50 protein-coding genes (2 of these 50 only partly in view) are annotated in these 56,769 nt (G+C 69.7%); 27 read left to right on the top strand and 23 right to left on the bottom strand.

All coding sequences use genetic code 11. From position 1 onward, the window contains the following. Nucleotides 1–328: the 5' portion of a tRNA (cytidine(34)-2'-O)-methyltransferase gene (locus tag ACFONC_RS09250; RefSeq protein WP_386743435.1), read on the bottom strand. Its footprint begins 137 nt before the window's first position; only the first 328 of its 465 coding nucleotides appear in the window; it begins with the start codon at nt 326–328; the stop codon falls past the left edge of the window. Between the two features lie 304 nt (nt 329–632). After that, nucleotides 633–1,340 carry an SDR family oxidoreductase gene (locus ACFONC_RS09255; RefSeq protein ID WP_386743436.1) on the bottom strand — a complete coding sequence of 236 codons (708 nt, stop codon included), beginning with the start codon at nt 1,338–1,340 and terminating at the stop codon, nt 633–635. 260 nt (nt 1,341–1,600) lie between these two features. On the opposite strand from ACFONC_RS09255, the gene ACFONC_RS09260 reads away from it, so the two are divergent. The 12 genes from ACFONC_RS09260 (at nt 1,601) to ACFONC_RS09315 (ending at nt 15,000) form a co-directional block, all read left to right on the top strand. Then, nucleotides 1,601–4,480, top strand: coding sequence for a M16 family metallopeptidase (locus ACFONC_RS09260; protein WP_386743437.1), 2,880 nt, complete (start codon nt 1,601–1,603; stop codon nt 4,478–4,480). 302 nt (nt 4,481–4,782) lie between these two features. After that, on the top strand, nt 4,783–5,103 hold the full coding sequence (locus ACFONC_RS09265) for a DUF4156 domain-containing protein (protein WP_386743438.1): 321 nt from the start codon (nt 4,783–4,785) through the stop codon (nt 5,101–5,103). An 82-nt stretch (nt 5,104–5,185) separates the two neighbouring features. Beyond that, nucleotides 5,186–6,202 (top strand): 3-oxoacyl-ACP synthase III, encoded by a 1,017-nt coding sequence (locus ACFONC_RS09270; protein WP_386743439.1) that lies wholly within the window; start codon nt 5,186–5,188, stop codon nt 6,200–6,202. 61 nt (nt 6,203–6,263) lie between these two features. Then, the gene (locus ACFONC_RS09275) at nt 6,264–7,196 is read left to right on the top strand and encodes an alpha/beta fold hydrolase (RefSeq protein ID WP_386744625.1); all 933 of its coding nucleotides are present in this window, start codon (nt 6,264–6,266) and stop codon (nt 7,194–7,196) included. 271 nt (nt 7,197–7,467) lie between these two features. After that, nucleotides 7,468–9,159, top strand: coding sequence for an olefin beta-lactone synthetase (gene oleC / locus ACFONC_RS09280; RefSeq protein ID WP_386743440.1), 1,692 nt, complete (start codon nt 7,468–7,470; stop codon nt 9,157–9,159). Then, nucleotides 9,156–10,166, top strand: coding sequence for a 2-alkyl-3-oxoalkanoate reductase (gene oleD / locus ACFONC_RS09285; protein WP_386743441.1), 1,011 nt, complete (start codon nt 9,156–9,158; stop codon nt 10,164–10,166). The genes oleC and oleD overlap by 4 nt, the downstream gene beginning before the upstream one ends. Before the next feature lie 55 nt (nt 10,167–10,221). Next, a complete protein-coding gene (locus tag ACFONC_RS09290; protein ID WP_386743442.1) occupies nt 10,222–10,380 on the top strand; it encodes a DUF1328 domain-containing protein in 159 nt (52 codons plus the stop codon). Between the two features lie 171 nt (nt 10,381–10,551). Continuing rightward, nucleotides 10,552–11,208 carry a ubiquinone biosynthesis accessory factor UbiJ gene (locus ACFONC_RS09295; protein ID WP_386743443.1) on the top strand — a complete coding sequence of 219 codons (657 nt, stop codon included), beginning with the start codon at nt 10,552–10,554 and terminating at the stop codon, nt 11,206–11,208. Beyond that, a complete protein-coding gene (gene ubiB / locus ACFONC_RS09300) occupies nt 11,205–12,878 on the top strand; it encodes a ubiquinone biosynthesis regulatory protein kinase UbiB (RefSeq protein WP_386743444.1) in 1,674 nt (557 codons plus the stop codon). The genes ACFONC_RS09295 and ubiB overlap by 4 nt, the downstream gene beginning before the upstream one ends. Before the next feature lie 48 nt (nt 12,879–12,926). Next, on the top strand, nt 12,927–13,685 hold the full coding sequence (locus ACFONC_RS09305; RefSeq protein WP_386743445.1) for a pseudouridine synthase: 759 nt from the start codon (nt 12,927–12,929) through the stop codon (nt 13,683–13,685). 261 nt (nt 13,686–13,946) lie between these two features. After that, on the top strand, nt 13,947–14,366 hold the full coding sequence (gene arfB, locus ACFONC_RS09310; RefSeq protein ID WP_386743446.1) for an alternative ribosome rescue aminoacyl-tRNA hydrolase ArfB: 420 nt from the start codon (nt 13,947–13,949) through the stop codon (nt 14,364–14,366). A gap of 25 nt (nt 14,367–14,391) precedes the next feature. After that, complete coding sequence (locus ACFONC_RS09315) at nt 14,392–15,000, top strand: 1-acyl-sn-glycerol-3-phosphate acyltransferase (RefSeq protein ID WP_386743447.1); 609 nt, start codon at nt 14,392–14,394, stop codon at nt 14,998–15,000. A gap of 25 nt (nt 15,001–15,025) precedes the next feature. On the opposite strand, the gene ACFONC_RS09320 is transcribed toward ACFONC_RS09315, so the two are convergent. Next, entirely contained in the window at nt 15,026–15,715 is a 690-nt protein-coding gene (locus ACFONC_RS09320) for a helix-turn-helix domain-containing protein (RefSeq protein ID WP_386743448.1), read from the bottom strand. Nucleotides 15,716–15,945: 230 nt separating this feature from the next. On the opposite strand from ACFONC_RS09320, the gene ACFONC_RS09325 reads away from it, so the two are divergent. The 9 genes from ACFONC_RS09325 to dcp all read left to right on the top strand — a co-directional run bounded on the left by ACFONC_RS09325 (nt 15,946) and on the right by dcp (nt 30,873). Then, complete coding sequence (locus tag ACFONC_RS09325) at nt 15,946–17,940, top strand: serine hydrolase (RefSeq protein WP_386743449.1); 1,995 nt, start codon at nt 15,946–15,948, stop codon at nt 17,938–17,940. Nucleotides 17,941–18,007: 67 nt separating this feature from the next. Continuing rightward, nucleotides 18,008–19,009, top strand: coding sequence for a dipeptide epimerase (locus tag ACFONC_RS09330; RefSeq protein ID WP_386743450.1), 1,002 nt, complete (start codon nt 18,008–18,010; stop codon nt 19,007–19,009). Further along, complete coding sequence (locus ACFONC_RS09335; protein ID WP_386743451.1) at nt 19,006–20,280, top strand: peptide MFS transporter; 1,275 nt, start codon at nt 19,006–19,008, stop codon at nt 20,278–20,280. Before ACFONC_RS09330 ends, ACFONC_RS09335 begins: the two co-directional genes overlap by 4 nt. A 13-nt stretch (nt 20,281–20,293) precedes the next feature. Further along, nucleotides 20,294–22,027, top strand: a complete 1,734-nt coding sequence (locus ACFONC_RS09340) for an N-acyl-D-amino-acid deacylase family protein (protein ID WP_386743452.1) — start codon at nt 20,294–20,296, stop codon at nt 22,025–22,027. Between the two features lie 141 nt (nt 22,028–22,168). Continuing rightward, entirely contained in the window at nt 22,169–24,526 is a 2,358-nt protein-coding gene (locus ACFONC_RS09345) for a TonB-dependent receptor (RefSeq protein ID WP_386743453.1), read from the top strand. 59 nt (nt 24,527–24,585) lie between these two features. Then, nucleotides 24,586–25,626: a DUF1611 domain-containing protein gene (locus tag ACFONC_RS09350; RefSeq protein ID WP_386743454.1), complete on the top strand. Its 1,041-nt coding sequence runs from the start codon at nt 24,586–24,588 to the stop codon at nt 25,624–25,626. Between the two features lie 13 nt (nt 25,627–25,639). Next, nucleotides 25,640–26,755, top strand: coding sequence for a YkvI family membrane protein (locus tag ACFONC_RS09355; RefSeq protein ID WP_386743455.1), 1,116 nt, complete (start codon nt 25,640–25,642; stop codon nt 26,753–26,755). A gap of 133 nt (nt 26,756–26,888) precedes the next feature. Beyond that, on the top strand, nt 26,889–28,487 hold the full coding sequence (locus ACFONC_RS09360; protein ID WP_386743456.1) for a serine hydrolase: 1,599 nt from the start codon (nt 26,889–26,891) through the stop codon (nt 28,485–28,487). A 214-nt stretch (nt 28,488–28,701) separates the two neighbouring features. Then, nucleotides 28,702–30,873 carry a peptidyl-dipeptidase Dcp gene (gene dcp, locus ACFONC_RS09365; RefSeq protein WP_386743457.1) on the top strand — a complete coding sequence of 724 codons (2,172 nt, stop codon included), beginning with the start codon at nt 28,702–28,704 and terminating at the stop codon, nt 30,871–30,873. 130 nt (nt 30,874–31,003) lie between these two features. Here the strand turns inward: dcp and sigJ are convergent, their stop codons facing one another. The 9 genes from sigJ to ACFONC_RS09410 all read right to left on the bottom strand — a co-directional run bounded on the left by sigJ (nt 31,004) and on the right by ACFONC_RS09410 (nt 41,644). Continuing rightward, a complete protein-coding gene (gene sigJ / locus ACFONC_RS09370) occupies nt 31,004–31,921 on the bottom strand; it encodes an RNA polymerase sigma factor SigJ (RefSeq protein ID WP_386743458.1) in 918 nt (305 codons plus the stop codon). Nucleotides 31,922–31,937: 16 nt separating this feature from the next. Then, nucleotides 31,938–32,369 carry a carboxymuconolactone decarboxylase family protein gene (locus ACFONC_RS09375; protein ID WP_386743459.1) on the bottom strand — a complete coding sequence of 144 codons (432 nt, stop codon included), beginning with the start codon at nt 32,367–32,369 and terminating at the stop codon, nt 31,938–31,940. Nucleotides 32,370–32,592: 223 nt separating this feature from the next. Continuing rightward, entirely contained in the window at nt 32,593–33,984 is a 1,392-nt protein-coding gene (locus ACFONC_RS09380; RefSeq protein WP_386743460.1) for a M28 family metallopeptidase, read from the bottom strand. Between the two features lie 80 nt (nt 33,985–34,064). Further along, a complete protein-coding gene (locus tag ACFONC_RS09385) occupies nt 34,065–35,528 on the bottom strand; it encodes an efflux transporter outer membrane subunit (protein WP_386743461.1) in 1,464 nt (487 codons plus the stop codon). Then, complete coding sequence (locus tag ACFONC_RS09390; protein ID WP_386743462.1) at nt 35,521–35,661, bottom strand: hypothetical protein; 141 nt, start codon at nt 35,659–35,661, stop codon at nt 35,521–35,523. Before ACFONC_RS09390 ends, ACFONC_RS09385 begins: the two co-directional genes overlap by 8 nt. After that, a complete protein-coding gene (locus ACFONC_RS09395; protein ID WP_386743463.1) occupies nt 35,654–38,824 on the bottom strand; it encodes an efflux RND transporter permease subunit in 3,171 nt (1,056 codons plus the stop codon). Before ACFONC_RS09395 ends, ACFONC_RS09390 begins: the two co-directional genes overlap by 8 nt. Nucleotides 38,825–39,177: 353 nt before the next feature. Then, complete coding sequence (locus ACFONC_RS09400; protein WP_386744627.1) at nt 39,178–40,311, bottom strand: efflux RND transporter periplasmic adaptor subunit; 1,134 nt, start codon at nt 40,309–40,311, stop codon at nt 39,178–39,180. Between the two features lie 122 nt (nt 40,312–40,433). Beyond that, nucleotides 40,434–41,390 (bottom strand): SDR family NAD(P)-dependent oxidoreductase, encoded by a 957-nt coding sequence (locus ACFONC_RS09405; RefSeq protein WP_386743464.1) that lies wholly within the window; start codon nt 41,388–41,390, stop codon nt 40,434–40,436. Then, a complete protein-coding gene (locus ACFONC_RS09410; RefSeq protein ID WP_386743465.1) occupies nt 41,387–41,644 on the bottom strand; it encodes a hypothetical protein in 258 nt (85 codons plus the stop codon). The genes ACFONC_RS09405 and ACFONC_RS09410 overlap by 4 nt, the downstream gene beginning before the upstream one ends. Nucleotides 41,645–41,771: 127 nt before the next feature. Between ACFONC_RS09410 and ACFONC_RS09415 the strand changes: the two genes are divergently transcribed. Next, nucleotides 41,772–42,830, top strand: a complete 1,059-nt coding sequence (locus ACFONC_RS09415) for a LysR family transcriptional regulator (RefSeq protein ID WP_386743466.1) — start codon at nt 41,772–41,774, stop codon at nt 42,828–42,830. Between the two features lie 53 nt (nt 42,831–42,883). Here the strand turns inward: ACFONC_RS09415 and ACFONC_RS09420 are convergent, their stop codons facing one another. After that, nucleotides 42,884–43,849, bottom strand: coding sequence for a LysR family transcriptional regulator (locus tag ACFONC_RS09420; RefSeq protein ID WP_386743467.1), 966 nt, complete (start codon nt 43,847–43,849; stop codon nt 42,884–42,886). 109 nt (nt 43,850–43,958) lie between these two features. On the opposite strand from ACFONC_RS09420, the gene aceB reads away from it, so the two are divergent. Continuing rightward, a complete protein-coding gene (aceB, locus tag ACFONC_RS09425; protein ID WP_386743469.1) occupies nt 43,959–45,590 on the top strand; it encodes a malate synthase A in 1,632 nt (543 codons plus the stop codon). A 202-nt stretch (nt 45,591–45,792) separates the two neighbouring features. After that, nucleotides 45,793–47,091, top strand: coding sequence for an isocitrate lyase (gene aceA, locus ACFONC_RS09430; RefSeq protein WP_386743471.1), 1,299 nt, complete (start codon nt 45,793–45,795; stop codon nt 47,089–47,091). Between the two features lie 173 nt (nt 47,092–47,264). Here the strand turns inward: aceA and ACFONC_RS09435 are convergent, their stop codons facing one another. From ACFONC_RS09435 to ACFONC_RS09445, 3 genes are read right to left on the bottom strand one after another with little or no spacing between them, the layout of a single operon-like run. Next, a complete protein-coding gene (locus ACFONC_RS09435; RefSeq protein WP_386743473.1) occupies nt 47,265–48,779 on the bottom strand; it encodes a YifB family Mg chelatase-like AAA ATPase in 1,515 nt (504 codons plus the stop codon). Between the two features lie 10 nt (nt 48,780–48,789). Beyond that, on the bottom strand, nt 48,790–49,062 hold the full coding sequence (gene ubiK, locus ACFONC_RS09440) for a ubiquinone biosynthesis accessory factor UbiK (protein WP_386743475.1): 273 nt from the start codon (nt 49,060–49,062) through the stop codon (nt 48,790–48,792). Further along, nucleotides 49,059–49,274 carry a hypothetical protein gene (locus ACFONC_RS09445; RefSeq protein ID WP_386743477.1) on the bottom strand — a complete coding sequence of 72 codons (216 nt, stop codon included), beginning with the start codon at nt 49,272–49,274 and terminating at the stop codon, nt 49,059–49,061. Before ACFONC_RS09445 ends, ubiK begins: the two co-directional genes overlap by 4 nt. Between ACFONC_RS09445 and ACFONC_RS09450 the strand changes: the two genes are divergently transcribed. Then, the gene (locus ACFONC_RS09450) at nt 49,252–49,590 is read left to right on the top strand and encodes a P-II family nitrogen regulator (protein ID WP_386743479.1); all 339 of its coding nucleotides are present in this window, start codon (nt 49,252–49,254) and stop codon (nt 49,588–49,590) included. The genes ACFONC_RS09445 and ACFONC_RS09450 overlap by 23 nt on opposite strands. A gap of 16 nt (nt 49,591–49,606) precedes the next feature. Here ACFONC_RS09450 and ACFONC_RS09455 read toward each other — a convergent pair whose 3' ends face one another. From ACFONC_RS09455 to speE, 3 genes are all read right to left on the bottom strand, one after another. After that, nucleotides 49,607–50,260 (bottom strand): lipopolysaccharide core heptose(II) kinase RfaY, encoded by a 654-nt coding sequence (locus ACFONC_RS09455; protein WP_386743481.1) that lies wholly within the window; start codon nt 50,258–50,260, stop codon nt 49,607–49,609. 159 nt (nt 50,261–50,419) lie between these two features. After that, nucleotides 50,420–50,617, bottom strand: coding sequence for a hypothetical protein (locus tag ACFONC_RS09460; protein WP_386743483.1), 198 nt, complete (start codon nt 50,615–50,617; stop codon nt 50,420–50,422). A gap of 40 nt (nt 50,618–50,657) precedes the next feature. Continuing rightward, the gene (gene speE / locus ACFONC_RS09465; protein ID WP_386743485.1) at nt 50,658–51,506 is read right to left on the bottom strand and encodes a polyamine aminopropyltransferase; all 849 of its coding nucleotides are present in this window, start codon (nt 51,504–51,506) and stop codon (nt 50,658–50,660) included. A gap of 112 nt (nt 51,507–51,618) precedes the next feature. Here speE and speA point away from each other — a divergent pair, with 112 nt between their 5' ends. After that, a complete protein-coding gene (speA, locus tag ACFONC_RS09470; protein ID WP_386743487.1) occupies nt 51,619–53,508 on the top strand; it encodes an arginine decarboxylase in 1,890 nt (629 codons plus the stop codon). Then, nucleotides 53,505–53,774 (top strand): YciI family protein, encoded by a 270-nt coding sequence (locus ACFONC_RS09475; RefSeq protein ID WP_386743489.1) that lies wholly within the window; start codon nt 53,505–53,507, stop codon nt 53,772–53,774. Before speA ends, ACFONC_RS09475 begins: the two co-directional genes overlap by 4 nt. A 47-nt stretch (nt 53,775–53,821) precedes the next feature. Here the strand turns inward: ACFONC_RS09475 and ACFONC_RS09480 are convergent, their stop codons facing one another. The 4 genes from ACFONC_RS09480 to ACFONC_RS09495 all read right to left on the bottom strand — a co-directional run. Then, nucleotides 53,822–54,574: an SDR family NAD(P)-dependent oxidoreductase gene (locus tag ACFONC_RS09480; protein WP_386743491.1), complete on the bottom strand. Its 753-nt coding sequence runs from the start codon at nt 54,572–54,574 to the stop codon at nt 53,822–53,824. 182 nt (nt 54,575–54,756) lie between these two features. After that, nucleotides 54,757–55,317 (bottom strand): methyltransferase family protein, encoded by a 561-nt coding sequence (locus ACFONC_RS09485; RefSeq protein WP_386743493.1) that lies wholly within the window; start codon nt 55,315–55,317, stop codon nt 54,757–54,759. Nucleotides 55,318–55,366: 49 nt separating this feature from the next. Further along, nucleotides 55,367–55,804 (bottom strand): hypothetical protein, encoded by a 438-nt coding sequence (locus ACFONC_RS09490; RefSeq protein WP_386743495.1) that lies wholly within the window; start codon nt 55,802–55,804, stop codon nt 55,367–55,369. A 249-nt stretch (nt 55,805–56,053) separates the two neighbouring features. Continuing rightward, nucleotides 56,054–56,769 carry the 3' portion of an SPOR domain-containing protein gene (locus tag ACFONC_RS09495; RefSeq protein ID WP_386743497.1) on the bottom strand. It continues 10 nt past the right edge of the window, so only the last 716 of its 726 coding nucleotides appear in the window; its start codon lies beyond the right edge, outside the window; its stop codon occupies nt 56,054–56,056.

Genomic DNA, 56,769 nt, shown 5'->3' on the forward strand with positions numbered 1-56,769 from the left:
CGTCATCGGGCAGGCCCGCGGTCTCGCACCCGAACAGGAAGGCGTCGCCGGCGGCGAAGCGCGGCGTGTCGTAGCGGACGGTGCCGCGCGAGCTCAGGGCGAACAGCCGCGGCGGCGCGATCGCCGCGAGTGCGCCGGCCAGCGAGTCGTGCACCTGCACGCGCGCGTACTCGTGGTAGTCCAGCCCGGCGCGGCGCAGCTGGCGGTCGTCCATGTCGAAGCCCAGCGGCCGCACCAGGTGCAGGCGCGCGCCGGTGTTGGCGCACAGGCGGATGACGTTGCCGGTGTTGGGCGGGATCTCCGGCTGGAACAGGATGACGTCGAACATCGGTTATCCCGGCGTTTGGCGCCGTGATAACTGTCTGCGTTGATACGGCCTTGCGGCCGCATAACGCCGACAACGGCGCGGGGGTGGGGAGGATACCGTGAGGGACAATCCTTGTAGGAGCGGCGGAAGCCGCGAGCTCTTGCTCCCTCCCCTGCGGGGCAACGGCCAGAGCTCGCGGCTTCCGCCGCTCCTGCCGGACGGATGGAGGCAGTTCGGGTTCGATCACCAAGGCAGATTCGTAGGGCGGGTCAAGACCCGCCACCGGTGCCATCTGGGATGGCGGGTCAAGACCCGCCCTACGGGATCACCAGGCCAGCGTCTCGCCCCGCCAGTCGCGGAAGCTGCCGCTGTCTTCCGGCGCCAGGCCGTCGATCACCTGCAGCAGTCCGCGCACCGAATCGGCAGCCGGCACAGTCGCGTTCGGTCCGCCCATGTCGGTCTGCACCCAGCCCGGATGCAGTGCGGCAACGACGATCCCGCGCTCGCGCAGCGCGTGCGCAAGCAGCACGCTGGCCATGTTCTGCGCGGCCTTGCTGATGCAGTAGCTGGGGGTGCCGAAGCGGCCGGCGTCGGTGATCGAGCCCAGTTCGGACGACACGTTCGCCACCCGCGCGCCGTCGGCGAGCAGCGGTGCCAGCGCCTGGGTGAGCAGGAGCGGCCCGGCGGCGTTGGTGCGGAAACTGTCCTCGAGGATCGCGGCGGTGACCTTGCCGAAGCGCTCGCCCGAATGCAGCACGCCGGCACCGTTGACCAGCAGGTCGAGCCGGCCGTCTTCGCCCAGCGCCAGCGGCAACTCGGCGGCCAATGCGGCATGCGACTTCGGATCGGCCACGTCCAGCGGCAGCACATGCAGGCGGCCGGGATGGTCGCCGGCCAGCGCGTTGAGGGCGGACGCCCGGCCCGGCTGGCGGCAGGTGGCGACCACGCGATCGCCGCGGGCCAGCAGCTGGCGGACGAATTCCAGGCCGACGCCGCGGTTGGCGCCGGTGACGAGGCAGTGGCGGGTTGTCATGGGGCGAGTCTGGCAGGTGGGACGTTCAGTTGGGGTGGGCGCTGGAGGCCGCGCCGTCCCATTGTCATCCCGAGCGTAGCGAGGGATCTGGCCCGGACCCGGGACAGAAGGCAGCTCCCTCGCTGCGCTCGGGATGGCAGCCTGGATGCCTGACCCAGCCCCCCAGCCCCCAGCAAGGACCTATGGCCTAGTGTTCAGCTCCCGGACAGTCGTTACGATGGCGGGACAATCCCGCCATTCATGCCTGCACAGGAGTGCCCATGTCCCTTGCCAACTTCCGTCGCCCCCGCGCTTCCATCCTTGGTTTCGCCCTGGCGGCCGCCATCGGCGGCAGCTTCACGCCGGGCCTGGTGTTCGCCGATGCCGGCCAGGCCGCGGCCACGGTCAACATCCCGTACCAGGAGTTCACCCTGCCCAACGGCCTGACGGTGATCGTGCACGAGGACCACAAGGCGCCGATCGTGGCGGTCAACATCTGGTATGGCGTGGGCAGCAAGAACGAGCCGGCCGGGCGCAGCGGCTTCGCGCACCTGTTCGAGCACCTGATGTTCAACGGCTCCGAGAACCACCCGGGCGAGTACTTCGAACCGTTCGAGCAGGCCGGCGCCACCGACATGAACGGCACCACCAACGGAGACCGCACCAACTACTTCCAGAACGTGCCGACCACCGCCCTGGACATGGCGCTGTGGATGGAATCCGACCGCATGGGCCACCTGCTCGGCGCGATCGACCAGAAGACGCTCGACGAGCAGCGCGGCGTGGTCCAGAACGAGAAGCGCCAGGGCGAAAACCAGCCCTACGGCCAGCTGCGCCAGGTGGTGGCCAAGACCATGTACCCGGCCGGGCATCCGTACCACCACACCACGATCGGCTCGATGAACGACCTCAACGCGGCCAAGCTCGAGGACGTGAAGCAGTGGTTCCGCACCTGGTACGGCCCCAACAACGCGGTGCTGGTGCTGGCCGGCGACATCGACGTCGAGACCGCGAAGAAGAAGGTCGCCAAGTACTTCGGTGACATTCCCGCCGGTCCGACCATGGAGCAGCCGAAGGTGCAGATCGCGCCGCTGGCCGAATCTGGCCGCACCGTGCTCGAGGACAAGGTCCCGCAGGTGATGGTGCGCCGGATCTGGAACGTGCCCGAGTACGGCAGCACCGATTCGACCCTGCTCGACCTGTTCTCGCAGGTGCTCGGCGGCAGCGCCACCTCGCGCCTGGACAAGCGCCTGGTGCACGAGGACCAGCTGGTCGACAGCATCGGCACGGCCAACTGGTCATCGCAGCTGGGCGGCAGCTTCTTCATCAACGCGATGGTGAAGAAGGACGTCGACGAGAAGAAGGTCGAGGCGGTCATCGACGAGGAGCTGCAGAAGCTGCTCGCCGAGGGCCCGACCGCCGAAGAACTCGCGCAGGCCAAGACCATGTTCCGCGCCGGCTTCATCCGCGGCATCGAGCGCATCGGCGGCTTCGGCGGCAAGGCCGACGCGCTGGCCGCCTGCCAGACCTATACCGGCAAGCCGGACTGCTACCAGGACGTGCTGCGCGACATCCAGGCCGCCACGCCCGAGCAGGTGCGCGACGTCGCCCGCGAATGGCTGGGCAAGCCGAGCCACACCTTCGTGGTCGAACCGGGCGAGCGCACGCCGCTGGTGGAGGCGCCCGCCGCCAAGCCGGCGCCGTTCGAACTGCCGGCGGCGGATGCGAAATACAGCACCACGCCGAGCAGCGTGGATCGCAGCAAGGGCGTGCCGAAGGTGGACACGTTCCCGGAGCTCGACTTCCCCGACCTGCAGCACGCCACCCTGGCCAACGGCAGCAAGCTGATCCTGGCCGAGCGCCACGAGATCCCGGTGGTGCAGATGAGCTACCTGTTCGACGGCGGCTATGCCTCTGACCAGGGCGGCAAGCTCGGCCGCGCCGGCTTCGCGCTGGGCATGCTCGACGAGGGCGCCGGCAAGCTTGGCGCGCTCGAGTTCGCTGCTGCCGAGGAAAACCTGGGCGCGCGGCTGAGCGCCGGCGCCTCGCTCGACGGCAGCAGTGCCGGCCTGTCTGCATTGAAGGAGAACCTGGACGAATCGGTTGCGCTGTTCGCCGACATGCTGCGCGCCCCGCGCTTCGACCAGGCGGAGATCGACCGGGTCAAGGCGCAGTGGATCGCCGGCATCGCGCAGGAGAAGGCGCGCCCGAACTCGGCCGCCCTGCGCGTGCTGCCGCCGCTGCTGTACGGGAGCGACCACGCCTACGGCATCCCGTTCACCGGCAGCGGCACCGAAGCCGATATCGCCGCCCTCACCCGCGATGAGTTGGTCGCCTACCAGCAGCAGTGGCTGCGCCCGGAGAACGCCACCGTGGTCGTGGTCGGCGACACCACGCTGGCCGAGATCGTGCCGGTGCTCGACCGCCACTTCGGCGACTGGAAGGGCAGCGGGGACGCGCCTGCGCAGGTCGCGGTCGCCAAGGTCGAGCGGCCCGCCGAGGCGCGCGTGTTCCTGATCGACCAGCCGGGCGCGGTGCAGGCGAACATCTTCGCCGGCAAGGTCGCGCCGTCCACCCGCGACGACGGCGCGGTGCTGCTGGACATGGCCAACGAGGTGATCGGTGGCAGCTTCACCGCGCGCCTGAACATGAACCTGCGCGAGGACAAGCACTGGTCCTACGGCGCGCGCACCATGCTGGCCGACGCCGAGGGCCAGCGCCCGTGGCTGGCCTATGCGCCGGTGCAGATCGACAAGACGGCCGACTCGCTGGCGGAAATGCAGCGTGAAATCAGCAGCTACGTCGACGGCGAAGCCCCGGCCACGGAAGCCGAGGTCGAGAAGATCGTCGCCAACAACCTGCGCAGCCAGCCCGGTGCCTACGAGACGGCAGGTTCGGTGCTCGGCACCATCGCGGGCATCGTCCGCTACGACCGCCCGGACAACTGGGTCGAGCTGCGCAACGCGCAGATCCGCGACCTGACCCCGGAGCAGGTGAACGCGGCCGCCCGCACGCTCGACCCGGGCGCGTTGACCTGGGTGGTGGTCGGCGACCTGAAGCAGATCGAACAGCCGGTGCGCGCGCTGGACCTGGGTGAAGTCAGCATCATCGATGCCGACGGCAACCCGGTGGCGCCGGCGGCCAAGAAGGACGGCGAGTAAGGCTCGCCTCCCTGCCCCTGCGGTCGCAGGGGCAGCAAACACAAATCGTCCGCGGCTTCGGCCCCCTCCCCTGCGAAGGCAGGGGAGGGTTGGGGAGGGGTTGCGTGGGCTCGCGCGATACCTGCGGACAGTTGCACCAGATCCGACGCAACCCCCTCCCAGCCTCCCCCTGCCTTCGCAGGGGGAGGGGCGAAGGCAAAAGCTCGCGGCTGAAGCCACTCCTGCAGGGCGCTACTCGACACCTTGCCGCGTTCAGCCAAGCCCGCCCACAATGCCGTGTCCCCGCACGCCCGGAGCCGTCCATGCGCCACCTGCCGCTCGCCGCCTTCGCCACCGCCGTCCTCGGCCTGTCCGGCTGCACCTGGGTGCACATGGCGCCCGGTGCCAAGGCGGTGAAGGTGATGGCCACCGCCCCCACCGGCTGCGAAAAGCGCGGCGAAGTCAGCGTCTCGGTGGCCGACAAGGTGGCCATGGTCTACGAGCGCAACGACCTGCGGGTGCGCGAGGAGCTCGAAACGCTCGCCCGCAACGAGGCCCCGGGGATCGGCGCAGACACCATCAGCCCGCTTGGCCCGCCGCGCAACGGCGACCAGCAATTCGCCGCCTGGCGCTGCGGGAACTGACCGTTCCGGCCCGGCCGGATACGGCAGCCCTCCGGACCCGGTAATATGGGTTCCCTTTTGTCCGTAATCCGGCGGCCAGCCCATGCTTTTCCAACACGTTGCCATCGCCGGCCTCGCCCACATCGATGCGCCGCGACGCCTGTCCAGCGATGAGATCAATGCGCGGCTCAAGCCCACCCTCGACCGCCTCGGCATCAAGACCGACGTGCTCAAGGACATCGCCGGCATCCATGCCCGGCGCCTGTGGGACGAGGGCATGCAGGCCTCGGACGCTGCGACGCTCGCCGGCGTGAAGGCGCTGGCCGACGCCGGCATCGACCCGGACAAGGTCGGCCTGCTGGTCAACACCTCGGTCAGTCGCGACTACCTGGAGCCGTCCACCGCCTCGATCGTCAGCGGCAACCTCGGCCTCGGCGACGAGTGCCAGAACTTCGACGTCGCCAACGCCTGCCTGGCCTTCCTCAACGGCATGGACATCGCCAGCCGCATGATCGAGCGCGGCGAGATCGACTATGCCCTGGTCGTCGACGGCGAAACCGCCGACCTCGCCTACGAGAAGACCCTTGAGCGCATGACGCGCGACGATTCCACCGAGGAAGACTTCCGCAACGAGCTGGCCACGCTCACGCTCGGTTCCGGCGCCGCGGCGATGGTGCTGGCACGCGCCGAGCTCGCCCCGGGCGCGCCGCGCTACCGCGGCGGCGTCACCCGCGCCGCCACGCAGTGGAACAAGCTGTGCCGCGGCAACCTCGACGGCATGGTCACCGACACCCGCACCCTGCTGATCGAGGGCGTCAAGCTGGCGCAGAAGACCTTCGTCGCCGCCCGCCAGGCGCTGGGCTGGGTGGTGGAGGAAATGGACGAGTTCGTCGTCCACCAGGTCAGCAAGGCGCACACCGCCGCCTTCACCCGGGCGATGGGCATCGACCCGAAGAAGGTCCTGACCATCTTCGGCGAGCACGGCAACATCGGCCCGGCCTCGGTGCCGATCGTGCTCTCCAAGCTGCGCGAGATGGGCCGCCTGAAGAAGGGCGACCGCGTCGCCCTGCTGGGCATCGGCTCGGGGCTGAACTGCTCGATGGCCGAAGTGGTCTGGTAAGACCCGCTTCGCCTCCGCACGAGGGCCGGTTCGTCCGGCCCTTTTCATGTCGACGACCACGATGGAATTTCCCGACTATCCGTCCACCCCACGGCGCTTCGAAGTGCGGCCCGGCATCTCGATGTCGTACCTCGACGAAGGCCCGCGCGACGGCGAGGTCGTGGTCATGGTCCACGGCAATCCGTCGTGGAGCTATTACTGGCGGCACCTGGCGCTCGGGCTGCGTGATCGCTATCGATGCATCGTGCCGGACCACGTCGGCATGGGCCTGTCCGACAAGCCCGACGACGGCGGCGGCGTGCGCCCGCCGGCCGATCCGGCCGCGGCGCGCTACGACTACACGCTGCAATCGCGCATCGACGACCTGGGCGCGCTGCTGCGCCACGCCGGCATCGACGACGCCACGCCGGTGACGCTCGCGGTACACGACTGGGGCGGGATGATCGGCTTCGGCTGGGCGCTGTCGCACATGCCGCAGGTCAAGCGGCTGGTGGTGCTCAACACCGCCGCGTTCCCGCTGCCGGCGGCCAAGCCGATGCCCTGGCAGCTGTCGCTGGGGCGCGATTCGGCCGTCGGCGGCTGGGCGATCCGGCGCTTCAACCTGTTCGCGCGCGGCGCGGCACGCTTCGGCACCGTGCGCAAGCTGCCCGCGGACGTGCGCGCCGCCTTTGCTGGCGTGTACGACGGCTGGGACAACGCGATCGCCACGCTGCGCTTCATGCAGGACATCCCGCTGCGCGAAGGCGACCGCGCCTGGCCGCTGGTCGCCGAGGCCGGGCGCCGGCTGCACGAACTCGCCGACCGTCCCGCTTTCATCGGCTGGGGCTTGCGCGACTTCGTGTTCGATCGCCACTTCCTCGCCGGCTTCCGCGATGCGCTGCCGCGCGCGCAGGTGATGGCGTTCGACGATGCGGGCCACTATGTGCTGGAAGATCGGCATGAGGTGCTGGTGCCGGCGATCCGGGAGTTCCTGGACGCGAACCTGGCGACTTGAGCTCCCTCCCCTGCGAAGGCAGGGGGTGAGGAGGGCCGTTTGCGAACCACGGGTTCGCGGCCTGACGAACGCCATTGAGCTGTGCTCGATGGCCGGGTGGGCTGGGGAGGGGTGCCTTTGGGATCAGCGCGAACCGTGGGCACCCCCTCCCAACCTCCCCCTGCCTTCGCAGGGGGAGGGGCCAGGAGCTCGCGGCTGAAGCCGCTCCCACCAGATCATCGGCACCGGCCCGGGCAACGTACCCCGTCCCGCCCCCGGCGATAATCCCCGCATGAGTCCCGCCTGCAACATCGCCGCCGCGCTTCCGGCCCTGGCCGCCGAACGCCCCGACCAGGTCGCGATCCGCTGCCCCGGCCAGGCTGGCCGCTACGACATCGCGCTCAGCTACGCGCAGCTCGACGCGCGCAGCGATGCCATCGCCGCGGGCCTGGCGAAACGCGGCATCGTGCGCGGCACCCGCACCGTGGTGATGGTGCGGCCCACGCCCGAGTTCTTCCTGCTGATGTTCGCCCTGTTCAAGGCCGGCGCGGTGCCGGTGCTGGTCGACCCGGGCATCGATCGCCGCGCGCTGAAGCAGTGCCTGGGCGAGGCGCAGGCGGAGGCCTTCATCGGCATCCCGCTGGCGATGCTGGCGCGCCGGCTGCTGGGCTGGGCGAAGTCGGCGCGCGTGCGCGTGACCACCGGCGCGCGCCCGTGGCTGGCCGACGCCACGCTGGCGCAGGTCGAGCGTGACGGCGCCGGCGCCGGGCCGCAGCTGGCCGACACGGCGCCCGACGACGTCGCCGCGATCCTGTTCACCAGCGGCTCGACCGGCGTGCCCAAGGGCGTGGTCTATCGACATCGCCATTTCGTCGCCCAGGTGGAGATGCTGCGCACGGCCTTCGGCACGCAGCCTGGCGGCGTCGACCTGCCGACCTTTCCGCCGTTCGCCCTGTTCGATCCCGCGCTCGGCCTGACTTCGATCATCCCCGACATGGACCCGACGCGCCCGGCGGACGCCGATCCGGGAAAACTGCTGGCGGCGATCGAGCGCTTCGGCGTGACCCAGCTGTTCGGTTCGCCGGCGCTGATGGGCGTGCTCGCCGCCCACGGCGCCGCCCTGCCCACTGTGCGCCGCGTGACCTCGGCCGGCGCGCCGGTGCCGCCGGAGGTGGTCGCGAAAATGCAGGCGCTGCTACCCGACGACGCGCAGTTCTGGACGCCCTACGGCGCAACCGAATGCCTGCCGGTGGCGATCATCGAAGGCCGCGAACTGCTGACCCTGCGCGAACGCACCGAGCAGGGTGCCGGCACCTGCGTCGGCCGCCCGATGCCGCCGAACGAGGTGCGCATCATCCAGGTCAGCGATGACGCCATCGAACAGTGGTCGGACGAGCTGCTGGCCAGGCCCGGCCAGGTCGGCGAGATCACCGTCGCCGGCCCCACCACCACCGATGCGTACTTCAACCGCGACGCGCAGACGAAGCTCGCCAAGATCCGTGAGCTTCTGCCTCCCCTTCCTCCGGGAGAGGGCTGGGGTGAGGGCGCGAGCGCAGCGAGCGAAGGCTTCCGCACAGTCCACCGCATGGGCGACCTGGGCTACGTCGACGCCGAAGGCCGCCTCTGGTTCTGCGGCCGCAAGTCGCAGCGCGTGGTCACCGCGTCCGGCACGCTGTGCACGGAGCAGGTCGAGCCGGTGTTCAACGTCCACCCCGAAGTGCGCCGCACCGCGCTGGTCGGCATCGGCGAACGCGGCTCGCAGCGCCCCGTGCTGTGCGTGGAGCTGCGCGCGGGCGTCGCGCGCGACCAGCGGCCGCGCATCGCCGACGAACTGCGCCACCTCGGCGAAGGCTTCGTGCACGCTGCACGGATCGAAACCTTCCTCTTCCACCCGCGCTTCCCGGTCGACATCCGCCACAACGCCAAGATCGGGCGCGAGAAGCTGGCCGCGTGGGCGGCGAAGCAACCCGGGAGCAATCAATGAAGATCCTCGTTACCGGCGGCGGTGGTTTCCTCGGCCGCGCGCTGTGCCGCGGCCTGGTGCAGCGCGGGCATGAAGTGGTGAGCTTCAACCGCAGCCTGTATCCGGTGCTCGACAGGCTCGGCGTGCGCCAGCTGCGCGGCGACCTGGCCGACCGCGACGCCGTGATCGCCGCCGCGCAGGACTGCGAAGCGATCTTCCACAACGCCGCCAAGGCCGGCGCCTGGGGTGATTACGACAGCTACCACCGCGCCAACGTGCTGGGCACCGACAACGTGCTCGACGCGTGCCGCGCGCACCGCATCGACCGGCTGGTCTATACCTCCTCTCCCAGCGTCACCCATCGCGCGACCAACCCGGTGGCCGGCGGCACGGCCGACACCGTGCCCTACGGCGCGGACTTCAAGGCCGCGTACGCCGCCACCAAGAAAATCGCCGAAAAAGCCGTGCTGGCCGCGAACGACGCCCGCCTCGCCACCGTCGCGTTGCGCCCGCGCCTGATCTGGGGGCCGGGCGACAACCAGCTGCTGCCGCGCCTGGTCGAGCGCGCGAACGCCGGGCGGCTGCGCTTCGTCGGCGATGGCAACAACGTCATCGACACCACCTATATCGACAACGCCGCGCAGGCGCATTTCGATGCGTTCGAACATCTCGCAGTCGGTGCGGCCTGCGCTGGCCGCGCCTACTTCATCAGCAACGGCGAGCCGAAGACCGTGCGCGAAACCATCAATGGCCTGCTGCGCGCGGCGGGCGCGCCGACGGTGGACAAGACGATCCCCTTCGGCGTCGCGTATGCGATCGGTGCGGTGAGCGAAGCCGCGTGGTCATTGTTCCGGCTGCGCGGCGAACCGCCGATGACGCGCTTCCTCGCCGAACAGCTGAGCACAACGCACTGGTACGACATGGCGCCGGCAACGCGTGATTTCGGCTACCGGCCACGGGTCTCGTTTCACGACGGGCTCACCGAGCTGAAGCATTCACGGGAACGCGCTGGAGCCGTCACCCGATGACGACCGCGGGCTGCGGATGATGATCGCCAGACGCAACGATCAACCCGGAGGCCCCATGCTGCACTACGCCATCGTCTTCTTCGTCATCGCCATCATCGCCGCGGTGCTCGGTTTCTCCGGCATCGCCGGCGCGGCCAGCAACATCGCCTGGATCCTGTTCGTGGTGTTCCTGATCCTGGCGGTGGTGTCGCTGCTGCGCGGCAAGCGCGTCTGACGCCACGCATCGCGTGACTGGCGGGCCCGTCTCCGGACGGGCCCGTTTCCGTTGTTGAACCCGGCGTGCATGGAACCCCGCTCCTGCGGAGCATTCCGCAGGATGTGCGGGAGCACGCCGCGAAATGCCCGGCCTCCACGGCCTGACGGTGGCCCGCGGCTACAATGGGCCATGACCCAAACCCCGCCCCCCACCTCGCCGCTGGACGCCCTCAAGCCCGCCGCCGGGCGCGTGCTGGAGGCCGCCCTCAACCGCGCCGTTGCGCTTGATCCGGACACCCGCGACGCGCTGCGTGCGCTCGACGGCCGGCGCGTGGAGCTGGCGCTGCAGTCGCCACCGCTCGCTCTGCAGCTGCGGGTGGATGGCGATCGGCTGGTCGTGGGGCCGGTCGAGACGGACAACGAACCCGACCTGTCCGTGCGCAGTACCCTGGGCGCACTGCTTGGCCAGCTGCCGTCGTTGCTGGGCTCGCGCGGCGACGATGCGCCGCCGATCGGCGGCATGCGCATTTCCGGCGACGCCGACCTCGCGCGGCGCCTGCAGCGGCTGGCCGAACGCTTCGATCCCGACTGGCAGCAACCCTTCGTCGCTGTCTTCGGCGACGTGGTCGGCGTGCAGGTTGCCAACGGATTCGCCGCGGCACTGAAGCAGGCGCGCACGCTGGGCGGCGAATTCGCCGGCAGCGCGGCCGAGTACGTGGTCGAGGAGTCGCGCGACGTGGTCGGCCGCGACGAACTGGCCGCCTTCCACGATGACGTGGACGCGCTGCGCGACGACTTCGAGCGCCTGGCCGCGCGCGTCACGCGCATCGACGGGGCGGCGCGATGAAGGGCGCGCTGCGTGCGGCGCGCATCGGCCGCGTGCTGGTGCGCCATCGCCTCGACGACCTGTTCGACGGCACGCCGGCCGAGCGCTGGCTGAGGTTGATGCGGCCGTTCGTTCCGCGTGCCCCGCGCGAACTGGCCACGCAGTCGCGCGGCGCGCGGCTGCGGCTGGCGCTGCAGGAGCTGGGGCCGATCTTCGTCAAGTTCGGACAGATCCTCTCGACCCGCCGCGACCTGGTGCCGCCTGACGTGGCCGACGAGCTGTCGGAGCTGCAGGACCGCGTGGCGCCGTTCGACGGCGACGTCGCGCGCCACATCGTCGAGCAGTCGCTGGGGCGCAGCATCGACGATGCCTACGCAGGCTTCGACACCGTGCCGCTCGCGTCCGCGTCCATCGCGCAGGTGCACGCCGCGACGCTGCGTGCCGACGGCGACGCCGCGCAGCGCGAAGTCGTGGTCAAGGTGCTGCGCCCGGGCATCGAACGCCAGATCGCCGCCGACATCGCGCTGCTGAAGAACATCGCCGGGCTGGTCGACCGCACCCATCCGAGCGCCGACAAGATCCGCCCGCGCGAGATCGTCGCGGAGATCGAGAGCACGCTCGCCGCCGAACTCGACCTGCAGCGCGAGGGCGCCAACGCCTCGGTGCTGCGGCGCTTCTGGGAAGGCTCCGACGACCTCTACGTGCCCGAGCCGATCTGGAGCCACAGCGCCGGCCGCGCGCTGACCATGGAGCGCGTGCGCGGCATCCCCAGCGACGACATCGAAGCGCTCGACGCCGCCGGCATCGACCGCAAGGCGCTCGCGGCCAAGGGCGTGCGCGTGTTCTACACCCAGGTGTTCCGCGACAACTTCTTCCACGCCGACGCGCACGCCGGCAACATCTGGGTCGACAGCGACCCGGCGCGCAAGGCCAACCCGCGCTTCATCGCGCTCGATTTCGGGATCATGGGCCAGCTCTCCAGCGAGGACCAGTACTACCTCGCCGAGAACTTCATGGCGATCTTCAACAAGGATTACCGCCGCATCGCCGAGCTGCACGTGCAGGCCGGCTGGATGCCGTCGCACATCCGCATCGACGAGCTCGAAGCCGCCGCACGCACCGTGTGCGAGCCGTACTTCACCCGCCCGCTGTCGCAGATCTCGCTGGCCGAGGTGCTGCTGAAGCTGTTCCGCACCGCGCAGCGCTACGAGCTGACGCTGCAGCCGCAGCTGATCCTGTTGCAGAAGACGTTGCTCAACATCGAGGGCGTGGGCCGCCAGCTCGACCCGGACATCGACATCTGGGCGGTGGCGCGGCCGGTGCTCGAGCGCATCCTCGCCGAACGCTACAGTCCGCAGCGGCTGGCCGGCGAGTTCCGCAAGCGCCTGCCGGAAATGATCACCCAGGCACCCGAGGTGCCGCGCCTGGTGCATGCATGGCTGACCCAGCAGGTGCAGGGCAAGCACGAACTCGCGCTGCGCTCGCGCGACCTGTCCGAGCTGGTGCACACGATCAAGAGCGTGCAGCGGCGCACGGTGGCGGCGATCTTCGGCAGCGGCCTGCTGATCGTGGCCGCGATCCTCTACGGCCTGGAAGCCGGCGGCCCGCGCCTGCTGTCGATCCCCGCTGCCGCCTGGATCGCCGGCCTTGGTGGCCTCTGGGCCGTCGCCGCCGCGTGGCCGCGGCGTTGAGGCGCTTGTGGGAGCGGCTTCAGCCGCGAGCTTTTACGCGCAGGTGAAATGTCGTCCGGACGGTACAGAAAAGGCTCGCGGCTGAAGCCGCTCCCACAAGATCATCTGCCCATGCATCTGGATGTCCTCTACCGCGACGAATTCCTCGCCGTCGTCGACAAGCCCGCGGGCCTGATGGTCCACGACAGCAAGCTGGCGCGCGGGGAGAGCGACTTTGCCGCGGACCGGCTGCGCGAGCAGTTCGGCCAGAAGATCTTCCTCGTCCATCGACTCGACCGCGCCACCAGCGGCTGCCTGCTGCTGGCGTTCGACCGCGACAGTGCGTCGGCGCTGGGCAAGACGCTGATGTCGCGCGAGGTGGTGAAGGACTACCTTGCGGTGTGCCGTGGCTGGCCGGCGGAAACCGCGTTCACGGTCGACCACCCGCTCGACGGCGGTCCCGGCAAGCCGGAGAAGAAACCCGCGATCACCCACTTCGAACGGCTGGCGACGGCCGAGCTCGACGAACCGTCGTCCGGGTTTCCCACCTCACGCTACGCCCTGCTGCGCGCGCAGCCGGAGACCGGACGCTTCCGCCAGATCCGCCGCCATCTCAAGCACCTGTCGCACCATCTGATCGGCGACACCAGCCACGGCGACGGCCGCCACAACCGCATCTTCCGCATGCGCGGCGTGCACCGGATGCTGCTGCATGCCCGCCGGCTGGCGTTCACGCATCCGCACGACGGCAGGCAGTGCGTGGTCGAGGCGCCGGTCGACGCGCAGTTCGCGCGCTCTCTGGAGATGTTTGGCTGGCCGCTGCAGTAGCTTCCGATTTCCCTGCAGGAGCGGCTTCAGCCGCGAGCTTTTGCTCCCTCCCCTGCGAAGGCAGGGGAGGGCTGGGGAGGGATGCCTTAGGGATCAGTTCGAACCGTGGGCACCCCCTCCCAACCTCCCCCTGCCTTCGCAGGGGGAGGGGCCAAAGCCGAAAGCTCGTGGCTGAAGCCGTTCCTGCAAGAGCGGTTTCCAGCCGCCACGAATCCACGAAGCATTCGCGTCGCCCCCTACAATGCCCGGCGGAGAACAGCCATGCCCCAGCCGCCGATCACCATTCCGGAACATGAACTCGTCGAACGCTTCGTGCGTGCGACCGGCCCGGGCGGGCAGAACGTCAACAAGGTGGCCACGGCGGTGGAGTTGCGCTTCGACATCGCCAACTCGCCGTCGCTGCCGGAGCCGGTACGCGAACGCCTGCTGGCGCGGCGCGACCGCCGCGTCACCGGCGACGGCGTGCTGGTACTCAACGCGCAGCGCTTCCGCACCCAGGAGCGCAACCGCCAGGATGCGCGCGAGCGGCTGGCGCACTTCATCGAAACCGGCCTGCATGCACCGAAAAAGCGGGTCGCCACCCGACCCACGCGCGCCTCCAAGCAGCGTCGCCTCGACGCCAAGCGCGAACGCAGTAACATCAAGCGCGGCCGCGGAAGCGGCGGCCGCGATTGGGATTGACCGAAGGCGCGAGCCAGGGGAACCGATGACGCCAACGCACGACGACGTGGTCCTGCCACTGCCGCCGAACGCGCCGCGGGTGAAGCCCAACCGCTTCACCCGCTGGCTGGGGCGCACGATCCTGGAACTCGGCGGCTGGCGCATGGTCGGCGAGTTGCCCGACATCCCGCGGCTGGTGCTGATCGGCGCGCCGCATTCGTCCAACTGGGACGGGCTCTGGGGCTTCTCCGCCAAGCTCGCGCTCGGCCTGGACATCCGGGTGCTCGGCAAGGATTCGTTGTTCCGGATCCCCGTGATCGGCTGGCTGCTCAAGCGCCTGGGCGTGATCCCCGTGGACCGCCAGGCCGCGCAGGGCGTGGTCGAACAGGCCGCGGCGCTGATCCGCGGCAGCGACCGGTTCTGGTACGGCCTGGCACCGGAGGGCACGCGCAAGCGGGTGGAGCGCTGGAAGACCGGCTTCTGGAAGATCGCGCGCGCCGCCGACGTACCGGTGCTGCGGATGTACTTCCACTACCCCGAACGCATCATCGGCTTCGGCCCGCTGTTCCACACGACCGCCGACATGGCCGCCGACATGGCCGCGATCCGCGAGTGGTACCGGCCGTGGATGGGCAAGAACCGCGGCACGACCTGATCGGCCGCGCGCGCCAACAGGACCGCTAGGACCGCTTCGCCTTCGCCTTGCCGCCGGGTTTTGCCGGCGCGTCGGTTGCGGGCGCAGCCGCGGACTTGTCGCCGTGCAGCGTGAACAGCGATTCGAGCAGCTGCTCGTCGGCGCTGGAGCACACGCCCAGCAGCACCGCCTCGTCGCAGCCCTCGGCGGCGATGTAGGCATGGCCCATGTTCGAGTCGATGTACACCGACTCGCCGGGGCCGAGCACGATCGGGTCGTAGAACTCGGTGTGCACCTCGAGCCGTCCCTCGAGCACGTAGATGTACTCCTCGCCGGAGTGGTGCACCAGCTTGCCGAACTCGTCCAGGCTCTTGGCGCGTGTGCGCGTGAACACCGGGATCATGCGCTTGCGGCGCAGCTCGGGGCACAGGTAGTAGTAGTCGTAGTTGGGCGTGTTGACGCGGATCGCGTCCTCGATCCGGCCGATGCTGCGGCGCGCGGTCACCGCCGGCTCGGCGGCGCCGTCCTGTTCGGCGAACAGCTCCGACATGCGGATGTTGAGGCGCTGGCTGATCTGCAGCAGCTTGTCGTAGGTGAGCGTCAGGCGGTCGTGCTCGACCTTGGACAGGGTGGACAGGGGGATGCCGCAGCGGTCGCTCATTTCCTTGAGCGTCCAGCCGTTGCGCGCGCGCAGCGAGCGCAGCAGGCTGCCGATCGTGGGGTGTTGCGGGGTCATGCGGGTGGATTCCTGCGTTCGTGCGCGTCGCCGACGCCGGCAACGCCGGGCGTTTCCCCGCCCGAGACGCCATGATCGGGCCTCGGGCCGCGATTTGCCAGATGGGTTGACAATTCTCTGATCAGGATGTTTATTGCGGAACAGAACATTCCATCGGTGCGGCCGTGATTGCCGTGACCGGTCCGGCCGCTGGTGCATGACGGGGAGACATGGCGATGCGTGGGATCTGGATGATTGCGGGAATCCTCGGGCTGGCGCTGGCGCGGCCCGCCCTGGCGCAGGTGCCGGCCCAGCCGTTGCAGCCCGACGCCGTGGAGGCGTCGCCGGTGGCGACCGCGCCGGCGCAGGAGCCGCCGCCCGTGGTCGACGGCGTCCCGGCGCTGACGCAGGCCGACGCCGAAGCCTGGCTCGACGGCTTCATGCCCTACGCGCTTGCGGCCGGCGACATCGCCGGCGCCGTGGTCGTGGTGGTGAAGGACGGCCAGGTGCTGCTGCAGAAGGGCTACGGCTACGCGGACCTTGCCAAACGCACGCCGGTCGACCCGGCCGAAACCCTGTTCCGCCCCGGATCGGTGTCCAAGCTGTTCACCTGGACCGCGGTGATGCAGCTGGTCGAGCAGGGCAAGCTCGACCTCGACGCGGACGTCAACCAGTACCTCGACTTCGAGATCCCCGCGCGCGACGGCAAGCCGGCCACGCTGCGCCAGATCATGACCCACACCGCCGGCTTCGAGGAGCAGATCCGCGCGCTGATCACGGCCAAGGATTCGGAGATCACGCCGCTGGGCGAGGCGCTCAAGCGCTGGGTGCCCGAGCGCATCCACGAGCCCGGCACCACCCCGGCCTACTCCAACTACGCGACCGCGGTGGCCGGGTACATCGTCGAGCGCGTCTCGGGCGAGTCGTTCGACGACTACGTCGAGCGCCACATCTTCCAGCCGCTGGGCATGGCGCACTCCAGCTTCCGCCAGCCGCTGCCGCCGGAACTGCTGGCGAAGATGTCCAAGGGCTACTCCAAGGCCTCGGACGGCGAGCCGAAGGACTACGAGTTCATCAGCCTCGCGCCCGCCGGCAGCCTGGCGTCGACCGGCGCCGACATGGCGCGCTTCATGATCGCGCACCTGCAAAACGGCGCTTACGGCGACGCGCGCATCCTGCGCGAGGACACCGCGCGCACCATGCACACGACCGGGCAGGCGTCGATCGGCCCGCTCAACCGCATGATGCTGGGCTTCTACGAGACCTCGGTGAACGGCCACCGCGCGATCGCGCACGGCGGCGACACGCAGTGGTTCCACTCCGACCTGCAGCTGTTCCCGGACGACGGCGTCGGCATCTTCGTGTCGATGAACAGCTCCGGCCGCGACGGCGCGACCGGCCACATCCGCAACGCGCTGGCGCGCGGCTTCGCGGACCGCTACCTGCCCGGTGAACCTGAAGCAGCCGGGGGCGTTTCGAAGGAGGACGCGAAGCTGCACGCGCAGCAGATCGCGGGCAGCTACACCAGCAGCCGGCGCCCGGAAAGCAACTTCATGTCGCTGGTCAACCTCATGGGACCGGTCAAGGTGGTGGCCAACGAGGACGGCACCATCAGCGTGACGTTGGCGCTGGGCGCGGGCGGCGCGCCGAAGAAGTGGCGCGAGGTCGCACCGTACGTGTGGCAGGACACCACCAGCACCGACCGGCTGGCCGCCGACGTGGTCGACGGCCGGGTGACGCGCTTCACCATGGAGCCGTACGCGCCGATCATGGTGTTCCAGCGCCTGTCGGCGTGGCAGGCGCTGGCGATGCCGCTGCTGGCGGCGAGCCTTGTGATCCTGCTGCTGACGGTCCTGGCGTGGCCGGTCTCGGCCCTGGTGCGCCGCTACTACGGCGCGCCGTACCGGCTGGCCGGCCTGGACGCGCGCGCGCATCGCCTGGTGCGGATCGCGGCGCTGCTGGTGCTGGTGGCGATGGGCGCGATGCTGGCGCTGGTCGTGAGCATGCTCGCCAACCTGGCGCTGACCAGCCCGGACACCGACGGCCTGATCATCGCGCTGCGACTGTTCGCCATGGTGGTGCTGCCGCTCGGCGCGGCGGTCGCGGCGTGGAATGCGTGGCATGTGCTGCGCGGCAGGCGCCGGATCCTGGCCAAGCTGTGGGCGGTGCTGCTGGCGCTGGCCTTCCTGTTCCTGCTCTGGATCGGCTTCGCCAACCACGTGATCGGCTTCGGCGCCAACTACTGATCGACGCACGGCCGGCTGCGCGCGCAGCCGGCCGCCCCACCGCACGTCTTCCGGGAGCGCGTGAACCGTGCCGGTCGAACTCGAACTGCACAACGAACCGCTGCCGCTGGCGGCGCCGTTCCGCATCGCCGGCCACGTCTTCGAGGCGATGCCCGCGACGGTGGTGACGCTGCGTGACGGCGACTGCGTCGGCCGCGGCGAGGCGGCCGGCGTCTATTACAACGACGACCATCCGGACACGATGCTCGCAACGCTCGAGGCGCTGCGCCCGCGCATCGAGGCGGGCATCGACCGCGAAACGCTGCGTACGCTGCTGCCGGCGGGCGGGGCGCGCAACGCGCTCGACTGCGCGCTGTGGGAACTGGAAGCGCAGCGCGCCGGCCTGTCGGTGTGGAAGCTCGCCGGCCTGGACGGCGTCCGTCCGCTGCTGACCACGTTCACGGTCGGCGCGGACGATCCCGATGTGATGGCCGGGCATGCGGCCGCCTTCGCCCAGGCGCGTGCGTTGAAGCTCAAGCTCACCGGCGATGCCGACCTCGACGCCGCGCGCGTGCGCGCGGTGCGCACGCGCTGCCCGGATCCGTGGATCGGCGTCGACGCCAACCAGGGCCATGGCGCGGCCACCCTGCCGGCGCTGCTGCCGGTGCTGGTCGAAGCGCGCGTGTCGCTGCTCGAACAGCCCTGCGCGCGCGGCCGCGAGGACGAACTCGACGGCATCGAGCGGGTGCTGCCCTTCGCCGCCGACGAAAGCATCCTCGACCTGGCCGAACTCGAGGCGCGCCACCATCACTTCGAGGTCATCAACATCAAGCTCGACAAGTGCGGCGGCCTGACCGAAGGCCTGCTGATGGCCCGGCGCGCGCGCGAGCTCGGCAAGCGGGTGATGGTCGGCAACATGTGCGGGACGAGCCTGGCTGCGGCGCCGGCGTTCGTGCTCGGGCAGTTCTGCGACGTGGTCGACCTCGACGGCCCGATCTTCCTGGCCGCCGACCGCACGCCCTCGGTGCGCTACGAGGACGGCTGCATTTCCTGCGGCGACGAGGTCTGGGGCCCGAAGGCCGCGCCGTGAACACGGCGGCGGAGAAAACCTGGTTCGGCCAGCCGCGCGGGCTGACGATCCTGTTCCTGACCCAGATGTGGGAGCTGTTCTCCTACTACGGGATGCGCACGCTGCTGGTCTATTACATGACCAAGCAGCTGCTGTTCGCGCAGGACAAGGCGTCGGTCATCTACGGCACGTACACCGCGATGGCCTACTTCACGCCGATCCTCGGCGGCGCGATCGCCGACCGCTGGCTGGGCAAGCGCAACGCGGTGATGATCGGTGGCGGCATCATGGCCATCGGCCACTTCGTGATGGCGTTCGAACCGATGTTCTACGTCGCCCTGGCGACGATCGCGCTGGGCAACGGGCTGTTCCTGCCCAGCCTGCCGAGCCAGATCAACGACCTGTATGCCGCCGACGATCCGCGCCGCGGCCGCGCCTACAACGTCTACTACGTCGGCCTGAACGTCGGCGGCCTGCTCGCGCCGCTGGTATGCGGCACGCTGGGAGAGCTTTACGGCTGGCACTACGGCTTCGGCGCGGCGGGCGTGGGCATGTTCCTGGGGCTGCTCATCTACCTCGCCGGCCGGCGCTACCTGCCGCCGGAACCGCCGCGCGTTGCACCACCGGTCGCCGCCGCCCCGGACGTGCGCGCGGACCATCGCCGGACCTGGTGGCTGCTGCTGGGAGTCGGTATCGCGGCCACCGTCTTCCGCGGCGCCTACGAGCAGATCGGCAACACGCTGCCGCTGTGGATCGACACCGGCGTGGATCGCGCGCTGCTCGGCTTCACGATCCCGATGACCTGGTTCCAGTCGCTCAACCCGCTGCTGGTGATCTCGATGACGCCGCTGCTGCTGATGGCCTGGCGGCGCCGCGCGGACCGGGGACACGAAACCTCGCCGGCGATGCGCATGGCGATCGGTGCGCTTGTGGTCGCGGTCGCCTACGTGCTGCTCGCCGCGGTCACGGCGCTGGCCGGCGATGCGCGCGTGGGCTGGGCGTGGCTGGTGGCCTTCTTCGTGATCCTGACCTTCGGCGAGCTGTACATCCTGCCCACCGGCCTTGGCCTGTTCGCGAAGCTGGCGCCGCCGCGGCTGGGCGCGACCACGGTCGCGTCGTGGTTCCTCGCGATCTTCAGCGGCAGCCTGCTGGCCGGCGTGGTCGGCATGCTGTGGTCGAAGGTCGGCCATCCCGCTTTCTTCCTGCTGCTGGCGGGGCTTGCGATGGTCGCGGCCGCGCTGCTGTGGCGGCTGGACCGGCCGATCCGCGCGCTGCCTCGCCCCAACCAATGACGGAGACACGCCGATGCAACGCCTGACGCCCGCCCTGCTCGCGCTTGCCCTGGCCGCATGCAGTACCAACCCGGTGGCGGACGCGCCCGCGACCGTCGAACACTACGACCTGCTGGTGCGCAACGGCACGGTGTACGACGGCAGTGGCGCCGCCCCGCTGCGCGTGGACGTTGCCGTGCGTGGAGACCGTATCGCCGCGCTCCTGCCGCCCGGCAGCGATGCGACCGCCGACCGGGTGCTCGACGCCGGCGGACGCGCGGTGTCGCCGGGTTTCATCAACGTGCTCAGCTGGGCGACCGAATCGCTGATCGCCGACGGCCGCGGCATGGGCGACACGAAGCAGGGCGTGACGCTGGAGATCTTCGGCGAGGGCTGGTCGATGGGCCCGCTCAACGATGCGATGAAGGCCGATGCGCTGGAGCAGCAGGGCGACATCCGCTATCCGATCCAGTGGACCACGCTGGGCGATTACCTCGAACATCTGGAAACGCGCGGCATCACCCCGAACGTGGCCTCCTTCGTCGGCGCGACCACGGTGCGCATCCACGAACTGGGCGAGGGCGACGTCGATCCGACGCCGGCACAGCTCGCGCGCATGCAGGGCCTGGTGCGCGAGGCGATGGACGAGGGCGCGCTGGGCGTCGGCAGCTCGCTGATCTATCCGCCGGCGGCATTCGCCGAGACGCCGGAGCTGGTGGCGCTGGCGCAGGCGGCGGCCGAGTCCGGCGGCGGCTACGTTGCGCACATGCGCAGCGAGGCCAACCACTTCCTCGAGGCGCTGGAGGAAACCATCGACGTCGCGCGCGCCACCGGACAGCGCGCCGAGGTCTACCACCTCAAGGCCGCCGGGGAGAAGAACTGGCCGAAGATGGCACGGGCGATCGCCATGGTCGAAGCCGCGCGCGCCGAAGGCCTGGACGTCGGCGCCAACATGTACGCCTACACCGCGGGCGCCACCGGCCTCACCGCGGCCCTGCCGCCGTGGGTGCAGGCCGGCGGGCACGACGCGATGGTCGCGCGGCTGAAAGACCCGGCCACCCGCGCCCGCTTGCTCGCCGAGATGCGCGACCCCGACGTGGAATGGGAGAACCTTCGGCTGCTCACCGGCTCCGACGAGCGGCTGATCCTGATCGAGTTCCACGACCCGGCGCTCAAGCCGCTGACCGGCCGCACGCTCGCCGAAGTCGCGCGCGAGCGCGGCACGTCCGGCGAGGAAGCGCTGCTCGACCTGATCGTCGAGGACGATTCGCGCGTCGGCGCGGCGTACTTCCTGATGAGCGAGGACAACGTCGAGCTTGGCCTTTCGCAGCCGTGGGTGACCCTGGGTTCGGACGCCGAATCGTCGGCGCCCGAAGGCGTGTTCCTGAAGTCGAGCACGCATCCGCGCGCCTATGGCAACGTCGCCCGCTTCCTCGGCCACTACGTGCGCGACCGCGGACTGATGCCGCTGGAGGAGGGCATCCACCGCCTCACAGGCCTGCCGGCGGCGAACTGGAAGCTGGCCGACCGCGGTTGCCTGCGGCCCGGCTGCTTCGCCGACATCGTGGTGTTCGATCCGGCGACGATCACCGACCACGCCACTTATGCCGCGCCGCAGCAGTACGCGACCGGCGTCGACCACGTCTTCGTCAACGGCGTGCAGGTGCTGCGCGAGGGCGAGCACACCGGCGCCACGCCGGGCCGCGTGGTGCGTGGTCCGGGCTGGCGCGGGGAGCGCGCGCCGCCGAGCGAGCAGGCATCGCCATGAGCAGGACGATATTTTCCGAATGTGTTGACAATTCTCCGATTGGGATCATGATCCCTGATCAGGATTGAACGCCAGGATGGCCGCCGGCGCCCGTTGCCCGGCCCATGCGCACCTTCAAGTACCGACCCGGGGAGAACGACCATGACCGCATCCAAGCCCACCGGATGTTCCCGCCGCTCACGGCTGGCCCTCGCCATCGGCGCCGCCGTGGCGCTCTCGACCGCCGGCACTGCGCTGGCCCAGGAGGCCGAAGGATCCACGGCTGCGGACGCGGCTCCCGCGGTTCCCGCGGCTGCCGATGCCACCGACCTCGATGCCGTGATCGTCACTGCCAACAAGCGCGTCGAGAACGTGCGCGAGGTGGCCGCGGCGATCAGCGTGATCGGCGAGCAGCAGCTCGAGAACATGGGCGCCAACTCGCTCACCGACTACGCCGACCTCGTCCCCGGCATGCAGGTGCAGGACAGCGGGGCACCGGGCATGACCTCGGTATCGATCCGCGGCGTTGCCGCGCTGTCGTCGGGCGCCACCGTGGCGACCTACATCGACGAGGTGCCGGTGGGTTCGAGCGGCGTCTACCAGGCCGCGAACATCTTCAACCTCGACCTGCTGCCCTACGACATCGGCCGCATCGAGGTGCTGCGCGGACCGCAGGGCACGCTGTACGGCGCCGGCGCGATCGGCGGCCTGCTCAAGTACGTGACCCGCGCGCCCGACCTGCTGGACAGCGAATACCGGATCGGCGCGGGGCTGTCGTCGGTGCCCGACGGCGACCAGGGCTGGAACGTCCGCTTCGGCGCCAGCCTGCCGCTGCAGGAGGATCGCCTCGGCCTGCGCCTGAGCTATGCGCGCAACGAACTACCGGGCTACGTCGACAACGCCGTCGACGGCCGCGAGGACATCAACGGCGGCAGCCAGACCGGCGCACGCGCGGCGCTGGTGTGGGATGGCGATGCCTTCGACCTGAAGCTGGCGGCGCTGCACCAGGGCATCGACAGCGACAACAGTGCCTTCGTGTCGCTTGACCCGGCCACCGGCGATCCGATGTTCGACGACCTGACCGGGCAAGTGTGGCAGCCGCAGCCGTTCACCAAGGACCTGGACCTGTATTCGCTGACCCTGGACTGGGACCTGGGCTGGGCCGACTTCGTCTCGGCGACGGGCTGGTCGGACACCAGCACGATGTACCAGCTCGATTCGACCGTCCAGTTCGGCGAGTTCGCGAACCTGCAGCTCGGCCTGCCCGACCCCGGCCTGTCGACCGTGCGCTACAACCTGGAGCTGGACAAGCTGACCCAGGAGTTCCGCCTGAGTTCGAAGAGCGGCGGTCGCTTCGAGTGGCTGGTCGGCGTGTTCCATACCCACGAGGACGCGATCCAGAGCCAGCGCGTCAGGCTGCTGCAGCGCGACGGTTCGCCGCTGCCCGCGCCGCTGGACGACATGTTCGGCATCCTGGCGGTGATCGACCTGCCCAGCGACTACAAGGAAACGGCGCTGTTCGCCAACGGCTCCTGGCGCGTCACCGACCGCTTCAAGATCGACGCCGGCGTGCGCCAGGCGCGCAACGACCAGTGGTTCAGCCAGAACGTGCCGGAAGGCGTGCTGGTGGCGATCGGCGAGTCGCCGGGCGAGTCCGAGGAGGACGTGTTCACCTGGAGCCTGAGCCCGCAGTTCCAGCTCGCCGACGACGTGATGGTCTACGCGCGCGCCGCCACCGGCTACCAGCCCGGCGGGCCCAACGTGGCCCTGCCCGGCATGCCGTCGAGCGTGGACTCGTCGATGCTGTCGAGCTACGAGGTCGGGTTGAAGTCGCAGTTCGCCGACCGGCGCGTGCAGCTGGACCTGGCCGCGTTCCGCATCGACTGGGACGACATCCAGGTGGCGGCGCAGTTCAACGGCATCGGCGGCCTGGTCAACGGCGGCGAGGCGACCAGCGAGGGGCTGGAACTGGCGGGCGTGTTCCGCCCCACCGACAACTTGCAGCTTGGCCTCAACGCCGCGTACACCAAGGCGACCGTGAAGAACGATTTCGCCGCGACAGTGATCCCGCAGCCGGGCTTCGACGTCGTCCTCAACACCGGCCTGGCCGGCGACCGCATGCCGTACTCGCCGAAGCTGGCGTGGTCGGCGACCGCGGAATACCTGTTCGACGTGGGCAGCATGCAGGGCCAGGTGGGCGCGGTCCTGCGTTGGGTGGGCGACCGGGTCAACGACACCACCGAGCGCCAGCGCATCACTGCGCCGGGGGATCCGTCGACCGTCCTCGACGAACAGATCACGGCGCCGATGGAGCTGGATTCCTACAGCGCGCTGGACCTGTACGCCGGGGTCGGCAAGGGCGCCTGGTCGCTGCGTGCCTACGTCAACAACGTCGCCGACGAACGCGCCTGGTCGTCGGTGAGCCCCGCGGCCAGCGCGCTGACCGGCGCGGTGGTGCAGATCGGCGCGGTGCCGATCCAGCCGCGCATGTTCGGCATCGAGTTCGACTACCGCTTCTGAGCCGCCTGCCGGCCACGACGGGCAGGAACCATCGAGTGACACCGGAGACGAACCACCGCATGCCGAGCGCCACGCCGCCGTCGAACGAGGCCGGGGAACTGCCGCAGCCGTACCTGCTGTTCCTCGGCGACATCGTCGAGCCGGGGTACGCCAAGACTGCATTCGGGCTGCGCGACTGGGCGCCGGAGCGCTGCGTCGGCGAATTCGCCTGCGATGGCGCGAAGGTCAGCGCCGGGCTTGCGCCGATGACGCCGGAGCAGGCGCGCTCCGCAGGAGCGAGATCGATGGTGATCGGGGTCGCCAACCCCGGAGGCTTGATCCCCGACGGTTGGCTGCCGGGCCTGCTGCAGGCGCTCGAAGCCGGGCTGGACCTGGTTGGCGGCATGCACGCACGCCTGCACGAAATCGCCGTGCTGCGCGAGTCAGCGGCGCGGCTGGGCCGGCGCCTGGTCGACGTGCGCGAGCCGCCACGCGGCATCCCGGTGGCCAGCGGGCGCAAGCGAAGCGGCAAGCGCCTGCTGACGGTGGGCACCGACTGCGCGCTGGGCAAGAAATACACCGCGCTGGTGCTGGCGCGTGCCTTCGAACGGCGCGGCCTCGATGTCGATTTCCGCGCCACTGGCCAGACCGGCATCCTCATCGCCGGGCGCGGCATTCCGCTCGACGCCGTGGTCTGCGACTTCGCCGCCGGCGCCGCGGAAGCGCTGTCGCCCGCCGCCGGCGCGCAGCATTGGGACGTCATCGAAGGGCAGGGCTCGCTGATGCACCCGGCCTACGCCGGCGTGTCGCTGGCGCTGCTGCACGGCAGCCAGCCGGACGTCATCGTCGTCTGCCACGAACATGGCCGCGAGCACGTGCTGGGCTATCCGGGCCTGCTGCTGCCAAGCATCGAGGAGACCATCGACCTGGCGCTGCGGTTGGGTCGCCGCACCAACCCGTCGATCCGCTGCGCCGGCGTCAGCCTCAACACCGCCGCGCTGGACCCGGCGCACGCGCAGCGCGTGATCGCCGCCGAGAGCGAACGCCTCGGCTGCGCGGTGGCCGACCCGATGCGCGGCGGCCTGGCGCTGGATCGGCTGGTGGAAGAATGTCTGGCATGAAGCAGGGCCTGGCATGACATCGACGTCGACCTGGTTCCAGCGCTACCTGCTGCCGGGCTTCGTGTTCCAGGCCGCGGTGATCGCCGGCGGCTACGCCACGGGGCGCGAACTGGTGGAGTTCTTCCTGCCGGCCGGCCCGTGGGGCGGCCTGCTGGGCATGGCGGTGAGCATGCTGGTGTGGAGCGCGGTGCTGATGGCCAGCTTCGAACTGGCCCGCGTGGCGCGCGCCTACGACTACCGCTCCTTCTTCAAGGTGCTGCTCGGGCGCGGCTGGTTCGTGTTCGAGATCGGCTACTTCCTGCTGATGCTGGTCATCCTCGCGGTGATGGGCGCGGCGGCGGGCGAGATCGTGCACAGCCTGTTCGGCCTGCCGAAGCTGGCCGGCTCGCTGGGCATGATCGCCGGGACCGGCGCGCTGCTGTTCTTCGGCACGGCGGTGATCGAGAAATTCCTGACCGCGTCGGTGGGTTACCTGTACCTGGTCTACTTCGTGTTCGTGGCCTGGAGCGTGGTCGCGTTCGGCGACCGCATCGCGGCCAGCTTCGCGTCGGTGCCGGTGGACGACGACTGGTTCACCGCCGGCGTCACCTACGCCGGCTACAACGTCGCCACGATTCCCGCGGTGCTGTTCTGCATCCGCCATCTTGCGCGCCGCCGCGAGACGCTGGTGGCCGGTGCGCTTGCCGGGCCGCTGGGCATGCTGCCGGGCGTGGTGTTCTACGTCGCGATGATGGGCTACTACCAGGAGATCGGCGACGTGGCGCTGCCGTCGGCGTTCCTGCTGGCCAAGCTGCAGGCGCCGTGGTTCGAGTGGGTGTTCCAGGCCGCGGTGCTGCTGACCCTGGTCGATACCGGCGTGGCGCTGCTGCACGCGATCAACGAGCGCGTGGCGAAATCGTACGAAGAGCGGCGGCGGCCGATGCCGCGGACGCTGCGCCCCGCGATTGCGGTCGGCGCGATGCTGGTCGCGGTGTATGCGGCCAGCGCCGTCGGCCTGGTCGAATTGATCGCGAGCGGCTACGGCACGCTCACCTGGGTGTTCCTGGCGATCTATGTGCTGCCGCTGATGACCTGGGGCGTGTGGCTGCTGTGGCGCAGGCCGCAGCGCATCGCTGCCGAGTTGCCATGACTGTCATCTCGAACGCAGCGAGATGCGCCTCGCAACAGCGAGCCTGGTCAATCCATGTGTTGACGGACGAGATTCCCCACTGCGTCCGGAATGACAAACAGGTGTTCCTGACAATCAAGACCCGGAGACGATGATGGGTTCCACGGCCAAACGTACATATGCGCTCATCATCCTCGCAGCGCTGCTGTTCTCCACGATCGCGTTCGCAGCGCCGCCACCGGATCTGGACGCACGCGCCGAATCGGTACTCGCCGAAACCGGCGTGCCCGGCATGGCGATCGCGATCGTCGAACACGGCAAGGTCACGCACGCGAAGGGCTACGGCGTGCGCCGGCTGGGGTCGCCCGAGCCGGTCGACGCCGACACCATCTTCCCCACCGGTTCCACCGGCAAGGCGATCACCGTCGCCGCGCTGGCGGTGCTGGTGGACGAGAAGAAGATCGGCTGGGACGACAAGGTCACCGACCACCTGCCAGGCTTCCAGATGTACGACCCGTGGGTGACGCGCGAGATGACGATCCGCGACCTGCTGGTGCACCGCAGCGGACTGGGACTGGGCGCCGGCGACCTGATGTTCGTGCCGCGCTCCTCGCGCAGCCGCGCCGACACCGTGCACGCGCTGCGCTACATCAAGCCGGCCACCAGCTTCCGCAGCGGCTACGCCTACGACAACGTGCTGTACGCCGTGGCCGGGCAGCTGATCGAGGAAGTCACCGGCAAGACCTGGGAAGTGTTCGTCCGCGAGCGCGTGCTGGCGCCGGCCGGGATGCGTTCGTCGACGACGGACGAGGCCCACCAGTTCGCCAACCCCAACCGCGTGCAGCCGCACGCGCGCATGGACGGCGGTTTCCGCGGCCTGGGCACGCAGGAGGTGCTCGACGAACGCGCCGGCCTCGGCCGCAACGCCGCGCCCGCGGGCGGGATCGCGTCGAGCGCCAACGACCTGGCGCGCTGGCTGGTGATCCAGCTGCAGCACGGCCTGCTGCCCGGCGAGCCGGCCGACGGCCGGCGCCTGTACAGCGAGGCTGCCGCGCGCGAGATGTGGACGCCGCAGGTGCTCGTGCCGATTTCGCGGTTCCCGGAGCCGGTGGCCGAGGCCACGCCGCAGTTTTCCTCGTACGCGCTGGGCTGGAGCATCCGCGATTACCGCGGGGTGAAGATCATCGAGCACGGCGGTGCGGTGCTCGGCGTGCAGACGATCGTGGTGCTGGTGCCGTCGCGGGACGTGGGGTTCTCGGTGCAGATCAATTCCGAAGACGGCGAGGTCCTGTACGGAATGATGTTCGAGCTGCTCGACCACTACCTCGACGCACCCGCGCGCGACTGGATGGCCGATTTCCGCACCTTCAAGCAGGCCCGGCAGGACAGGATGCTGGCCGCTTCGCGCGCCACCGACACGCGCAATGCAGCCTCGCGGCCCTCGCTGCCGCTGTCGGGCTACGCCGGCACCTACGCCGACCCCTGGTACGGCCCGATCGACATCCGCCAGGACGGCGGCAAGCTGCGCATCGACTTCAAGCAGACGCCGAACATGGCCGGCACGCTCGAGCACTGGCAGTACGACACCTTCCGCACCGCGTGGGACGACCGCACCATCGAGCCGGCCTACGTCACCTTCGCGCTCGATGCGGCCGGCAAGGTCGAGCGCATCACGATGCAGGCCGCCTCGCCGCTGGCCGACTTCAGCTACGACTACCAGGACCTGCTGTTCACCCCGCAGCCGGCCGAGTAGCCCTCCCGCGCCGGCCGGCCGGCGCGGCGCGATGTCGCACCTTCCGATCGTGGCGGCGCCTGCGGCGGAAGCTGAATGCGTATCCGGCAACGCCGCGGCCGGGGGCACGGCTGCCCGCCGCCGGTTCCACTGAACCAATTGCACGGTCGCGTCGCCGGCGGCGGCGCTACCCTGTACGGCTTCCGACCCCACGGGGCCATGCAGGAGATCCCCCATGCTGCGACCGCTCGTCCTTGCCGCTGCCATCAGCCTCGCCCTCGCGGCGTGCAATGGCCAGGCTCCCGAAGCCGGCACCCCCGCCCCCGACCAGCCGACCGCCGAGGCCGACGCCGCCGTGACTCCCGCCGCCACCGACAATCCCCTGCTCACCGCCAGCACCCTGCCGTTCCAGGCGCCGCCTTTCGACAAGATCGAGGACGCCGACTTCCTGCCGGCCTTCGAGGAAGGCATGAAGCAGCACCTGGCCGAAGTCCGCGAGATCGCGGACAACCCCGAGCCGCCCACGTTCGAGAACACCATCGTGGCGATGGAGAAGAGCGGCGAGACCCTCGGCCGCGTCGCCCGCGTGTTCTTCGGACTGGTGCAGGCCGACACCAACGACGCGCGGCAGAAGATCCAGGAAGAGATCGCGCCGAAGCTGGCCGCGCACCAGGACGAGATCGCCCTCGATCCCAAGCTGTTCGAGCGCGTGAAGGCGATCTACGACCAGCGCGACACGCTGGACCTCGACCCGGTGCAGAAGCGCCTGGTCGAGCGCGACTACGACGATCTCGTCCGCGCCGGCGCGCAGCTGTCCGACGCCGACAAGGCGACGATGCGCAAGCTCAACGTCGAGGAAAGCACGCTGTCGACGAAGTTCCACAACATGCTCGTCGCCGCCGCGGCCAAGGGCGCGGTGGTGGTGGACGACAAGGCGAAGCTGGCCGGCCTGTCCGAGGGCGACCTGGCCGCCGCCGCGCAGGCCGCGCAGGACCGCAAGCTGGAAGGCAAGTGGGTGTTCCCGCTGCAGAACACCACCCAGCAGCCGGTGCTGGCATCGCTCGAAGACCGCGACCTGCGCGCGCGCATCCTCGAAGCCTCGATGACCCGCACCGAGCACAACGACGAGAACGACACCCGCAAGACCATCCAGCGCCTGGCGCAACTGCGCGCGCAGAAGGCCAAGCTGCTCGGCTACGACACCTACGCCGCCTACAGCCTGGCCGACCAGATGGCCAAGACGCCGGAGAACGCGCTCAAGCTGCTCACCGACACCGTGCCCGCGGCCACCGCCAAGGCCCGCGGCGAGATCGCCGAGATGCAGAAGGTGATCGACGCGCAGGGCGGCGACTTCAAGCTAGCCGCCTCGGACTGGGACTTCTACGCCGAGCAGGTCCGCAAGGCCCAGTACGACCTCGACCAGAGCCAGATCAGGCCGTACTTCGAGCTCGACAACGTGCTGCAGAACGGCGTGTTCTTCGCCGCCAACCAGCTGTACGGCATCAGCTTCAAGGAGCGCAAGGACATCCCGGTCTACAACCCGGACGTGCGCGTGTTCGAGGTGTTCGACCAGGACGGCAGCTCGCTGGCGCTGTTCTACTGCGACTACTTCAAGCGCGACAGCAAGTCCGGCGGCGCGTGGATGGACGTGTTCGTCGACCAGAACGGGCTTACGGGCACCAAGCCGGTGGTCTACAACGTCGCCAACTTCACCAAGCCCGCGCCCGGCAAGCCCGCGCTGCTGAGCTTCGACGACGTGACCACGATGTTCCACGAGTTCGGCCATGCGCTGCACGGCATGTTCTCGGACGTGAAGTACCCATCGATCTCCGGCACCAGCACCTCGCGCGACTTCGTCGAGTTCCCGTCGCAGTTCAACGAGCACTGGGCCACCGATCCGAAAGTGTTCGCCAACTACGCCAAGCACTACGAGACCGGCGAGCCGATGCCTCAGGCACTGGTCGACAAGATCAAGAAATCGCTCACCTTCAACCAGGGCTACGCCACCACGGAATACCTGTCCGCCGCGCTGCTCGACATGGCCTGGCACACGCTGCCGGCTGACGCGCCGCTGCAGGACGTGGACAAGTTCGAGGCCGACGCGCTATCGAGGTTCAAGGTCGACCTGCCGGAAGTCCCGCCGCGCTACCGCACCAGCTACTTCGACCACATCTGGGGCGGCGGCTACTCGGCCGGCTACTACGCCTACTTCTGGTCCGAGGTGCTCGACGACGACGCGTTCGAATGGTTCAAGGAGCACGGCGGCCTGACCCGCGAGAACGGCCAGACCTTCCGCGACAAGATCCTCTCGCGCGGCAACACCGTCGACCTTGCCACCCTGTACCGCGACTTCCGCGGCAAGGACCCGAGCGTGGAGCCGTTGCTGGAGAGTCGTGGGCTGAAGTAGGCTCGCGAAGCAATAGAGCCAGGAAGCCCTTCTCCCGCGTGCGGAGAAGGGCTGCAGGCAGGCCAGGGAAAGTCGCTCTTGATCGTCATTCCCGCCTTCGCGGGGATGACGGCAGTTGTTCGGATCTCCCTCAGGCGATTGCCGGCGCCGTCGCGATCCGCGCCAGCTTGTCCGGGTTGCGCATGATGAACACGTCGCTGAGCCGGCCGTCCTCGTCCCAGGCGAAGGACACGGCCGCGGTCGCGACGTCGTCTTCGTACTGGATCAGGCCGCGCCGGCCGTTGATCGTCGCTTCCTCCAGCCTCGTGTCGGCCCACCAGGCGTGCAGGCCGGCCTGGATGAAATGCAGGACTTCTTCCGGCCCATGCATGACGCGGCGCGCCGCGGAGACCTTGCCGCCGCCGTCGGCCGAGAGGCGCACGTCGTCCGACAGCAGGCCGGCGAGTGCGTCGACCGAACCGGTGGCGATCGCGGTGCCGAAGGCGGCCAGCAGCTGCCGCTGGCGTTCGGGCGGCGTCGCATGGCGGACCTTCGCCCGTTCGATGTGGCCGCGGGCGCGCGACACCAGCTGGCGGCAGGCCGGCTCCTGCAGGTCGAGCGTGCGTGCGACCTCGGGGTAGGGCAGGTCGAAGATCTCGTGCAGCAGGTAGGCGGCGCGCTCCTTCGGCGTGAGTCGCTGCAGCGCCAGCAGGAAGGCGGTGGTGAGCGAGGACGCGAGTGCCGCCGCGTGCTCGGGCGACGCGTCCGGCGGTGCATGCCCGAACGCCTCGTCGTTGGCGGTCTGCACCGGCTCCGGCAGCCACGGGCCCACGTACTCCACGCGCGCGCGGTCGGCCGAGCGCAGGATGTCGAGGCAGTGGCGCGTGCACACGGTCGTCAGCCATGCCGTCGGGTTGCTGATGTCGTCGCGGTCGTTCGCCTGCCACTTCAGGAACGTGTCCTGCACCGCGTCCTCGGCGTCGGCGCGTGAGCCGAGGATGCGGTAGGCCAGGCCGAGCAGGCCCGGGCGGGCCTGCTCGAATTCTGCGAGGTCGTCGCGTGCGTCCATCGTCACTGGCGGCGGCTCACTGGTTGGAGATGGAGATGCGGTTCCACAGGTTGATCATCGCGATGTCCGCGCCTAGCGCGGCGACCTCCTGCTCGGAGAAGTGCTCGCGCAGCGCGGCGCGCAGGCCCGGCAGCGCCGACTGGTCGTCGAGCCGGGTCATCGCCTCGGTGAACGCCAGCGCGGCCTTCTCGCGCGGGGTGTAGTCGTCGACATGGCGCCAGACGACCAGCCGGTCGAGCCGTTCACTGGTCTCGCCGTCCTTGCGCGCATCGTGGGTGTGCATCTTCACGCAGTGCGCGCAGCCGTTGATCTGCGAAGCGCGCAGGACGACCAGGTGGTGGAGGCCGGGTTCGAGCCCGAGCGCATTGATCGCGGGATTGACCTGGGCCAGGGCCTGCATCACGGCGGGGGCCTGCTGCGGATAGCGGATGGTGGTGTTGTCTTTCATGGGGGATTCCTCTTGTCAGGCGGGGTGCCTTGCCTGTTCGACGATCCAGCGTCCGAGGCTGTGACATCACCCCGTGCGCGCCGTTGTGGGAGCGGCTTCAGCCGCGATCTTTTGATCCCGGCTTTGACAGAAGCGACTTCAGCCACGAGCGTTTCGTGCTTCATTGCCGAAGATCAGAAGCTCGCGGCTGAAGCCGCTCCCACAAGAGCAGGTCCGGCACCGATCAAGGGGATCCATAGCCGCCGAAGCTGCCCGCCGCGCCGGGGAACACTACCGGGCTCTCAGACCCGTCCTTGCCCACCGCCGACACGCCGAAGAAATAGTTGTCGATCACCACGTTCTCCAGCGTGTGCTGTGACACGTCGCCAACCCAGCGGCTGTGCGTCCACTGCGGTTCGGTGGTCAGCCGCCAGTAGACCTTGTAGCCGGCGAGGTTCGGCGCCTGCGTTGCCGGAGGGCGTTTCCACTTCAGCGTGGTGTCGGCGCTCACCGCGCCCTCGATCGACACGTCCGCCGGTGGCGGCGGCGCCGAGGCCATGCCGGCCAGGCTCACCGCGTTGAGCGCGGTCAGTTTCGCCACGTAGTCGAAGTCCACGCCCTCGATCACGTCGCCGTAGGCGATGCCGTCCTCCGTCCGCAGGTCCTGGTGCTGGCGGTTGTAGTTCTCGTTGGTCTCCATCACCCGCACCGCCGGGTAGCCCAGGTCGTTGAACGGGCGGTGGTGGCCGCCGCGGCCGAAGCGGTCGAGCCGGTAGACCATCATCACGTCGAGGTTGGGTACGTACAGGTCGGCCATGCGGTCGATGTAGCGGGCCAGGTTGCGTGAGGGCGAGTCGACCTCGCCGCCGGTGAAGCGGCGCGCGCGGGCTTCGGCCGGCGTCTCGGTCACGCGCGTGCCCTCGGCGAACACGCGCGCGGTCGTGTTGTCGACCACGCCGTTGATCCCGGCGATGTTGCCGATCATGTCGTTGTTGAGCACCGCCTCGATGCGCCAGCCCTCGGCCTGCGCCTTCGCGGCGACGATCTTGCCGCCGAACAGCCCCTGCTCCTCGCCCGACAGCGCGGCGTAGACGATGGTACCGGGGAACTTGTGCTGCGACAGGATGCGTGCAGCTTCCAGCGTGCCGGCGATGCCCGAGGCATTGTCGTTGGCGCCCGGCGAGTCGGAGGTGAAGTCCATCACGTCGGAAACGCGCGAGTCGATGTCGCCGCTCATGATGACGTAGCGGCCGGGGTCCGCAGTGCCGCGCTGGATCGCGAGCACGCTGACCACTTCGGTCGGTTCGGGAATGCGCTCCTGCCCGGAGATCGTGTCGCCGACGTCGATCACTTCCAGGCAGCCACCGCACTGCGCGGAGATGCGCTCGAACTCGGCGTGGATCCAGCGCCGCGCCGCGCCGATGCCGCGCGTGTCGGACGTCGTGTCCGACAGCGTGTGGCGCGTGCCGAACGACACCAGCTTGCGGATGTCGGCTTCGATGCGATCGGCGGAGGGCGCGGCGGCGATGTCATGCAGGACCGCCTGCGTGGCGGGTGGAGCCGCAGATGTGTCCGCGGCGAAGACGGCGGGCGCGACGAAGCAGGCAAACAGGGTGGCGTAGGGCAGGTGTCGCATGCGCGGGCTCCGGATTCGCGAGAAGGCGTAAACGGTACGCCATCCGCGCCGTGGATGCGTTCGTCCATCCGCTCCTCGCGTCACCGCCCCCCGATCGCCTCGCGCACCGGCAGCGTGTCCGGCCAGCCGCCGGCCATCGCGGTGTACAGCGATACCGCGCCGATTGCGCTGCGGCTGCGCGCCGCGGCGAAGGCGTCCTGTGCCTGCAGCTGGGTGCGCTCGGCGTCGAGCACCTCGAACAAATCCACCGCACCGGCGTCGAAGCGCACCCGCGCCAGCCGCGCGGCGGTGGCGCTGTCGGCGGCGGCGCGCTCCAGGTGCGCGTCCTCGCTGCGTGCGCGGGCGTAGCGGACCAGTGCGTTCTCGGTGTCCTCGAGCGCCAGCAGCACGGTCTGTTCGTAGCGCGCCAGCGCGCCTTCGGCGTCGGCGTCCGCGGCGGCGATGCGCGCGCGGACGCGGCCGATGTCGAGGAACGACCAGTCGATGCCCAGCGCGATGAAGCGCGTTTCGCTGTCACGTTCGAACAGCGAGCCGGCATCGATCGCCTGGCTGCCGATCAGCCCGCCCAGGGTGAAGCGCGGGAACAGGTCGGCGGTGGCCACGCCGATGCGTGCGGTGGCCGCATGCAGGCGTTGTTCGGCGGCGGCGATGTCGGGGCGGCGGCGCAGCAGGTCGCCGGGCGTGCCGGCGTCGAGCTTCGCCGGCAACCCGGGCAGCGCGCGTGCGGGCGTGAGTTCCGCGATCAGCGCATCTGGCGTCTTGCCGACCAGTACCGCCAGCCGGTGCATGTCGAACGCGACCTGCGCTTCCAGCGCCGGGATGCGCGCGGACGTGGTTTCCAGCTGCGCGCGTGCGCGCGCGGTGTCGAACCCGGTGCCGCGCCCGGCGTCCAGGCGCGCGTCGACCAGGCGCAGGGTCTCGCGCTGGTTGTCGGCATTGTCGCGGGCCACGCGCAGGCGCTCCTGCAGGCCGCGCAGGTCGAAGTAGGTGCGCGCGACCTCGCCGACGATGGCGACCTGCGCCGCTGCGAGGTCCGCTGCGCTCGCCGCGGTCTCCGCGCGTCCGGCCTCGACGCCGCGGCGGATTCGGCCGAACAGGTCCAGCTCCCAGCTGGCGTTGATGCCGGCGCTGTAGCTTTCGCCGTCGCGGTCGCCGCGCGCCACGCCCGGCGCCTGGTCGGTGCTGGCGCGGCTGTCGCTGCCCTCGGCGCTGGCGGTGACCGTCGGGAAGTAGTCGAACTTCGATCCGCGCAGCAGCGCGTTGGCGCGGTCGTAGCTGGCCAGCGCGATGCGCAGGTCGTGGTTGGCGGCCAGCGCCTGTTCGACCAGCGCGGTCAGCTGCGGATCGCCGAAGCCCTGCCAGAACGCCGGGTCGGCGTTCGCGGCGGCGATTGCGTCGGTCGCCGTTGGCGGCGACTGGATGAACGCATCCGGCATCGCCACGTCGGGGCGCACGAAGTCGGGGCCGACGGTGCAGGCCGACAGCGCCAGGCTCAGCGCAGCGGCCTTCAGCAGCACGAGCGCCGTGGGCTTGTAGTCATTCATGTGGGGTCTCCTTGTCTTCGTCGGCGCGGGGCGGGGCTTTCGCCCCACCGTCCCGCTGCCGTTCGGCCGGCAGCTGTTCGAACAGCCGGCGGATGTCGTCGTTCGACGGAATGCGCGGCGCGGGGTCAGCCATGGGACACCTCTGCCGGCAGCGCGGGCGCCGGTGCCGCCTTCGCGCCGCGCGTGACCAGCTTGCGCAGCGCGACGTAGAACACCGGGGTCAGGAACAGGCCGAACAGCGTCACGCCGATCATTCCCGAGAACACCGTGATGCCCGTGGCCGAGCGCACCTCGGCGCCCGCGCCGTGGCTGAGCACCAGCGGCACGGTGCCGGCGATGAAGGCGATCGAGGTCATCACGATCGGGCGCAGGCGCAGGCGGCAGGCTTCCAGCGCCGCTTCCACGATGCCTTTGCCCTGCAGCTCCAGCTCGCGCGCGAACTCCACGATCAGGATCGCGTTCTTGCACGCCAGCCCCATCAGCACCACCAGGCCGACCTGCACGAACACGTTGTTGTCGCCGGTCAGGTACACGCCGAGCAGCGCCGAGAGCATGCACATCGGCACGATCAGGATCACCGCCAGCGGCAGCGTCCAGCTCTCGTACAGCGCGGCCAGCACCAGGAACGCCAGCAGCACCGCCAGCGGGAACACGACCAGCGCCGCCTTGCCCTGCGTGGCCTGCTGGTAGCTCAGGTCGGTCCACTCGATGTCCATGCCGTTGGGCAGCACCTGCTGCGCCAGCGCCTCGACCTGTTCCATCGCCTCGGCGGAGGACAGGATCGACGGATCCGCCTCGCCCATCAGGTCGGCCGCGGTGTGGCCGTTGTAGCGGATCACCGGGTCGGGGCCGAAGGTTTCGCTGACCCGCACCATGCTGCCGATCGGCACCATCTCGCCGTCAACGTTGCGGGTGCGCAGGTTGGCGATGTCGTCGACGCTGTCGCGGAAGCTGCCGTCGGCCTGGGCGATCACCTGCCAGGTGCGGCCGAACAGGTTGAAGTCGTTGACATAGGCCGAGCCGAGGTAGGTCTGCAGGGTGTCGAACAGCTCGGTCAGCGGCACGCCCTGCGCCTTCGCCTTGGCCCGGTCGACCTCGGCGTCGAGCTGCGGCACGTTGGCCTGGTAGCTGGTGTTCATGTAGCCCAGGCCGGGCGTCTGCAGGCCGGCGCCCTGGAACGCCTGCACCGCGCTCTGCAGCGCGCCGTAGCCGAGGTTGCCGCGGTCCTCGATGAAGAACGAGTAGCCCGATCCGTTGCCAAGCCCCTGGATCGGCGGCGGCAGCATCGAGAACGCGAAACCTTCCTGGATGCCGGCGAGTTTCGCGCTGAGCTCGGCGTTGATCTCCTCCGCGCTGCGGTCGCGCTCGTCGAACGGCTTGAGGGTGATGAAGGCGACCCCGTAGTTGGGCGTGTTGATGAACTGCAGCGGATTGAAGCCGGGGAAGGCGACGTTGTTCTGCGTGCCCTCGACCTCCATCGCGATCGCGCCGATCTTCCTCAGCGCCGCGTCCGTGCGTTCGATGGACGCGCCTTCGGGCATCTTGACGCCGGCGATGAGGTAGCCCTTGTCCTGCACCGGGATGAACCCCCGCGGCACCAGCTGGAACATCAGCCCGGTCGACAGCAGCAGGACCGCATAGACCGCGAACACCGCGCCGCGCTTGCCCAGCGCCTTCGATACGCCGCGCTGGTAGCGGTGCGAGTTGTCGGCGAAGAAGCGGTTGAACGGCCGGAACAGCCAGCCGAACAGGCGCTCGATCAGCCGCGACGGCCCGTCCTTCGGCGCGTCGTGCGCCTTGAGCAGGCGCGCGGCCAGGGCCGGCGACAGGGTCAGCGAATTGATCGCCGAGATCACCGTCGAGATCGCGATCGTCACCGCGAACTGCTTGTAGAACTCGCCGGTCACGCCGGACAGGAACGCCATCGGCACGAACACCGCGCACAGCACCAGCGCGATCGCGATGATCGGGCCGGAGACCTCCTTCATCGCCAGGTGCGCGGCCTCCAGCGGCTGTGCACCGGCCTCGATGTGGCGTTCGACGTTCTCGACCACCACGATCGCGTCGTCGACCACGATGCCGATCGCGAGCACCAGGCCGAACAGGCTCAGCGTGTTGATCGAGAACCCGAGCAGGTACAGCGCGGCGAACGTGCCGACGATCGACACCGGCACCGCGAGCAGCGGGATGATCGAGGCGCGCCAGGTCTGCAGGAACAGGATCACCACCAGCACCACCAGCAGCGTCGCCTCCAGCAGGGTGGTGACGACTGACTTGATCGAGTCGCGCACGAAGACGGTGGTGTCGTAGATCGACTTGTACTCGATCCCCGGCGGGAAGCTCTTCGACAGTTCCTCCATCCGCGCCATCACCTCGTCGCGGATCTCCAGCGCATTGGCGCCGGGCGCCTGGAAGATGCCGATCGCGGCGGCGTTCTGGTCGTCCAGGCGTGCGCGCATGGTGTAGTCGCCGGCGGCCAGCTCGATGCGCGCGACGTCGTCCAGGCGCACGAGTTCGCCGTCGCCACCGTTCTTGATCACGATGTCGCCGAACTCCTGCGGCGTCGACAGTCGTCCCTTGGCGTTGATCAGGGTCAGGAAGTCGCTGCCGTTGGGCATCGGCTCGGCGCCGAGCTGGCCGGCCGAGACCTGCACGTTCTGCTCGCGCACTGCACGCACGACGTCGCCGGCAGTCAGCCCGCGCGAGGCGATCTTGTCCGGATCCAGCCACAGGCGCATCGCGTAGTCACCGCCGCCGAACGGCTGCGCGTCGCCGACGCCGGGGATGCTCGCCAGCTGGTCCTTCACGTGCAGGCGCAGGTAGTTGCGCAGGTACAGGGTGTCGTACTTGCCGCTGGGCGACGTCAGGTGCACCACCATCAGGAACACCGGCGACTGCTTCTGCACGGTGATGCCCTGGCGGCGCACGTCCTCGGGCAACCGCGCCTGCGCCTGGCTGACGCGGTTCTGCACCAGCACGGTCGCGTCGTCGGCGTCCACGCCGGGCTTGAAGGTGACGGTCATCTGCAGCACGCCGTCGGAACTGGCGACCGACTTGACGTACATCAGCCCCTCGACGCCGCGGATCGATTCCTCCAGCGGCGTGGCGACGGTTTCGGCGATCACCTTCGGATTGGCGCCCGGGTACACCGTGCGCACCATCACCGACGGCGGCACGACTTCGGGGTATTCGCCGATCGGCAGCAGCGGGATCGAGATCAGGCCGGCGGCGAAGATCACGATCGACAGCACCGCGGCGAAGATCGGCCGGTCGATGAAGAATCTTGAGAAGTCCATGGCGGAGGTCCTGGTGTTGGCTCCTCCCCCTGCGAAGGCAGGGGGAGGCTGGGAGGGGGTGCCGTCGGATCACATGCGGTGCTTCCGCAGGAAAACGCCGACGTCGAAGCAACCCCTCCCCAACCCTCCCCTGCCTGCGCAGGGGAGGGAGCAAGAACGAAAAGCCGGTCGGCCTTCCCCGCGCGGGGAGAGGGGATTCACGGGGAAGGCCGGCGGCAAGGGGTGTGCATGGATCGATGCGTATCGATCCGTGCGCAGGTCGGGGCTATGTCCCCGACGCCTTGTGCAAACGCAGTGCGGCCTTGCGGGAAGAGCTCGCGGCTGAAGCCGCTCCCACAAGGGCGCCTGGAGCGCTACTTCATTGCAACTTGCTGTTCGGGCGAGGGCGCGGGTGCGCCCATGGCGATCGTCTTCGGCGCCACCGGCATGCCCGGCATGAATACCTTCTGCACGCCGTGCACGATCACCTTGTCCTTCGCGTCCAGGCCCGACTGCACCACGCGCAGGCCGTCGATCATCCGGCCGAGTTCGACGTCCTTGCGCACCGCCTTGTTGTCCGGGCCGAGCACGTAGACGTACTTGCGGTCCTGGTCGGTGAGCACGGCCTTGTCGTCGACCAGCATCGCCTTGAACTCGCCGCTGCCCTGCACCTGCACGCGCGCGAACAGGCCCGGCGTGAACACACGGTCCGGGTTGGGCAGCACCGCGCGGGCGCGGATGGTGCCGGTGGCCGGGTCGACCTGGTTGTCGACGAAGTCCACCGTGCCCTCGTGCGGGAAGCCGGTCTCGTTGGCCAGACCGATGCGCACCGGGTTGCTCGAACGCGTGCGTTCGCCCTTGCGCGCGAGTTCCGCGTAGCGCAGGTAAGTCTGCTCGTCGCTTTCGAAGTACACGTACATCGGGTCCTGCGAGACCAGCGTGGTCAGCAATGTCTGGTCCGCCTGGGCGAGGTTGCCCTCGGTGACCATGGCGCGGCCGATGCGGCCGTCGATGGGCGCGCGGACCCGGGTGAACTGCAGGTCGAGCTTCGCCGCTGCAACCGCGGCTTCCGCGGCGCGCACGCCGGCGTCGCCCTGTGCGCTGGCGGCCTTGCGCGTTTCGAACTCCTCGCGCGAGATCGCCTTGGCTTCGATCAGGGTCTGCGCGCGCGCGTCCTGTGCCTGCGCAAGCTTGGCCTCGGCATGCGCGCGCTGCAGCTGCGCGCGAGCCTGGTCGAGCGCGGCCTGGTAGGGGCGCGGGTCGATCACGAACAGCAGGTCGCCCTTCTTGACCTCCTGGCCTTCGTCGAACGCGACGCGCTGCACGTAGCCGCTCACGCGCGGACGCAGTTCGACGCTTTCGACGGCAGTGACGCGGCCATTGAAGGTGTCCCACTGGTGCACGGGCTTGCTCAGCACGGTGGCGACGCTGACTTCGGGCGGCGGCGGCATGCCGGCGCCGGGAGCTGCCTCGCTGCTGCCGCAGGCGGAGACGGCGATGGTGATCATCGATGCGAGCGCAAGGATGGCCAGCGTGCGCACGGGGGCGCGGTGGGAATGTCCGCCCGGGGCACCCGAGCGGACCAGGGTGGGAAAGACGGGCGGCAGGCGGGTGGGGGCGATTCGGGCGTTCATCGAGGGGAGGTTTCCTGGTTGGGTTTTGGTTGTTGGTCGGGTTTGGCGTCGGCGTCGCGGGTGCCGAGGCGGTCGAGCAGGCTGCGCGCGTCCTGCAGGCAGCGTGCCGGCAGCGGGTCGTGCGGGCGCTCCGTTTCTTGCGTCTGTTCTCGCGCCGGCTGCAGGTTGGTGGATTCGCGCGACGTGGCGCGCATGGAAGCGGGCGTGTCGACCGGCGGCCGATCGATGTCGTCGCTCCACAGGTCGAAGCCCAGCGGCTGCGCGGTGTGGCCGACCACCGCCTGCGCCGGCCGGCGGTCGCGCGGGTCGAGCAGCGCCAGCGCGTGTCGCGCGATCGAGTCCGCGCCCGGCCAGCTGCTGCAGGCGTGGCGCGCGTTGGCGTCGGTGCGCGCCGGCGAATCGATCGCCAGCAGCTGCACCCGCACCGGCAACGCGCGGGCTTCGTCGTGCAGCACGCGCGCGAGCATCCGCAGCGCCGCGGCGCCGATCGAGTAGTGGCCGTAGCCGGCCCACGGATGCTCGGCGCCCGGGCCGCCGATCAGCACGTAACCACCGTGGCCGTGTTCGGCCAGCAACGGCAGCAGGTGGCGGGCGGCGAACAGGTGCGGCAGCAGGTCTTCGTCCAGGCGCCGGCGCAGGAACTCCTCCGGCTGGTCGATCAGCCGCCCGCGCTCGATGTGGCCGCGGATCGCGGCGACCACGCCCGAGATCGGCCGGTCGAGGTCGCGCAGCCGCCGTGCCAGCGCCGCGGCTTCGCCATCGCTGCCGACCGAGGCGTCGACCAGGGTCAGGTCGGCGCCGGGGTGGCGTTCGCCCAGGGCCGCCAGTGCCGCGGCGTCGCGGGCCACGGCAATGACCGGCTGCGCGGTCTTCACCGCGGCGTCGACCACCGCCGCACCGATGGCGCCGGTGGCGCCAATGACGACCAGACTGTGACGCGGGACAATGCTCATTGTCCCGCTCCCGGGATTTTGCCTCCCGAAAATCCCGCGTCGGCGTCGTGATCGAGGCCCGCGAGGATCGCGTCCACCAGCGGCATCAGCAGCAGCGTCAGCGGGATCGCCAGCAGTGCAGCCAGCCCCATGGCGTTCGTCATGGAGAGGTCAAGCCATTGATTGAAAACGAAAGATGCCAGCAATTGCAGGTCGAGCAGGGTCAGGACGACCAGGCCGGACTGCAGCAGGCGACGACGGACGGGGGCACGCATGAGAGGGCTCGCTTGGCGGGATGCGGCACAAGTTACGCCCGCGACCGGCACTTGATTAGCCGGCAAATCGGGGAATAATTGTCCCTCGCTTGGGCCAATGCCCATGCCTCAATCGGAGCACTCCCCCATGGCCCGAGATCTCAACGACACCCTCGTCTTCGTCAAGGTGGTGGAGCAGGGCAGCTTCATCGCCGCCGCCAAGACGCTGCGCCTGCCCAAGACCACGGTCAGCCGCAAGGTGCAGGAACTCGAAGCGCGCCTGGGCGCGCAGCTGCTGCACCGGACCACGCGCAAGCTCGGCCTCACCGAGGCGGGCAACGTCTACTACGAACACAGCCAGCGCATCGCGCGCGAACTCGATGAAGCCGAGAGCGCGGTCAGCCAGCTGCAGGGCGGCCCGCGTGGCTGGCTGCGCGTCACCGCGCCGTATTCGCTGGGCATCGAACGCATCGCGCCGCTGCTGGGCGAGTTCCACGCCCGCCACCCCGACGTGCGCGTTGAGATGATGCTGTCCAACGAGCAGGTGGACCTGATCGACAAGGAGATCGACGTCGCCCTGCGCCTGGGCAGCCTGCCCGACTCCAATCTCGTCGCGCGCAAGCTCGCGGTGCTGCGCACCCAGGTCTACGCCAGCCCGGCCTACCTCGAGCGCCATGGCGAGCCGCTGCACCCGGACGACCTGCAGCACCACCGCACGCTCGGCATGCAGAAGATGCATCGCAACAACCACTACTTCTGGCCGCTGAACGACGGCGAGAACACGGTGGAGTACCCGATCGACCCGATCATGGTCGCCAACGACCCGGCCGCCGTGCGCGGCGCGCTGCTGTGCGGCGAAGGCCTGATGCTGGCCAGCGACATCATGGTCAAGGCCTACGCCGAGAAGGGCTACATCCGCCGCGTGCTGGCCGGCTGGGCCGGGCCAGAGCTCGAACTCAACGCGCTGTTCCCGCGCGGCCAGGTGACCTCGCCGAAGATCCGCGCCTTCGTCGACTTCCTGCTCGAACGCCTGAGCCTCGACTCGGACTACATGCAGGTGCTGTGCCCGGACGCGCGCGCGCGCTGCATCGCCGCGAAGAAGGCCGCCGACACCGCGACCACGGTCAACGCCGAACTGGCACGCGCTTCCAGGCAAGGCGATACGGAAGAGCAGTCGCGCGACGACGAGGACGTCGAGCTGGTGTGAGCAAGGGCTGCTGTCGTGGGAGCGGCTTCGGCCGCTCCCGCAGGCATTGCCCGCTATCGCGCCGAATGCCCGCTCCGGTCGTGCTCACGCGTGAACAGGTCCGGCTTGATCAGGTCGACGAACGCGCGCGCCTGCGGTGACAGGTACTTGCCCTTGCGCATCACCACGCCGTAGCTGCGGCGCGGGAACCAGCGCGCCAGCGAGCGCGCGGCCAGGCGTTCGCGGTCGGCATCGGTGAGGCAGATCGCGGTGACGATGCTGATCCCCAGGCCCATCGCCACGTACTGCTTGATCACTTCCCAGCCGCCGACTTCCAGCGCCACCGTGTACGGCACGCGGTTCTGCTGGAACACCAGGTCGACCAGGCGGTAGGTGGTCAGGCGCCGCGGCGGCAGGATCAGGCCGTAGGGCGAGAGGTCGGCCAGCGCCAGTTCGCGCTTGTCCGCCAGCGGGTGGCCGGGCGGGGCGATCAGCATCGGGTCGAAGCGGTAGACCGGCGCGTAGTCGAGGTCGGCCGGCACGTCGAGCATCGAGCCCACGGCCAGGTCCACTTCGTCCGAACGCAGCAGGTCCAGGCCGCCGGCGCCGGTGACGTTGTGCAGGATCAGGCGCACGTCCGGCTGCGTGGCGCGGAAGGCTTCGACGATCTTCGGCAGCAGGTAGAGGATGGTCGAGCTGCCGGCCGCCACGTGCAGTTCGCCCGCGTCCAGGCCGCGCAGCTTCTCGCGGAAGGCGCCGCCGAGGCCGTCGATGCCCTCCACCAGCGGCCGCGCCAGTTCGTACAGCGTCTCGCCCTCGCGGGTGGGGACCAGGCGCCGGCCGCTGCGCTCGAACAGGCGCACCCCCAGTTCGCGCTCCAGCGCCTGCAGCTGCTGGGTCACCGCCGGCTGGCTGACGAAAAGTGCCTCGGCGGCGCGCGACACCGAGCCCAGCCGGGCGGTCTGGCAGAAGGCGCGCAGCGGCTTGAGCCGGTCGCCCTTGTAGGAAAAACGGGGTGCGGAAGCCCGGTTTTCAGCCATTTCCAAGCCAATTATCAGTAAAACTAATGATTAGCATTGGAAAAACTATGTTGTCAAATACAGTACGCGGACGGATGTTGGGGTTCCTTTCGATGCACAGGAACCCACCATGTCCGCAGTCCTCAGCGAATCCACCCCCGACGCCGGCATCGAGGTCATCGCCCGCGCCGAAGGCCAGGACGCGCTGCTGACGCCGCCGGCATTGGCCTTCCTCGCCGGCCTGCACGGCCGCTTCGAATCCCGCCGCCGCCGGCTGCTGGCCGCCCGCCGCGAGCGCCAGGCGTTCTTCGACCGCGGCGGCCTGCCGGACTTCCGCGCCGACACCCGCGCGATCCGTGAAGGCGGCTGGCGCGTGGCCCCGATCCCGCGCGCGCTGCTCGACCGCCGGGTCGAGATCACCGGCCCGGTCGACCCGAAGATGGTGATCAACGCGCTCAACTCGGGCGCGAACTGCTACATGGCCGACTTCGAAGATTCCACCGCACCGACTTGGGCGCGGATGGTCGAAGGCCAGCGCGCGCTGCGCGCGGCGGTGGCCGGCACGCTGGCGTTCACCGGCGACACGGGCAAGGCGTACGCGCTCAAACCCTTCGAACAACAGGCGGTGCTGATCGTGCGCCCGCGCGGCTGGCACCTGGACGAGAAGCACGTGCTGGTCGACGGCGAGCGCATGTCGGCGAGCCTGTTCGACCTCGGCCTGTTCGCCTTCCACAACTCGGACGTGCTCGCCGCGAAGGACCGCGGACCCTACTTCTACCTGCCCAAGCTGCAGTCGATGGAGGAGGCGGTGCTGTGGAACGACGTGCTCACGCACATCGAGTCCGCGCTCGGCCTCCGGCGCGGACAGATGAAGGTGACCGTGCTGGTCGAGACGTTGCCGGCGGCGTTCGAGATGGACGAGATCCTGCACGCGCTGCGCGAGCGCGTCGTCGGACTGAACTGCGGCCGCTGGGACTACATTTTTTCCTACATCAAGACCCTGCGCGCGCACCGCGACCGGGTGCTGCCCGAGCGCGCGCAGGTGACGATGACGCAGCCGTTCCTGAAGGCTTATTCGGAGCTGCTGATCCAGACCTGTCACCGCCGCGGCGCGCATGCGATGGGCGGCATGGCGGCGCAGATCCCGATCGCCGGCGACGCCGCCGCCAACGACGCGGCGATGGCGCGCGTGCGCGCCGACAAGCTGCGCGAGGCCGAAGCCGGGCACGACGGCACCTGGGTCGCGCATCCGGCGCTGATCGGGATAGCGCGCGAAGTGTTCGACGCGCACATGCCCGGCCCGCACCAGCACGACGTCGCGCGCGAGGACGTGCAGGTGACCGCCGCCGACCCCGGATCAGGTCCGGGGCAAGCTCTGCTCGCGCCGTCGCGCGGCACGATCACCCGCGCCGGCTTCGACGGCAACGTCGAGGTCTGCGTGCGCTACCTGGCCGCCTGGCTCGACGGCAACGGCTGCGTGCCGATCCACCACCTGATGGAAGACGCGGCCACCGCCGAGATCGCGCGTGCGCAACTGTGGCAGTGGCTGCACCGCGACGACCTGCACCTGGACGACGGTACGCCGGTGGATTTCTCCCTGCTCGAGCGCGCGCTGCTCAACCTGCCTGCGCGGCTGGGGGATCGCGGGAAGCTTCCCGGCGGCAGCCGGATCAGCGAGGCGATCGGCGTGCTGGATCGGTTGACGCATGCGGACGAGCTGCAGGAGTTCCTGACGTTGCCCGCGTACGAACGACTGCCTTGAGTCTCCACGAACGCCGTAGGTCGGGGCTACGCCCCCGACGGCCTTGCCCGCGGTCCCGCGCGTTTGCCCCGCACCGCCGTGTGTCGGGAGCGTAGCCCCGACCTGCGAATTTCCCCACCGACGTCAAACCCATCCCCTCCCAACCCTCCCCTTGAAGGGGAGGGCTTCACAGCCCCGCTTCAAAGCCCCGAGGACCGACGCCATGAAGACGCAAAGCCTGCAAACCGCCGACCAGCTCAACCTCGACTGGAGCAACAACCCGCGCTGGACCGGCATCACCCGCAACTATTGCGCGCAGGACGTGGTGCGCCTGCGCGGCACCGTGCACGTCGAGCATTCCCTGGCGCGCCTCGGCGCGGAAAAGCTGTGGAAGTCGCTGCACGCCGAGCCCTTCGTCAACGCGCTCGGCGCGCTCACCGGCAACCAGGCCATGCAGCAGGTCAAGGCCGGGCTGAAGGCGATCTACCTGTCCGGCTGGCAGGTGGCGGCCGACGCCAACCTTGCCGGGCAGATGTACCCGGACCAGTCGCTGTACCCGGCCGACTCGGTGCCGGCGGTGGTCAGGCGCATCAACAACACCCTGCTGCGTGCCGATCAGCTGCAGCATGCGGAAGGCAAGGGTGACGGCATCGACTACCTGCAGCCGATCGTCGCCGACGCCGAGGCCGGATTCGGCGGCGTGCTCAATGCCTTCGAACTGATGAAGGGCATGATCGAGGCAGGCGCGGCCGGCGTTCACTTCGAGGACCAGCTGGCCTCGGTGAAGAAGTGCGGGCACATGGGCGGCAAGGTGCTGGTGCCCACGCGCGAGGCGATCGAGAAGCTGACCGCCGCGCGCCTGGCCGCCGACGTGATGGGCGTGCCGACGCTGATCGTCGCGCGCACCGACGCCGAAGCCGCGGACCTGCTGACCAGCGACGTGGACGAAAACGACAGGCCGTTCTGCACCGGCGAGCGCACGCCGGAGGGCTTCTACAAAACCAACAAGGGCCTGGACCAGGCGATCAGCCGCGGCCTTGCCTACGCGCCGTACGCGGATTTGGTGTGGTGCGAGACCGGCAAGCCGGACCTCGAGTTCGCAAGGAAGTTCGCCGAGGCGATCCACGCGAAGTATCCGGGCAAGCTGCTGGCCTACAACTGCTCGCCAAGCTTCAACTGGAAGGCGAACCTGGACGACGCCACGATCGCGAAGTTCCAGAAGGAGATCGCGGCCTACGGCTACAAGTTCCAGTTCATCACCCTGGCCGGCTTCCACGCGCTCAACTATTCGATGTTCAACCTCGCCCACGGCTACGCGCGGCGGCAGATGAGCGCGTTCGTCGAATTGCAGGAGGCCGAGTTCGCCGCCGCCGACAAGGGCTTCACCGCGGTCAAGCACCAGCGCGAGGTCGGCACCGGTTACTTCGACACGGTCACCCAGGCGATCCAGGGCGCGCAGTCGTCGACGGTGGCGCTGAAGGGCTCGACCGAGGAAGCGCAGTTCGAGACCAGAGCCGCCTGAGGCCAGCCGCAACGTTACGTAGGATGGGTGGAGCGAAGCGATACCCATCGCTCGACATCCGCCCCGTCCATGCGCACAGGATGTCCGCGGACAACTGCCACCATCGCGTGGGCCGGGCCGGGCCGGGCGATGGGTGTCGCCTGCGGCTCTACCCCTCCTGCGAGTACGTCGCGTCAGGCTGCCTCGCCCTGCGACGCGCGATCCATGCCGCGGTAGCCCAGCGCCTCGGTCAGGTGCGCGGTGGCGATGCGTTCGCTGCCGGCGAGGTCGGCGATGGTGCGTGCGACGCGCAGGATGCGGTGCATGGCGCGCGCGGACAGCTGCAGGGCGTCGATGGCGCGTTCGAGCAGCTGCTGGTCGGCTTCGGACAGGCGGCAGGCGGCCATGGTTTCGGCCTGGCCGAGGCGGGCGTTGGGCTGGCCGGCGCGCTGCAGCTGGCGCTCGCGCGCGGCCTCGACGCGAAGGCGGATGTCGGCGCTGCATTCGCCTTCCGGCGCATCCGGGCGCAGCTGGGCCGGCGGCAGGCGCGGCACGTCGACGTGCAGGTCGATGCGGTCCAGCAGCGGGCCGGAAATGCGGCCTCGGTAGCGGTTGATCACGTCGGGACTGCAGCGGCAGCGGCCGGAGGCGTCGCCGGCCCAGCCGCAGGGGCAGGGGTTCATCGCCGCGACCAGCTGGAAGCGCGCCGGGAATTCGCTCTGCCGCGCCGCGCGCGAGATCGTCACCACGCCCGACTCCAGCGGCTCGCGCAGCACCTCCAGCGCGCGGCGATCCCACTCCGGTAGTTCGTCGAGGAACAGCACGCCGTTGTGCGCCAGCGAGATCTCGCCCGGGCGCGGTTCGCCGCCGCCGCCGACCAGGGCCACGGCGCTGGCGGTGTGGTGCGGCGAGCGGTACGGGCGTTCGCGCCAGCGCGCGGGATCCAGGCCGCGGCCGCTGACCGAGGCGATCGCCGCGGTCTCCAGCGCTTCGGCCTCGTCGGCTTCGGGCAGCAGGCCAGGCAGGCGCGAGGCCAGCAGGGTCTTGCCGCAGCCGGGCGGGCCGACGAGCAGCAGGTGGTGCCCGCCCGCGGCCGCGATCTCCAGCGCGCGCCGCGCCCGCAGCTGGCCGCGCACGTCGCGCATGTCCGGGCCGTCGGCTGCTGCAACCTGCGGCGCGACCGCGGCCGGCAGTTCGCGCGAGCCGCCGAGCATCGCACAGACCTCCAGCAGGGTGCGCGCGGTGCGCACGTCGAGATCCTTCGCGAGCGCCGCCTCGGCGCCGTTGCCCACCGGCACCATCAACCGGCGCCCGGCGCGCGCGGCGGCCAGCGCCGCCGGCAGCACGCCGTCGACCGCGCGCAGTTCGCCGGTGAGCGCCAGTTCGCCCAGGAATTCCCACTGCGCCAGCGCCGGCACCGGCACCTGCCCGCTGGCGGCGAGGATGCCCAGCGCGATCGGCAGGTCGAAGCGGCCGCCGTCCTTGGGCAGGTCGGCGGGGGCGAGGTTGATGGTGATCGCGCGCTGCGGGAACTCGAACTGCGCGCAGCGGATCGCGGCGCGCACGCGGTCGCGCGACTCGCGCACCGCGGCCTCCGGCAGGCCGACCATGTTCATCCGCGGCAGGCCGCCGGCGAGGTAGACCTCGATCCGCACCTCCGGGGCGTGGACTCCTGCGCGCGCACGTCCGTGCACGAGCGCAAGCGACATGGCGGCCGGCTCAGTGCTGTTGCGGTGCGGCCGGCGTGGCCGCCAGCTGCGCCTCGAGCTGCTCCACCAGCTGCTCCAGCGCGTCCAGCTTCTCACGCGTGCGCAGCAGCACGGCGCGCTGCACGTCGAACTCCTCGCGCGTGACCAGGTCCAGCCGCGCCAGGCCCGATTGCAACACGGCCTTGAAGTTCTGCTGCATCTCTTCGCGACCCTCGCGCATGGCCGGCGGGACCAGGCCGCTCAGGCGGCGGGCGAGGTCGTCGATGTGGTTGAGGTCGATCATGGGGATGGCTCCTGGGGTGTGCATGCAGCTTGTCGCACCGGCTGTGTCGGCGCCATCAGGCGAATGCGCGGCGTGGCGTAGGAAAAGTCTGACATGGCCGCCACGACGGCGTCGTTGCGGGCGGCAGGGTGTTCGGCGGGCTGCATGCCCGCGCTATGCTTGCCGCATCCGCAGCCGGGGACGCGATCGATGAAAATGGTGATGGCGATCATCAAGCCGTTCAAGCTCGACGACGTGCGCGAGGCGCTGGCCGATGCCGGCGTCGCCGGCATCACCGTCACCGAGGTCAAGGGCTTCGGCCGCCAGAAGGGCCACACCGAGCTGTACCGCGGCGCCGAGTACGTGGTCGACTTCCTGCCCAAGATCAAGCTCGAGGTCGCGGTCACCGACGACCAGGCGGACGCCGTGGTCGAGGCGGTGATGAAGGCCGCCGGCACCGGCAAGATCGGCGACGGCAAGGTCTTCATCTGGGACCTGGACCGGGTGGTTCGGATCCGCACCGGGGAGCTGGACGGCGACGCGCTGTAGGCCGGCGCCCGGCCGGTCAGGCCTTGCCGCGGTACATGCGCTTCCAGACGTTGCGGATCGTGCGCACCCAGCGCGGCTCGGCCAGCGCGGCGGCGTCGGCGCGCGACGGCGCGGTGCCGGTCAGCCGCGACTGCAACTTCACCACGTTGGCCAGGTCGCTGCGCCGCAGCTGCCGGCCGAGCGGGCTGCGCGCCAGCCAGGCGGGCATCAGCAGCGCCGAGGCGAAGTCGACCACCATCGGCACGCCGCCGCTGACCAGGATGTTGGAGCGGTGCAGGTCGTTGTGGGCGATGCCGGCGGCGTGCAGCGTGGCGACGGCGGACTTCAGGCGCCGGAAGACTTCGTCCGACACCATCGCCACGTCGTGGCCGAGCACCTTGCCGTCGATGAACTCCATGCCCAGCACCAGTCCGCCGACCGTGCCGAGCAGCGCGGGCGCGTAGCCCCAGCCGGACAGGCGATCGAGGACGCGCGCCTCGTGCCGCACCAGCAGGCGCGCCAGCGGCGCCAGCGGCGTCCACCGATAGCGGCGGTAGTCCTTGAAGACGGCCTGGCGGGCGCCGACCCGGGCGACATAGACGTCCGGTTCGAGCAGCCGGGTGCCGTGCTTGAGCATGCGCAGGCTCGCGTCGGGCGCGGGCGGCGCAACGGTTTGGAGGCTGGTATTCATTGTGTCGGAGTGCAGCGCCGTCATCTGGGGGAGGGCGCGCTGCACGTTGCTCACTGGGGGAGGGAGCGTGCGGCCATGCTGTACCGCACGGTTCAGTAAATATAACGCAATTCCGACATGTTTCCGACACATTGGCGTGCCATCGCGGACACGCAGTGTTCAGTTCTCCGCAACGCTGGCGGCTGGAGGCGAGTCCGGCGGGCGTTCTGCGGGAATCGGGATGGACACGATTGCGCGGGTGCCGGCGGCGGCGTGGCCGTGCGTCGGATACGCGTCGTCGCCGGCCGGCCCGGGCGGGCCGCTCGGCGGGTTCGGCGGCCGTGGACGGCGCAGGCGCTGCAGTCCGGGCGGGTGCACGCGGGATTCGCGCGCGCCATTTGCCCGGGCTACGGCTGCGCTATTTCTCCAGCGCGGCCGCCACGAACGGCGGCAGCGTCAGCGCCGCATGATGGGTGTCGGCGCTGTAGTAGAGCGTCTCGAACTTCTTGGCGCGCGCGTCGACCTTGCGGAAGTGGAAGTCGCCCGACTTCTTCGCCAGCGTGCAGCTCCACCAGCCGGTCGGGTAGCACGGCTGCGGGAAGGGCAGCGTCTTGAACGCGGTGAAGCCGGCCTTGCCCATTTCGCCGCGCATCTCCCTGATCAGGTCCAGCAGCACCAGCGGCGACTCCGACTGCTGCACCAGGATGCCGTCGTCCTTGAGCGCACGGAAGCAGCTTTCGTAGAAGGCCTTGTTGAACAGGCCCTCGGCCGGGCCGACCGGGTCGGTGGAGTCGACGATCACGATGTCGACGCTGCCCGGCGCGCAGTTGGCCATGTACGCGATGCCGTCGTCGAACAGCAGCTGCGCGCGCGGGTCGTCGTTGGACTCGCACAGCTCGGGGAAATACTTTTCCGCCATCCGCGTGACCTGTTCGTCGATGTCGCACTGCACCGCGTTCTCGACGCCCGGGTGGCGCAGAACCTCGCGCAGGGTGCCGCAGTCGCCGCCGCCGATGATCACCACCCGCTTCGGGTCGGCGTGGGTGAACAGCGCCGGGTGCGACATCATCTCGTGGTAGAGGAAGTTGTCGCGCGCGGTGAGCATCATCGCGCCGTCGATCAGCATCAGGTTGCCCCAGTCGGTCGACTCGTAGATCTCGATCTTCTGGAACGGCGACTGCACCTCGTCGAGCTTGCGGGTCACGCGGTAACCGATCGCCGAGCCCGCGGGTTCGAAGTTCTCGTACATCCAGGTCGGTTCGGTCATGGCGGCTGCTCGGTCGGCGATGCGGGGCCGGCGATTGTAGCGAAGGCCGGTGACGGGGCCCGTGCCCGCGGACGCTAGAATGCGCGTCCCCACCCGATTCCGGACTGCTGCCATGACCGCGTGGTCGCCCGACCAGGCCCGCAAGACCTATTCGATCCCGCACTGGGCCGCCGGCTACTTCGACGTCGACGGCGCCGGACGCGTCGTCGTGCGCCCGCGCGGGAAGGGTGGCCCGGCGATCGCGCTGCCGGAGGCGGTCGACAAGGCGCTGGCGCAGGGTGCGAGCCTGCCGCTGCTGGTGCGCTTCCCCGACGTGCTTGGCGACCGGCTGCGCACGCTGCAGGACGCATTCGCGCAGGCGCAGGCCGACTGGGAGTACGCCGGTGGCTACACCGCGGTGTACCCGATCAAGGTCAACCAGCATCGCGGCGTCGCCGGCACGCTGGCCGCGCACGCGGGCGAGGGCTTCGGCCTGGAGGCCGGCAGCAAGCCCGAGCTGATGGCGGTGCTGGCGCTGTCGCGCCCGGGCGGCCTGGTGATCTGCAACGGCTACAAGGACCGCGAGTACATCCGCCTGGCGCTGATCGGCCGCAAGCTGGGCATGAACGTGTTCATCGTGGTCGAGAAGCCGTCCGAGCTGCGGCTGGTGATGGAGGAAGCCCAGGCGCTTGGCGTGGATCCGGTGCTCGGCGTGCGCATGCGGCTGGCTTCGCTGGGCGCGGGCAAGTGGCAGAACTCCGGCGGCGACAAGGCCAAGTTCGGGCTCAGCCCGCGCCAGCTGCTGGACCTGTGGAAGTCGCTGCGCGACGCCGGCATGGGCGGCGCGCTGAAGCTGCTGCACTTCCACATGGGCTCGCAGATCTCCAACGTGCGTGACATTGCGCGCGGCATGCGCGAGGCGACGCGCTATTTCGTCGAACTGTCGCAGCTGGGCGCGGTGATCGACTATGTCGACGTCGGCGGCGGCCTGGGCATCGACTACGAAGGCACGCGCTCGCGCAGCTACAACTCGGTCAACTACGGCGTCGCGCAGTACGCCTCGAGCATCGTCCAGCCGCTGGCCGACGCCTGTGCGGACAACGCGCTGCCGCAGCCGCGCATCGTCACCGAGTGCGGCCGCGCGATGACCGCGCACCACGCGGTGCTGGTGGCCAACGTGTCCGAGGTCGAGGCCGCGCCGGAAGGCCGCGTTCCCGACGAGCACGACGACGAACCGGCCGTGATCCGCAACCTGCGGGCGATCCACGCCGAGCTGGATGAGCGGCCAGCGGTGGAGCTGTTCCACGAAGCACAGCATTTCCATGCCGAGGGCCTGTCGCTCTACGCGCTGGGCCAGCTCGACCTGGTCCATCGCGCGCGCATCGACGACCTGTTCTACGCCATCGCCCACGCGGTCAAGGCACGCCTGACCTACGGCGAGAAGAGTCACCGGCCGCTGCTGGACGAACTCAACGAGCGGCTGGTGGACAAGTACTTCGTCAACTTCAGCGTGTTCGAATCGATGCCCGACGTGTGGGCGATCGACCAGGTGTTCCCGATCGTGCCGATCGAGCGCCTCGACGAAGAGCCCACGCGACGCGGCATCATCGCCGACCTGACCTGCGACTCCGACGGCAAGATCGACACCTACGTCGAGAACGAGGACCTGGACACCTCGCTGCCGCTGCACGAACTGCGCCACGGCGAGAGCTACCGCATCGGCTTCTTCCTGGTGGGCGCGTACCAGGAAATCCTCGGCGACATCCACAACCTGTTCGGCGATACCGACGCGATCGAGGTCAGCCTCGACGGCGACGGCTACGCGATCGTCCAGCAGCGCCGCGGCGACACCACCGACGTGATGCTCGACTACGTCGGCTACGCGCTCGACGACCTGCGCCGCGCGTATCGCGACAAGGTCGACGCGGCGAAGCTGCCGGCCGCGGAGGCGCAGCAGATGAAGGACGCGCTGGAAGCGGGACTGACTGGTTACACCTACCTCGACGACACGCCGCAGGCATGACCATGGCGCCGATGAAGCGCTACCTGGTCCTGACCCTGCGCAAGCCGGGGTTCGATCCCGCGGCGATCGCACCGCACTACGCCTACCTGGATGCGTTGCGCGCGCGCGGCCAGCTCGAACTCGCCGGTCCGTTCACCGACCGCAGCGGCGGCGCCTACCTGCTGCTTGCCGACAATCTCGAGGATGCGCTCGCGATTGCGCACACCGATCCGGTGCATGTGAGCGGATCGTCCGAGGTGGTGGTGCGCGAGTGGACCGCGAAGTGACGTAGCGCCAGGCCCGGCTTGCCGGCGGCGAACCCGCGCGCCGCCGCTCAGGCGTCGCGGTGGATCTGCAGGCCGGCGAGCGACTGGCTGACCGGCATCACCTCGAAGCGATTGATGTTCAGGTGCGGCGGCAGGTTGGCGATCCACCACACCGATTCGGCGATATCTCCGGCGGTGATCGGATGCGTGCCGGCGTAGAGCGCGTCGGAGGCGGCCTGGTCGCCGCCGGTGCGCACCAGGGTGAATTCGGTTTCGGCCAGCCCCGGTTCGATCGAGGTCACGCGCACGCCCGTGCCGTGCAGGTCCGAGCGCAGGTTGAGCGAGAACTGGGTGACGAAGGCCTTGGTCGCGCCATAGACGTTGCCGCCCGGGTACGGGTACGAGCCGGCGATCGAACTGATGTTGAAGATCGCGCCGCGGCGTTCGATCAGGGTCGGCAGCAGCCTGTAGGTCATCGTCGCCAGCGCGGTGACGTTGGTGTCGATCATCTGCCGCCACTGCGCCAGGTCCGCGCGCTGCGCGGGCGCGGTGCCGAGCGCGAGGCCGGCGTTGTTGACCAGCACGTCGACGTCGCGGAACGGCGCCGGGATCGCGTCGAGCGCGGCCTGCATCGCGTCGGCGTCGCGGATGTCGAAGGCCGCCGGATGCACGACATCGGCGCCGAAGCGTTCGACCAGCGCCTGCAGGCGGTCGGCGCGGCGGCCGGTGGCGACGACGCGCCAGCCGTTGGCGGCGAAACGTTCGACGATGGCGGCGCCGAATCCGGCGCTCGCGCCGGTGACGAGGATGGTCTTGGTCATTGCCTGATTCTAAGTCCCGTGGCGGTTCCAAAGTGCCCCGTGAACTTTACGATCGTCATTCCCGCGAAAGCGGGACCCCGCGACTTTGATTTCGATGGCGGAAGTCACTGGGTTCCCGCTTTCGCGGGAATGACGTCATTGGGGTGCGAATGGCGATTCCGGGATGCCATCGCCGGCAGACATCACCAGACAAAGGGAATCAATCTTTTTGTCCCTCGCGCATACGCCGCGTAGCGATCCCCGAACGCCGCCGCCAGCACCCGCTCCTCGACCTGGATGCGCCACAGGAAGGCCAGGATCACCGGCAGCATCGCCGCCAGCGACAACCAGTTGCCCAGGCACAGCGCGAAGCCGAGGAAGGTCATCAGCAAGCCGGTGTACGACGGATGGCGCAGCAGCCGGTACGGGCCGCGGCGTACGAGTTCGTGGTCGGGGCGGATCGCCACGTCGACGGTGAAGTGCCGCGCCAGCACGCGGATCGACCACCAGCGCAGCGGCATGCCGGCCAGTATCAGTGCAATGCCCAGCCACCACAGCGGCGCCTGCAGGTGGCGCGGGAAGCGGGCCACGTCGAGTCCGTCGAAACCCGCCGCGAGCGCGACGCTGGCGCCGATCACCACCACCAGCACGCGCAGGGTGCCGGCGTCGCGCTTGCGTGCGGCGTCGCCCGAGCGGCGATGCCAGAGGATCCGGATTTCGCTGGCGATCCAGAGCAGGCACAGGGCGGGGAAGAGCTTGTCCATCGGCCGACCGATTCTGCGCGGCGGACGGTCGCCGCGCCAGCGTGGCCGGTCAGGACTTCTTCGCCGCCGGTTTCGCTGCCTTCTTCGCGGGCGTGCCCGTCCGCGTTTTCGGTGCCGTCTTCTTCGATGCCGCCTTCGCGGCCTTCTTCGCCGGTGCGGATTTCGCGGCCGGCTTCGAAGCCTTCGTGCCTGCCGGCTTGCGCTTGCGGCCGGTGGCCGCCTTGCCGCGGGTGCGCGCCTTGGCGGCGCGGGTCTTCTTCAGCATGTCCTCGGCCAGCACCACGTCCTCGGACAGGATGCCGGCGGCCTTGGCGATGGCGATGCGCGCCTCGGCCTTGTTGTCGTCGGGGCTGGCCAGCAGCAACTCGCGGATGGCTTCGCGCAGCGCGGCCTCCGCGTTGTTCTTCAGGCGCAGGTTCTCGCCCTGCCTGAACAGTCCCAACAGGACGTCGACAACGGGTTTGATCAGGGCGGCTTCGATCGGCATGGCGGCTTTCTCCAATGGCGAAGCAGTGTGCCGGAGCGGCTTCTCAACCATCGCGACCGGGTTTGACGGCGGTCGCGGTTCGACGCCCGGGTCCCGTAGGTCGGGGCTACGCCCCCGACGCCCGCGGGATCAAGAGCCGACGGGGCAAGATCAAAAGCCGTCGGGGACGTAGCCCCGACCTACGGCGGGCGATAGCCTTCGCCGAATCCCGAATCCCGAATCCCGAATCCCGAATCCCGAATCCCGGCCCTACTTCACCTTGATCGCCAGCGCCGGCAGCCCGCCGTTGGCGAGCTTGGACTTGGCCGAGGCCAGTTCGGTGGCCGTGCCGTAGGGCCCCAGGCGCACGCGGTAGACGGTCTTGCCCTTGATCGCGGCCGACTCGACGCGCGCGTTCAGGCCGAGCAGGGCGATCCGCGCCTTGACCGCCTCGGCGTCGCCGGAGGCGCCGAAGGCGCCGGCCTGGAGGATGTAGCGGGCCTGGTTGTCCTGGCTGGTCGCGACCGGCGCCGGTGTTGGCGCCGTCGGCGCTTCGGCGACCGGTTCCGGCGAAGTGGCGCTGGCCGCGGCAGCTGCTGCGGCGGCCTGTTCGGCCTGCTGCTTGCGCGTGGCCTCGGCGCGGGCGCTGGCGGCGAGTTCGGCGTCGGACATCGCCACTTCCTGGCCCGGCAGCACGGTGTAGAAGTCGTACTGCCGCTCGTCGGTCGCATCCTTGTCGCCGGCCTTCGGCGCGTCGGCGATCGGCGCCGGCAGGTCGGCGTCGTCGGCGTCGCTGCTCGAGCGCGCGGGCTGCGCGTCCGGGTTCGGGCGCGGCAGGATGAAGCCGTCGTTGCCGTCGGACTTGAGCAGCCGCGGCGCCACCAGCACCGCCAGCAGCGCGATCACGATGCCCAGGATCAGCCAGGCCCAGCCCGGCAGGCCGCCGGTGTTGCCCGAGTTGCGTCTTGCCTGCGATTTGCCACGTC

The sequence above is a fragment of the Luteimonas soli genome (genome assembly GCF_042648865.1).
GTDB classification, from domain to species: Bacteria; Pseudomonadota; Gammaproteobacteria; order Xanthomonadales; family Xanthomonadaceae; genus Luteimonas; species Luteimonas soli.

Bases quoted from the DNA above. Each gene is read 5' to 3' on its own strand.
- ACFONC_RS09255 (WP_386743436.1), bottom strand. From the start codon at position 1,340: ATGACAACCCGCCACTGCCTCGTCACCGGCGCCAACCGCGGCGTCGGC.
- ACFONC_RS09260 (WP_386743437.1), top strand. From the start codon at position 1,601: ATGTCCCTTGCCAACTTCCGTCGCCCCCGCGCTTCCATCCTTGGTTTC.
- ACFONC_RS09265 (WP_386743438.1), top strand. From the start codon at position 4,783: ATGCGCCACCTGCCGCTCGCCGCCTTCGCCACCGCCGTCCTCGGCCTG.
- ACFONC_RS09270 (WP_386743439.1), top strand. From the start codon at position 5,186: ATGCTTTTCCAACACGTTGCCATCGCCGGCCTCGCCCACATCGATGCG.
- ACFONC_RS09275 (WP_386744625.1), top strand. From the start codon at position 6,264: ATGGAATTTCCCGACTATCCGTCCACCCCACGGCGCTTCGAAGTGCGG.
- oleC (WP_386743440.1), top strand. From the start codon at position 7,468: ATGAGTCCCGCCTGCAACATCGCCGCCGCGCTTCCGGCCCTGGCCGCC.
- oleD (WP_386743441.1), top strand. From the start codon at position 9,156: ATGAAGATCCTCGTTACCGGCGGCGGTGGTTTCCTCGGCCGCGCGCTG.
- ACFONC_RS09290 (WP_386743442.1), top strand. From the start codon at position 10,222: ATGCTGCACTACGCCATCGTCTTCTTCGTCATCGCCATCATCGCCGCG.
- ACFONC_RS09295 (WP_386743443.1), top strand. From the start codon at position 10,552: ATGACCCAAACCCCGCCCCCCACCTCGCCGCTGGACGCCCTCAAGCCC.
- ubiB (WP_386743444.1), top strand. From the start codon at position 11,205: ATGAAGGGCGCGCTGCGTGCGGCGCGCATCGGCCGCGTGCTGGTGCGC.
- ACFONC_RS09305 (WP_386743445.1), top strand. From the start codon at position 12,927: ATGTCGTCCGGACGGTACAGAAAAGGCTCGCGGCTGAAGCCGCTCCCA.
- arfB (WP_386743446.1), top strand. From the start codon at position 13,947: ATGCCCCAGCCGCCGATCACCATTCCGGAACATGAACTCGTCGAACGC.
- ACFONC_RS09315 (WP_386743447.1), top strand. From the start codon at position 14,392: ATGACGCCAACGCACGACGACGTGGTCCTGCCACTGCCGCCGAACGCG.
- ACFONC_RS09320 (WP_386743448.1), bottom strand. From the start codon at position 15,715: ATGACCCCGCAACACCCCACGATCGGCAGCCTGCTGCGCTCGCTGCGC.
- ACFONC_RS09325 (WP_386743449.1), top strand. From the start codon at position 15,946: ATGATTGCGGGAATCCTCGGGCTGGCGCTGGCGCGGCCCGCCCTGGCG.
- ACFONC_RS09340 (WP_386743452.1), top strand. From the start codon at position 20,294: ATGCAACGCCTGACGCCCGCCCTGCTCGCGCTTGCCCTGGCCGCATGC.
- ACFONC_RS09345 (WP_386743453.1), top strand. From the start codon at position 22,169: ATGACCGCATCCAAGCCCACCGGATGTTCCCGCCGCTCACGGCTGGCC.
- ACFONC_RS09350 (WP_386743454.1), top strand. From the start codon at position 24,586: ATGCCGAGCGCCACGCCGCCGTCGAACGAGGCCGGGGAACTGCCGCAG.
- ACFONC_RS09355 (WP_386743455.1), top strand. From the start codon at position 25,640: ATGACATCGACGTCGACCTGGTTCCAGCGCTACCTGCTGCCGGGCTTC.
- ACFONC_RS09360 (WP_386743456.1), top strand. From the start codon at position 26,889: ATGGGTTCCACGGCCAAACGTACATATGCGCTCATCATCCTCGCAGCG.
- dcp (WP_386743457.1), top strand. From the start codon at position 28,702: ATGCTGCGACCGCTCGTCCTTGCCGCTGCCATCAGCCTCGCCCTCGCG.
- sigJ (WP_386743458.1), bottom strand. From the start codon at position 31,921: ATGGACGCACGCGACGACCTCGCAGAATTCGAGCAGGCCCGCCCGGGC.
- ACFONC_RS09375 (WP_386743459.1), bottom strand. From the start codon at position 32,369: ATGAAAGACAACACCACCATCCGCTATCCGCAGCAGGCCCCCGCCGTG.
- ACFONC_RS09380 (WP_386743460.1), bottom strand. From the start codon at position 33,984: ATGCGACACCTGCCCTACGCCACCCTGTTTGCCTGCTTCGTCGCGCCC.
- ACFONC_RS09385 (WP_386743461.1), bottom strand. From the start codon at position 35,528: ATGAATGACTACAAGCCCACGGCGCTCGTGCTGCTGAAGGCCGCTGCG.
- ACFONC_RS09390 (WP_386743462.1), bottom strand. From the start codon at position 35,661: ATGGCTGACCCCGCGCCGCGCATTCCGTCGAACGACGACATCCGCCGG.
- ACFONC_RS09395 (WP_386743463.1), bottom strand. From the start codon at position 38,824: ATGGACTTCTCAAGATTCTTCATCGACCGGCCGATCTTCGCCGCGGTG.
- ACFONC_RS09400 (WP_386744627.1), bottom strand. From the start codon at position 40,311: ATGATCACCATCGCCGTCTCCGCCTGCGGCAGCAGCGAGGCAGCTCCC.
- ACFONC_RS09405 (WP_386743464.1), bottom strand. From the start codon at position 41,390: ATGAGCATTGTCCCGCGTCACAGTCTGGTCGTCATTGGCGCCACCGGC.
- ACFONC_RS09410 (WP_386743465.1), bottom strand. From the start codon at position 41,644: ATGCGTGCCCCCGTCCGTCGTCGCCTGCTGCAGTCCGGCCTGGTCGTC.
- ACFONC_RS09415 (WP_386743466.1), top strand. From the start codon at position 41,772: ATGGCCCGAGATCTCAACGACACCCTCGTCTTCGTCAAGGTGGTGGAG.
- ACFONC_RS09420 (WP_386743467.1), bottom strand. From the start codon at position 43,849: ATGGCTGAAAACCGGGCTTCCGCACCCCGTTTTTCCTACAAGGGCGAC.
- aceB (WP_386743469.1), top strand. From the start codon at position 43,959: ATGTCCGCAGTCCTCAGCGAATCCACCCCCGACGCCGGCATCGAGGTC.
- aceA (WP_386743471.1), top strand. From the start codon at position 45,793: ATGAAGACGCAAAGCCTGCAAACCGCCGACCAGCTCAACCTCGACTGG.
- ACFONC_RS09435 (WP_386743473.1), bottom strand. From the start codon at position 48,779: ATGTCGCTTGCGCTCGTGCACGGACGTGCGCGCGCAGGAGTCCACGCC.
- ubiK (WP_386743475.1), bottom strand. From the start codon at position 49,062: ATGATCGACCTCAACCACATCGACGACCTCGCCCGCCGCCTGAGCGGC.
- ACFONC_RS09450 (WP_386743479.1), top strand. From the start codon at position 49,252: ATGAAAATGGTGATGGCGATCATCAAGCCGTTCAAGCTCGACGACGTG.
- ACFONC_RS09445 (WP_386743477.1), bottom strand. From the start codon at position 49,274: ATGATCGCCATCACCATTTTCATCGATCGCGTCCCCGGCTGCGGATGC.
- ACFONC_RS09455 (WP_386743481.1), bottom strand. From the start codon at position 50,260: ATGAATACCAGCCTCCAAACCGTTGCGCCGCCCGCGCCCGACGCGAGC.
- speE (WP_386743485.1), bottom strand. From the start codon at position 51,506: ATGACCGAACCGACCTGGATGTACGAGAACTTCGAACCCGCGGGCTCG.
- speA (WP_386743487.1), top strand. From the start codon at position 51,619: ATGACCGCGTGGTCGCCCGACCAGGCCCGCAAGACCTATTCGATCCCG.
- ACFONC_RS09475 (WP_386743489.1), top strand. From the start codon at position 53,505: ATGACCATGGCGCCGATGAAGCGCTACCTGGTCCTGACCCTGCGCAAG.
- ACFONC_RS09480 (WP_386743491.1), bottom strand. From the start codon at position 54,574: ATGACCAAGACCATCCTCGTCACCGGCGCGAGCGCCGGATTCGGCGCC.
- ACFONC_RS09485 (WP_386743493.1), bottom strand. From the start codon at position 55,317: ATGGACAAGCTCTTCCCCGCCCTGTGCCTGCTCTGGATCGCCAGCGAA.
- ACFONC_RS09490 (WP_386743495.1), bottom strand. From the start codon at position 55,804: ATGCCGATCGAAGCCGCCCTGATCAAACCCGTTGTCGACGTCCTGTTG.